The following is a 55,918-nucleotide window of genomic DNA, read 5'->3' as shown; positions in this document are numbered from 1 at the left end:
GTCCGAGCCGCCGACCGCCGCCGACGCCACCTGCCACTGAGGTGGACGAAGCCCTGCTGCGGGCCCTGACTCCTCAGGTCATCGCGATCCTCGTCCGCCGCGGAGCCGATTTCGCGGCGGCCGAGGACGCGGTCCAGGAGGCGCTGATCCAGGCCGTCGGCTCGTGGCTTTCGGATCCCCCGCGCGATCCGAAGGCCTGGCTGGTGACCGTCGCCTGGCGGAAGTTCCTCGACCTCACCCGATCGGAGGGCTCCCGTCGCGGCCGTGAGGAACGGGTCGCCGAAGAACCGGTCCCGGAGGCGGCATCCGGTCTCGACGACACGCTGCAGCTCTACTTCCTCTGCGCCCACCCCTCGCTGACGCCGTCCTCTGCGGTGGCTCTCACGCTGCGCGCAGTGGGCGGACTGACCACCCGTCAGATCGCCGAGGCCTACCTGGTTCCCGAGGCGACGATGGGCCAGCGGATCTCGCGGGCCAAGAAGACGGTCTCGGAGGTCCGTCTCGACTCCCCTGGCGATGTCGCCACTGTGGTGCGCGTGCTCTACCTGGTCTTCAACGAGGGCTACTCCGGCGACGTCGACCTGGCAGCCGAAGCGATCCGCCTGGCCCGCCAGCTGGCGGCACAGATCGATCACCCCGAGGTTTCGGGGCTGCTCGCGCTGATGCTGCTGCACCATGCCCGTCGACCGGCGCGGACCGGGAGCGACGGGTCACTCGTTCCTCTCGCCGATCAGGACCGCAGGCTCTGGGACACCGTGCTGATCGCCGAAGGGGTGCAGATCCTCCAAACGGCTCTGGCGCAGGAACGGCTCGGCGAGTTCCAGGCACAGGCCGCGATCGCCGCCCTGCACGCTGACGCCCAGAGCGCCGAGGAGACCGACTGGGTGCAGATCGTCGAGTGGTACGACGAGCTGGTCCGGCTGACCGACTCCCCGATCGCGCGGCTCAATCGAGCGGTCGCGGTCGGCGAGGCCGACGGTGCCCGCTCGGGTTTGGCCGCCCTGTCCGGGCTCGACCCCGCACTTCCCCGCTACACCGCGGTGTCGGCGCACCTGCACGAGCGTGACGGCGACGTACGGACGGCAGCCCGCCTGTACGCCGAAGCGGCTCGCCAGGCGCCGAACACGGCCGAGCGCGACCACCTGGTCAGACAGGCAGCCCGGTTGAACGCGGCGCAGGGCCAGGAGTCGGGACCGGCGTCGGGCTCGCAGGGCCGTTGAGCCAGCTGATCCCCCAGCCGACGACCGCGAAGATCAGCACCCCGATGATCGCGCCGAATCCGTTGTGCTCGACGTCGGCGATGCTCGGCACCCGCATCGGGAACCAGGTCCGCTGGGCCAGCTCGATCCCGGTCGAGGCCAGGACGCACAGGGCGATCGTGAGCAACGGGCGGCCCAGCACGATCGCCAGCAGCAGACCGGCCGGCACGAAGAGCAGCACGTTGGCGATCACCTCGAGCTGGGAGCCGTCCAGGCGCCCCCCGGCGAAGAGCTCGGACCAGTAGTTGAAGGCGGAGAAGACCGGGCGGCCGGCGGACGGGTCGGCCAGCGTCAGGCGGGCGACGAAGACGGCGTACAGGGCGAGGAGGAAGGCGGAGAACCAGCGCATGCCTCGACGCTAGGCAGGATCGCCGCCCCTCCCCTCCGCCGCAGGTACCGATCTGCTGGCCGCGAGGACAACTCTTCAGTTCCAGCTGCTGATCTTCACGTCCCGCGGGTCCGGCGCTCCGGTACCGGTCTCCACCAGCGACTTCAGGCTGAGCAGGAAGACGGCCCACTTGGTGCTGCAGTGGTGCATGAAGGGCACCTGCTCGCGCCAGCCGCGGTGGGCGAAGACGAGCATGGTCCACTCGCCGTCCTGGTGGATGTCGAAGGTCACGGTGCTGCCGATCCACTCCTCCGGTCCCCCGACGACCTCCCAGGCGACGCGCTCGGCCGGAACCAGCTCGACGACCTTCATGTTGATGTCGCCAGGACCGAAGTGGAAGTCGATGACGCCGCCCAGCTCCGGGGACCCGTCGGTGGTGCTGGCCCACCAGCCCGCGAGGCCGTCCAGCGTGGTCAGCACGTCGTAGACCTTGTCCGGCGAGGCGTCGCGGACGCCGACCTCGTGCACGATGTCGAAGCTCGTCGCGTTCATCGGGCCATCTCCCACGGTGCGGTCGAGAGCACGTTGCCGGTCTCGAGCAGCGACTTGAGGTTCGCCAGGACCGCCGGCCACCCGGACGAGATTCCGTTGAGCATCTCCACGTTCGGTAGGTTCTCGTGGGTGACGGTGAGCCGGACGATGTCCTGGTCCGCGGCGATCTCGAAAACCACGCGCGACGGGCCGTTCTCCCGCTCCTCGTCCGGTGAGTCCTCGAAGGTGACCACGAGCCGGCTCGGCGGCTCGGCCTCGACCACGGTGCCGACGACGTCGTTGCCCGAACCGTCCAGGCGCTGGTGCTCCCAGCCGGACCCGACCTGCCAGTCCGAGACGTTGCGGTGGCCCCAGTACCGGGCCGTCAGGTCGGCGTCCGTGAGTGCTTCCCAGACCTGCTCGGCGCTGGCCTGGATGTAGGTCACGTACACGTACGACGGGATCTGCGTAGCTGTTGCTTCCATGAGTGCTCTCTCTTCCAGGGCGTGCGTTTCCAGTGCTTGCGCTTCTGCCCGCTGCCGGATGGCACGGAGTGCCTCCAGCCGCGGACGGTCGAACCCGGAGATCCAGCGCTCCTCGATCTCGTGGATCGGGGCCGGGTTCAGGTAGTGCAACCGCTCCCTCCCCCGTCGTACGACGGTGACGAGGTTCGCGGCGACGAGCTGGTCCAGGTGCTGGGTCGCCGACTGTCGGGTCATGTCGACCCGCGCGCACAGCTCCCCCAGCGTCTGACCGTTCTGCTCGCGCAGCAGGTCCAGGAGCGTCCGGCGGGTGGGGTCCGCCAGCGCCTTGAAGACCGGATCCATGTCTGCGCTGCTCACGAGACTTAATATGCAGGTATTTGCCTGCATAAGTCAATCCCCTGGCCCAGCTGGCCGGCAGATCGGGGCTCGCAGCGCCCAGATGTGCCCCGCGGTGCCCGAAGAATTGTCTAGATAGTCTGATATTTCCTTATCGGAAGAGCGTGCCAGCGCCGCGAGGACTCGCTAGGGTTTGATCGAACCCGGTCACCGGGGAGAAGTAGCGAGGTGGCCGAGCGAGTCCTGAAGGCCTGCGACCAGAAACGTGAGAGTTCGATGGATATCCCGATTTATGACCTCAATGACGGCACCGAGCTTCCCGCCGTCGGCTTCGGAACGACCGGCCTCCAGGGAGCGGACGGCCTCGAGGCGATCCTCACCGCTGCTGAGAACGGCTACCGGCTCCTCGACACCGCCGTGAACTACGGCAACGAGATGACCGTGGGCGAGGCCATCCGCCGCTCCGGCGTCCCGCGCCAGGAGTTCCGCGTCACCAGCAAGCTGCCGGGTCGTCACCACGCGTACGACGACGCGATCGTCTCCACGCACGAGTCCTTGGGCCGTCTCGGTCTCGAGCACATCGACCTGCACCTGATCCACTGGCCGAACCCGAAGCGGGACGAGTACAGCGAGGCCTGGCGCGCGCTGGTCGACCTGCAGCGCGACGGCCTGGTCACCACCATCGGCGTCTCGAACTTCAGCGCCGAGCACCTCGACCGGATCATGGACACCAGCGGCGTGGTGCCCGCTGTCAACCAGATCGAGATGCACCCGTACTTCCCGCAGGACGAGCTGCGCGCGGTTCACGACTCGCTGGGCATCCGCACCGTGGCCTGGAGCCCGCTGGCCAAGGCCAAGGCGCTCTTCGAGGAGGACGTCGTCCGTGCGGCCGCCGAGGCGCACGGGGTCTCCCCCGCCCAGGTCGTGCTGCGCTGGCACTTCCAGCTCGGCTCGGTCCCGATCCCGAAGTCGACCGTGCCCGAGCACCAGCTCGCGAACGGTGACATCTTCGAGTTCGAGCTGAGCGACGACGAGGTCGACGCCATCAGCGGCCTGGGTCGTGAGGACGGCCGGCTGTTCGGCGGGGACCCGGACGAGCACTACGAGATGTGATTTCTCAGCGTTTTCTCCAGAAGGCCGCGGGCAGGTGCCCGCGGCCTTCTGCGTACCATCGCACCGTGATCCGACGTCTCACTGCCGCCGTGGTGCTCCTGCTCGTCTCGCTGCTGCTCGTGGCCGGGTGCGGGAGCGGCTCCAAGAAGCCGGCGGCCGACAAGACCGCCGACTCCGGCCCGTGCTCGTACACCAAGGACGGTTCCAAGGCGGCCAAGCCCGTGAACCTGCCGCCCAGCACGCCAGACCCGGCGAACCCGGCGTCGATGGTGATCACCACCAACCGCGGCACCATCCCGATCACCTTCGAGCCCGACCAGGCTCCGTGCGCGGTGAACTCGTTCGTCGCGCTGGCCACCCAGGGCTACTTCGACAACACCTCCTGCCACCGGTTGACGACCGAGGGCTACTACGTGCTCCAGTGCGGCGACCCGCTGGGCACCGGTCAGGGTGGGCCCGGGTACTCCTTCAAGGACGAGCTGCTCGACAACGACCCGCGCCTGCAGCCCTGCGGCAACGCCGGCGGCCAGGCGTACTGCACCTACGGGACCGGCACCGTCGCGATGGCCAACCGCGGCCCGAACACCAACGGGTCGCAGTTCTTCCTCGTCTACGGCAGCTCGCGGTTCCCGCCGGACTTCACCGTGTTCGGGCACCTGGACGCCTCGGGCCTGAAGGTCATCAAGGCGATCGCCGCCAAGGGCATCGGTACGCCGAGCGGGATGGGCCCCGGTGACGGCGCGCCCAAGGAGCCGGTGACGATCACCAGCGTGAAGTGAGGCTCACTCCACCTCGCTGGACTGCACCATCTCGACGGGGCTGCCGAGCGCGACGGTGCGGCTGACCGTGCAGATCCGGTCCCGCGACTTCGCGATCGCGTCCGGCAGGTTCTCCCGGGCCGCGTCGCCGGCCTCGCCGTCGGGGAACGTGACGTCGAAGATCAGACGCAGGTTGGTCATGTGGTTGCCGTTCTCGTCGCGCACCTTGTCGCCCTCGGCCCGCACCGAGAACGACTCGGCCACCGCGCGCTTGCGGGTGATGTACTCGACGTCGATCGCGGTGCAGCCCGCGATCGCGGCCAGCAGCAGCTCGACCGGGGTGAAGTCGGGGTCGTCGCCCTCCCCGATCGGCAGCACCCCGCCGCGACGGTTGGTGGCCTTGTAGCGCGCGTCGCCGATCTTGGTGAGGTCGACGTAGCGGTAGGTGGGACGGTCCGGCAACGTGGCGTCGGTCATGGCGACAGACTGCCACGCCCCCTCACGTCTTCGGGCAGCCGAGCCTAGGGTGGGGAGATGCGCAGCCTGCAACGCGATGAAGCGGTGGCCCGGTTCGAGCTCATCACGCTCACGTCGTACGACGTGTCCCTGGACCTGCGCGGTGAGGACACGTTCTCCAGCCGCACGGTCATCGAGCTGACCTCGCGCGGCGGCGACACGTTCCTGGACCTCAAGGCGAAGTCGTTGGAGTCGATCACCCTGGACGGCGTGCCGCTGCCAGCGGCGCTGTGGTCCGAGGGCAGGTTTCCCCTGTCCCTCCCCGCCGGCGAGCACCGGCTCGAGGTGGCGGCGACGATGGCGTTCCGCAACGACGGCGAGGGCCTGCACCGCGCCGTGGACCCGAGCGACGGCCGCGCGTACGTCTACCAGATGAGCTTCATGAGTGCGGCTCCCTCGGTCTTCGCCTGCTTCGACCAGCCCGACCTCAAGGCGCCGTACACCCTGCACGTGCTGGCGCCGCAGGACTGGGTCGTGGTCGCGAACGCGCGCGGCGAGCAGGTCGAGCCGGGGCGGTGGGAGTTCGGGCAGAGCCAGCCGCTGTCGACGTACTTCGTCACCCTGGTCGGTGGGCCGTACCACCGCGTCACCGGCCAGCACGACGGCATCGACCTCGGCTTCCTGTGCCGCTCCTCGATGGCCGCCGCCCTGGACGTCGACGCCGAGGAGCTGTTCACGATCACCCGGCAGTGCTTCGACGAGTTCCACCGGGTCTTCGGCATCCGCTACGCGTTCGACAAGTACGACCAGGCGTTCGTGCCCGACTTCAACGCCGGCGCGATGGAGAACCCCGGCTGCGTCACCTTCCGCGAAGGTCTGCTCTTCACGACGAAGGCTCCGCGCAGTGTGCGGGTGCAGCGAGCGACCACGGTCGCGCACGAGATGGCGCACCAGTGGTTCGGCAACCTGGTGACCCCGCGCTGGTGGGACGACCTCTGGCTCAACGAGGCCTTCGCCGAGTACATGGGCAACCGGGTCACCGCCGAGGTCACCGAGTTCACCGACGCCCTGGTCTGGGCCTCCCTGGTGCGCAAGAACTGGGGCCTCACCGCGGACTCACGGCCCTCGACCCACCCGGTCGCGGGCACGGGCGCGGTCGACGCCGATGCGGCGCTCCAGGACTTCGACGGCATCTCCTACTCCAAGGGTCAGGCGGTGCTCACCCAGCTGGCCCGCCGGGTGGGCGACGAGGTCTTCTTCGGCGGCGTCCGCGACCACTTCGAGAAGCACGCCTTCGGCAACGCCACGATGAAGGACCTGTTCACCTCGTGGGAGCGCGCCGGGGCCGGCGACCTCACTCCGTGGACCGACGCCTGGCTGCGGACCGCGGGACTGGACCGCATCGAGCTGGACCGTTCGGCCGGGGCCCTGGTCCGGACCGCCCAGGCCGCCGACCCGGCGGACCGCGGGCACGACCTGGGACTGGCGGTCTGGGACGGCAGCGCCTGGCTGCGCTCGTCGGTCCTGGTGGAGTCTCCCCGGACGCCGGTGGAGATCCCGCAGGACGCACCGGTCGTGCTCGATCCGGCGGACGAGGCCTGGGCCGACCTGACGTTCGACGACGTGACCGCGGCTGCTCTTCCGACGTTGCTCCCGGGCGTCGGCGAACAGCTCCGCGCGACGCTCTGGATCACCGCGCGCAACGCCGTCTACCAGGGCACCCTGGACCCTGCGGTCGCCGTCGAGCTGCTCGTCGCCGGCATCCCGGGCGAGGAGCAGGACACCGCGCTGAACACCCTCGCGATCTGGGCGGCCGACGACGGCTACGGCGCGCGTGGCGTGGTCCACGAGAAGCTGCTGCCGGTGGTGCGGGACGCCGGCGCCGCTCGGGAGCGGATCCACCGGGCCTTCCGGGAGCGTGCCGACAGTGCACCCGCAGGATCGGAGATCCAGTTCGCGGCCGCCGACGGAGCGATCGGCACCGGCGAGGACGTCGACTGGTTGCGCGGGCTCCTCGAGGGCGGGCTCTGGCCCGGCATGGAGCTCGATGCCGGCGTGCGCTGGAAGGTGCTCCAGCGGCTGACCTCCCTGGGCGGGACCGACCTCGACGAGCTGGACCGGGCGCTGGCGCTGGCCAACGACGCCAAGTCCCAGGTCGCGCACGCCTGGTGCCACGCACGGATCCCGGATCCGGAGGCGAAGGCCTGGGCCTGGCAGCGCTTCACCGGTGAGGTCGCGGCCTCCAACTACGAGGTCGAGGCGATCGGTACCGGGTTCTGGCAGGCCGGACACGAGGCCTTGGTCGGGCCGTACGTCGACCGGTACTTCGCCGAGCTGCCCGGCACCACGGCGGTTCGCGCCGGCTGGGGGCTGGCCGACGGGGCGCGGTTCTTCTACCCCATCACCGAGCTCGACCAGGACGTCGTCGACCGCACCGACGCCCTCATCGCGGACCAGCAGCTCAACGCCAGCATCCGCCGCGTCCTCGTCGACGCCGGGGACGAGCTGCGCTCCCGGCTGCGCGCCGTGGAGCGCTACCACCGATGAGCGACACCCGGGCTCGTCGTCCCGGTCCGACGGTGCGCACCCGCGTCGTCGAGGTCAACGGGGACACGGTCACCGAGCACGAGGACCGGTTGGCCACCGAGGAGCCGCTGGAGATCAGGCTGGCCTGGCCCGGAGCCGTCGCCGAGCGGCTCGCGGTCACGATGCGGACCCCGGGCCACGACTTCGAGCTCGCAGCCGGGTGGCTCGTGCACGAGCAGATCGTGCCGGCGTCTGCGATCGAGTCCGTCCGGTACTGCACCGACGCCGACCTGGCCGAGGAGGAGGAGTTCAACGTCGTGACCGTGCACAGCTCAGTCGCTCCGGCCTACCTGCCGGCGGCACGGACGGTGAGCTCGGCGTGCGGGGTGTGCGGGACCGGGTCGATCGACGACGCACTGCGCGCGGCTGCACCGGTCGCGAGCACCGTGGTGGTCCCCTTCGACGTGGTGCGCGCCCTGCCGGAGGCGCTGCGGGCGGCCCAGCCCGGTTTCGACCGGACCGGTGGACTGCACGCCGCCGGCCTGTTCGAGACGGATGGAACCGCGGTCGTCGTCCGCGAGGACGTCGGGCGCCACAACGCCGTGGACAAGGCGGTCGGCTCCCGCCTGCTCGGGGGCCAGGACGTGCCCCCCGTCCTGGTGCTGAGCGGTCGGGTCGGTTTCGAGCTCGTCCAGAAGGCCGTGGTGAGCGGGATCTCCGCCGTCGTCGCCGTCGGTGCGCCGTCCTCGCTCGCGGTGTCGCTGGCCGAGCGCGCCGGGGTCGGCCTGGCCGGGTTCACCCGCTCGGACCGCTGCGTCGCGTACGCCGGGGCGGCTCGCTTCGGCGTGTGACCCGCGGTTTGTCGGCCCGTGCTCCTAGCGTGGAGCCGTGCGTATCCTCCACACCTCCGACTGGCACCTCGGGCGCCAGTTCCACGGGCAGGGGATGCTGGGCCACCAGGCCGCGTTCGTCGATCACCTGATCACGACGGTGACCGAGCGCGCCGTCGACCTGGTGGTGATCGCCGGGGACATCTACGACCGCGCGCTGCCCCCGGTGGACGCCGTCGCCCTGGCCGACGACGCCTTCGCGCGCCTGGCCGCCACCGGGGCACGGGTGGTGCTGACCAGCGGCAACCACGACTCCGCGCGCCGGCTCGGGTTCAACGCCCGCCTCGCCGACGCGGCCGGGTTCCACCTGCGCACCGACGTCGACCGCGTCGACGTGCCCGTCCTGCTCGAGGACGCGCACGGGCCCGTCGCCGTCTACGGGATCCCCTACCTGGAGCCGGACCAGGTCAAGCGCGCCTGGGACCTGGGCACCCGCTCCCACCAGGCCGCGCTCACCGAGGCGATGACCCGGATCCGCGCGGACCTGGCCACCCGCGAGCCGGGGACCCGCTCGGTGGTGCTGGCGCACGCCTTCGTGGTCGGCGGAACTGCACGCACCGAGGCCAGCGACAGTGAGCGCGACATCGCCGTCGGCGGGGTCTCGGCCGTCCCGACCTCGGTGTTCGAGGGGATCGACTACGTCGCGCTCGGTCACCTGCACGGGCGGCACACGCTGACCGACTCGATCCGCTACTCGGGCTCCCCGCTCGCCTACTCCTTCTCCGAGGCAGCCCACCGCAAGGGCTGCTGGCTGATCGACCTGGAGGCCGCCGGCCTGAGTGCCGAGTTCGTCGACGCCCCGGTCCCCCGGCGGCTGGTCCGGCTCTCCGGCGCCATCGACGACCTCCTCAGCCACCCCCGGTACGCCGAGGCCGAGGACGCCTGGCTCCAGGTCACCCTGACCGACCCGGTCCGACCGGCGCGCGCGATGGCCCGGCTCCAGGCCCGGTTCCCCCACCTGGTGGCCCTCGGCTTCGCCCTGCAAGCGACCGACGGCCTCTCGACCGCGCGCCCGGTCGAAGGACGCTCCGACCACGACATCGCCCTCGCGTTCGTGGCCGACGTGCGCGGGGAGCCCGCGTCCGCCGTCGAGAGCGACCTGCTGCGGGACGCCTGCGAGGCGTGCGCAGCCGATCCGGACGCCGACACCCAGGTAGGTGCCTGATGCGGCTGCACCACCTGTCCGTCACCGCGTTCGGGCCGTTCGCCGACACCGTCGAGGTCGACTTCGACGAGCTGTCCGCCGCGGGCCTGTTTCTCCTGACCGGGGCGACCGGAGCCGGCAAGACCAGCGTGCTCGACGCGGTGTGCTTCGCGTTGTACGGCGCCGTCCCCGGTGACCGCGCCGGCGCCAAGCACCTGCGCAGCGACCACGCCGGGCCGCAGGTCGCGCCCAGCGTCAGCCTGCGGTTGAGCATCGGCGACCGCCAATTCCTGTTCACCCGCTCCCCTGCCTGGGACCGCCCCAAGCTGCGCGGCAGCGGCGAGACCCGTGAGCAGGCCCGCGTCCTGGTCGAGGAGCTGCGGGAGGGCACCTGGACGACGCTGACCAACCGGCTCGACGACGCCGGGCTGCTGGTCACCGACCTGCTCGGCATGACCGCGACGCAGTTCACCCAGGTCGCGATGCTCCCCCAGGGCCGGTTCCAGGCCTTCTTGCGGGCGACGTCGGCCGAGCGGCACAGCGTGCTCCAGCAGCTCTTCCGCACCGACCGGTTCGAACGGGTCGAGCGCTGGCTCGTGGAGCGTCGTACGGCGGCCCGCCGGACCAGCGAGGCCGGTGCCGACGCGGTCCTGGAGACCCTGAACCGGGTGCGGGAGGCCGCCGGCGAGACGAACGAGCCCGGCTGGACCGGTGATCTGGTCGGTGCCGCCGAGTCCGGCGCGGTGACGGAGTGGACGCGCGCGCTGCAGGAGCGCAGCACCGCTGCCGCGGCTTCCGCAGTGGTCCGGTCCACCGCCGCGGACGAGGCGCTGGCCGCTGCTGAGGCAGCTCTCACCCTGGCGACGGCGCAGCACGACCACCGCAGGCGTGCCCTGGCAGCGCAGGCGGACCTGGCGCTGCTCGCGTCCGAGGCCGATGCTCTGACCGCACTCGCGAACCGCCTCGAGGAGCACCGGCGGGCTGCGCCGCTCGCCGCCCTGAGCAGCAGCTCGACGAACGCCGGACGGGCCCTCGAGCGCGCCCGCCAGCGGTGGGCCGAACGGGTCGGGTTCCTGGCAGCACTCGGCCTGGCGGACGACGTCGACCGCGACGACCTGCTCGCCGCCCAGCGGCGCGCCCACGCCGCCCACACCCGGGCGTCGGCGCATGCTGCCCGGGCCGAGGCGGGCCGTGAGGCCGAGGCACGGAGCGCTGCTGTGCGTGCCGAGCTCCAGTCCCTCGAGGCGAGCGTCGCCGAGCTGGAGGTGGTCATCGCCGAGCTCCCGGCGGTGATCACCGAGGCCGTCGCGGCCGTCCACGAGGCCCGCGCCGCCGCCGCACGGCACCCGGTCGTCGCCGGCAAGATCGTCCGGTTGGACGAGCTCAACCACGCCGCCCGCCGGGCCGAGCTCGTCGAGCTGGAGCTCAGCGCTGCTCGTACCGACGTCATCGAGGCGACCGAGCAGGCCCAGCTCACCCGCGAGATCTACCTCGACGTCCGCGAGGCGCGGATCAACGGCATGGCCGGCGAGCTGGCCGGACAGCTCGCGGTCGGCTGCTCGTGCCCGGTCTGCGGCAGCGCCGAGCACCCGTCCCCGGCCACCCTCTCCGCGGGGAGCGTCAACCGCAGCGACGAGGACCAGGCTCGCAAGGTCCACGAGGACGCGGCGTTCGTCCTGCAGAGCCGCGAGGTGGTGCTCTCCGGTCTCGAGTCCGAGCTGGCCGTTCTCGACGAGCGCCTCGACGGTGTCGACCGGGCCGGCCTGCCGAGTGCCCTGGACGCCGCCCGCGCCGAGTCCGAGCGCCTCGAGCCGCTGGTCGCCGCCCTCGACGTGCTCACCGATCGCGAGCTGACCTGCCGCGCCCGTCTGCGGGAGGCCGAGCAGAAGCGTGCCGAGGCGCTGCTCGAGCGGGCCGCCCTGGCTGCCGAGAAGGACCAGCTCGGCGCTCTGCTGGAGGGCATCGCTGACGAGTGGGAGGCCGTGCTCGCCGACCCGGGCGCCGCTCCGGAGGAGGACCCCGAGGCGGGTCTGGCCCTCATCGTGGCCGGGCGCGCCCGCCTGGCGGCCGGCTACGACGACACCGTCGCCGACCTGGACGCCCTGGCCGAGGCCGATCGCCGGGCCCGCGAGGCCGAGGCCGAGCTGAGCTGCGCGGCGCTGGACGCCGGGTTCGAGGATCTCGCCGCCGCCCTGTCCGCCCTGCTGCCCGAGGAGGACGCCGACCGCGCCCAGGACCGGCTGACCCGCGCCGAGGTCCGTACCCGGACCGCCGAGCAGGTGCTCGCCGACCCGGCGGTGGCCGAGGCGCTGTCCGCGGCACCGGTCGAGCTCGAGAGCACGGCCGCCACCCGCGCCCAGCTCGCCGAAGCCGCCCGTCTCGCCGCCTCCGCCCGGCACGCCGCCGAGCTGCGCCGGGACCGCGTCGGGGTGCTCTCCCGTGACGCCGCGGACCGGCTGCGCGCGTGGGCACCCCTGCGCGAGCGGCACCGCACGGTGGCGGAGCTCGCCGCGCTGGTCGAGGGCAAGAGCGTCGACAACCCGCTCCGGATGCGCCTCGCCGCCTACGTCCTCGCCGAACGCCTGCGCCAGGTCGTGGCCGCTGCCAACGAGCGGCTCGCAGGGATGACCGACCAGCGCTACGCGCTCGAGCACTCCGACGACCGTGGCGTCGGCGAGCAGCGCGGCGGGCTGAGCCTGCGCGTCCGCGACGACTGGAACGGGGAGACCCGCGACCCGGCGACCTTGTCGGGCGGCGAGACGTTCGTGGTCTCGCTGGCCCTCGCGCTCGGTCTGGCCGACACGGTGGCCCACGAGGCCGGCGGCACCGACATCGACACCCTGTTCATCGACGAGGGCTTCGGCTCGCTGGACGCCGACACCCTCGAGGACGTGATGGACACCCTCGACAGCCTGCGTGACGGAGGCCGGGTGGTGGGACTGGTCAGCCACGTGCCCGAGCTGCGCAGCCGGATCAGCACCCAGCTCGAGGTCAGCAAGGGCCGCACCGGGTCGAGCGTGCGCGCGGCGCTGGGTGACCATTAACCGGGCGACCACCAGCCGCCGGCTGGGTAGGGTCGCGGCATGGCTACGGCGGACAACGACCTGATCGATCCGACCTTCACCGCGCTGCCGTACCGCAAGCTCGCGGACGCCGCCCTCTCCCGCGCCCGTGACCTCGGCGTCACGCACGCCGACTTCCGGTTCGAGCGGGTGCGTTACGAGCACTTCTCCGTCCGGGACGGCCGGCTCCAGGGAGCGGAGAACGTCGAGGACCTCGGGTTCGCCGTCCGGGTGGTGCACCAGGGGGCGTGGGGCTTCGCGGCCGGCGTACGGGTGAGCACCGAAGAGGCCGTCCGGCTGGCCGAGGAGGCCGTCGCGGTGGCGATGGTCGCTGCCGGCATGTCGCGCTCCCCCATCGAGCTCGCCGCCGAACCGGTGCACGCCGACGCTGTCTGGCGCTCGGCGTACGAGATCAATCCGTTCGCGGTGCCGCTCTCCGAGAAGACCGGCCTCTTCTGCGACTGGACCGCAGAGCTGCTGCGCGGCGAGTCCGTCGAGCACGCCAGCGGCGGCCTCCAGCAGGTCCAGGAGAACAAGTACTACGCCGACCTCGCCGGGACCTCGACGACCCAGCAGCGAGTCCGGCTGCAACCCCACCTCGAGGTGCACGGTTCCCGCGGCGACGTGTTCGACTCGATGGCCTCGATCGCCCCGCCGGTCGGTCGCGGGTGGGAGTACCTGACCGACGGGGGCTACGACTTCGCCGGGGAGCGCGCCCAGCTGCCGAGCCTGCTGGCCGAGAAGCTCGCGGCCCCGAGCGTCGCGAGCGGGAGGTACGACCTGGTCATCGACCCGACGAACCTCTGGCTGACCATCCACGAGTCGATCGGTCACGCGACCGAGCTCGACCGAGCGCTCGGGTACGAGGCGAACTACGCCGGCACCTCGTTCGCCACCCCCGACAAGCTCGGCACGCTCCAGTACGGGGCCCCGTTCATGCACGTCACCGGCGACCGCACCGCCCCGCACGCCCTGGCGAGCATCGGGTACGACGACGAGGGCGTCGAGACGCAGGGCTGGGACATCGTCAAGGACGGCGTCCTGGTCGGCTACCAGCTCGACCGCCCGATGGCCGCTGCGTTCGGCGAGGCGCTCAACGGTGGCCGCTCCAACGGCTGCGCCTACGCCGACTCTCCTGGCCACATCCCGATCCAGCGGATGGCCAACGTCTCCCTGCAACCGGATCCGGACGGACCCGACACCGCCGGCCTGATCAGCCGGGTCGAGAACGGTCTGTACATCGTCGGCGACCGCTCCTGGTCGATCGACATGCAGCGCTTCAACTTCCAGTTCACGGGGCAGCGTGCCTACGCGATCAAGGACGGCGAGCTCGCCGGGCAGGTGCGCGACTTCGCCTACCAGGGCACGACGACCGAGTTCTGGGGCTCGATGGAGGCCGTCGGCGGCCCGCAGACCTTCGTCCTCGCCGGGGCGTTCAACTGCGGCAAGGCGCAACCCGGGCAGGTGGCTGCGGTGAGTCACGGGTGCCCGAGCGCCCTGTTCCGCGACGTACGGGTGCTGAACGTCAACGACGAAGGTGAGGACAGCTGATGGTCGCGGCACTCCCCCAGGACCTGGTCGAGCGCGGTCTGGCCGCCTCCACGTCGGACGCGTGCATCGTGATCGCCCAGGACTCGACCGGGGTGAACCTGCGCTGGGCCAACAACACCCTGACCACGAACGGGGTGATGCACAGCGTCTCGGTCACCGTGATCGCGTTCCAGGGTGACGGCAACGCCTCGCTGAGCGCCGCGGTGTCCACACCGGAGCAGGTCGAGCGGTTGGTCGGGCTGACCGATGCAGCAGCCCGGGACGCGGATCCGGCGTCCGACCGGGCCGAGCTGCTCGCAGATGTCACCTCCGCCGACTGGGACCAGGCGCCGGGGAGCACGTCGATCGAGGTGTTCCGCGCGTTCAGCACGGCGCTCGGTGAGGAGTTCGGCGCCGCCGAGAGCGCCGGCCGGATCCTCTACGGGTTCGTGAGTCACGACGTCACCACCACCTACCTCGGATCGAGCACCGGGCTCCGGCTGCGGCACGAGCAGCCGACCGGCCACTACGGCTGCACCGGCAAGAACGCCGCGCTGACCAACAGCGCCTGGGTCGGTGGCGCCACCCGTGACTTCAGCGACGTCGCCGCGGACCGGATGGCCAGCGAGCTCGCCACCCGTCTCTCCTGGGGTGAACGGCGGATCGACCTGCCGGCGGGGCGCTACGACACGGTGCTGCCGCCGACGGCCGTGGCCGACCTCATGATCGACGCCTACTGGAGCGCCGGCGCCCGCCTGGCGCACGAGGGCGAGACCGTCTACGCGAAGCCCGGCGGCGGCACCCGGATCGGCGAGACGCTCACCAACCCGGCGGTTCGGCTCTTCTCGGACCCCGCGTACCCCGCGCTCCAGTGCGCCCCGTTCGTCGTCGCCAGCGGGTCCTCCAACGAGAGCAGCGTCTACGACAACGGCGTGCCGCTGGAGCCGACCTCGTGGATCGAGAACGGGGTGCTGACCTCGTTGATCCAGACCCGTGAGACAGCGGCGTTGACCGGGCTCCCGACGACTCCGGGGATCGACAACCTGGTGCTCGACGTGGGTGGGACCGGCACCATCGGCGACCTGGTCGGCGACCTGGAGGACGGGCTGCTGCTGACCTGCCTCTGGTACATCCGCGAGGTCGACCCCCAGACGCTCCTGCTCACCGGGCTGACCCGCGACGGGGTCTACCGGGTCGAGGGCGGCGAGATCACCGGCGCGGTCAACAACTTCCGGTTCAACGAGAGCCCCATCGACCTCCTGCGCCGCTACACGGCCGCCTCGGCGACCGTCCCGAGCTTCTCGCGCGAGTGGGGCGACGACTACTTCAGCCGGACCGCAACACCGGCGCTGCGGATCCCCGACTTCAACATGAGCTCGGTCTCGCAAGCCCTCTGAGAACACCTGTGCACTCGGTTACTTAGCAGTAACTAACCACAAGAACAAGGCTCCCTTTCGTGTGACCCAGGCCACTAACGTGCGCGTGGGCCTCGACCGAGGCTCGAGCTCTCACCTCCCAGGAGTCTCTTGTGCTGTCCTCCCGCGGCGTACGCAGGCGCTCACTGACGCGCCTGACGTTCCTCACCCTCGTCACCCTCCCCCTCGCGTTCTTCTCGTTCACCGGCACGGCCGCCCACGCGGACGGTCCCGGGTCCGGGACCCCGTGGGTCATCTCGGTCGGTGACTCCTACATCTCGGGTGAGGCGGGCCGCTGGGCCGGCAACACCAACAACGGCGAGTCGTACCACGACGCCCTCGGCAACACGGCGTACTACGACAACGCCTCCAACACCGCCGAGCAGATCACCCGCTGCCACCGCAGCAAGGCGGCCGAGATCCACATCGGCGGCGGCGTGAACAGCCTCAACCTGGCCTGCTCCGGTGCCACCACGTCGACCGACGCCAGCGGCAGCTACTTCAAGCCCGGTATCGACTTCTACAACTCCGGCGGGAACCAGGGCCAGGCCCTGATGCTGCAGAGCTTCGCGGCGACCCACAACGTGAAGATGGTCGAGGTCAGCATCGGCGGCAACAACTTCCACTTCGCCGACATCGTGACCCAGTGCGTGGCTGACTGGGCCGGGTCGCCGTCGTGGTGGCCGGACTACTGCAAGGACGACAGCGTCGTCACCAACAACATGTCGACCTCCGCGGTGAACTCCCGCCGTGCCGAGATCGCCGGCGCCTTCCAGAACATTCGCACCGCGATGCGCAACGCCGGGTACGCCGACAACGCCTGGACCCTGCTGGTCAGCAACTACATGTCGCCGATCCCGAACGGCTCCGGCTTCCGCTACTCCGAGTCCGGCTACACCCGGCAGAGCACCGGCGGTTGCGGCTTCTGGAACGCCGACGCCGACTACGCCAACGGCACCCTGCTCCCGAAGATCAACCAGACGATCAGCGAGGCGATCACGAACTCGGGGCTGACCAACGTGAAGAGCCTGAACCTGTCGACCGCGTTCAACGGGCGCCGGCTCTGCGAGAACACCGTCGGCCTGATCGAGGAGAAGGGCCTGGCCAACTGGACCAGCGCCGGCGCGGTCGACAAGACCGAGTGGATCAACACGATCCGCACCGTCAGCGCGACCGGCAACTACTACATCCAGGAGTCGCTGCACCCGAACTACTGGGGCGAGAAGGCGCTGCGCAACTGTGTGCGCCAGGCCTGGAACGGCGGTACGCCGAAGAGCGGGACCTGCGTCCGGGGAGCCAACGGCCTCAACGCCAACGGCGAACCGAACATGGTCCTGCAGTAGCAGCCAGGAACGCCTACGGGGCGTCGGGGTACGGCGTCCGGGTGAAACGGAAGGTCGCGCACTCGAGCTCGACCGCCTGCCCGGAGCCGTCCCGGCGGACCTGCAAGGTCTCCCCGAGGAGGTAGCCCTCGGTGCCGCGCCAACTGCCGGCGCGCCCGTGGACTCCTGCCCCATCGGTGAAGACGCCGAGGTCCTCGGGATCGTTGAGGTCGCGGAGCTCCAGCCGGCCGTTGTGCCAGCGCACCGCGTGCGCGCTGTTGCCCCAGAACCAGATCCCGAGGACCTCGGCCACCTCCGGCGGCACCGACACGCTCGGTTCCCAGAGCGGGGTGTCGTTGCGGTCGACACCGTCGCGCAGGTCGCAGGCGAACTGGTCGGTGACCAGACCGGTGGTCGCGTTCGCGAATCCCACGACTCCCCTGCGGGTGGCGCGGTCGACGAACGCGGTGGCCAGGAAGCCCGGCATCGAGCCGGTGTGCCCGACCAGACCGTCCAGCAGGCGCAGGCCGAGCCCGTAGTCGATTCCCGGGGCCCCGGGAATGCACATCCCGGCCAGCGCGTCGGCACCGAGCACCTCGGGGTGCCCGGTGGCCAGGAAGTCGAGCCAGCGAGCGAGGTCGTCCACCGTGCTCCACAGCTGGCCGGCCGGTGCCATCGCACCGGTGTCCGCATGCGGCTCCTCGGTGAGGGTTCCGGTGAAGTGACCGACGCTGTAGCCCTGGGCGTTCGGGACCTGCGGGTGGTAGCTGGTCCTCGTCATCCCCAGCGGCTCCAGCAGGCGCTCCTGGACCAGCTCCCACCAGGTGCGCCCGCGCAGCCGCGCCGCGACCTCGCCGAGCAGGGCGAAGCCGAGGTTGCTGTAGTGGAAGGCCTCGCCGGCGGCGAACACCCGGCCCGACCCGTCGTTGCGCTCCAGCAGTGTAGGGACGTCCACTCCCGGCGAGCGCTCCCACCAGTCCCCGACGGGCTCGGCCTGAAGGCCGGCGGTGTGCGCGAGCAGGTCCCGCAGGCGCGCGTCGCCGTACCCGGCTTCCGGAAGGTGATCACGGACCCGGTCCTCCAGTGCCAACAGCCCGTCCTGCTGGCACTGCAGCACCAGCACCGCGGTCAGGGTCTTGGTGATCGACCCGATCCGGTACTGGGCGTCGAGGTCACCGTGCGCACCCGCCCCGGCTCGCAGCACGACCCGGCCTTCCTCGACCCGGGCGCCCACCACCGACGGCAGCCGACCGAGCCCCTGGGCCCGGTCCACGACCGCCTGCAGGCGTCCCTGCTCGTCCCGTCGGTCCTCGCGGCTCAGGCGAAGGCCTCCGGCGGCGGGCAGGAGCAGACCAGGTTCCGGTCCCCGTACGCCTGGTCGATCCGGTTCACCGGCGGCCAGTACTTATCGGGGTCGAAGCCGTTCGGGAAGACCGCGGTCGCCAGGTCGTAGGGCAGGTCCTGGTTGATCGCGTCCGCGGTGTGCGGGGCTCCGGTGAGCGGGTTCGCCTCGGCGTTCCACTCCCCCGTGGCGACCTTGGTGATCTCGGCGCGGATGGCGATCATCGCCTCGCAGAAGCGGTCGAGCTCGGCGAGGTCCTCGCTCTCGGTCGGCTCCACCATCAGCGTCCCGGCCACCGGGAAGCTCATCGTCGGGGCGTGGAAGCCGTAGTCGATGAGCCGCTTGGCGATGTCGTCGACGCTGACGCCGGTCTCCTTGGAGATCCCGCGGACGTCGAGGATGCACTCGTGCGCGACCAGCCCGTTGTGACCGCGGTAGAGCACCGGGAAGTGCTCGTCGAGACGCGCCGCGACGTAGTTGGCCGCGAGGACCGCGACCGCAGTGGCCCGGGTCAGGCCCTCCGCGCCCATCATCCGCACGTAGGCCCAGGAAATCGGCAGGATGCCGGCCGAACCGTACGGCGCCGCCGAGATCGGACCGATGCCCGCGCGCCTGTCGGCCTCGGGGTGCATCGGGTGCGTCGGCAGGTACGGAGCCAGGTGCTCGCGGACCGCGACCGGGCCGACGCCCGGGCCACCGCCGCCGTGCGGGATGCAGAAGGTCTTGTGCAGGTTCAGGTGGCTGACGTCGCCGCCGAACTTGCCGGGCCGCGCGTGCCCGAGCAGCGCGTTGAAGTTCGCGCCGTCGACGTAGACCTGGCCGCCGTGGCTGTGCACCAGCTCGCAGAGCTCGGTGATGGTGTCCTCGTAGGCCCCGTGGGTCGAGGGGTAGGTCACCATGATCGCGGCGAGGTCGCTCGCGTGCGCCTCCACCTGGGCCCGCAGATCGTCGAGGTCGACCGAACCGTCCTCGGCGGACTTCACGACCACGACCTTCATGCCGGCCATCACGGCCGAGGCCGCGTTGGTGCCGTGCGCGGAGGACGGGATCAGGCAGACGTCGCGGTGGGTGTCCCCGTTGGCCAGGTGGTAGCCGCGGATCGCCAGCAGACCGGCCAGCTCACCCTGGGAGCCCGCGTTCGGCTGGATCGAGACCCGGTCGTACCCGGTGACCTCGGCCAGCCAGCCCTCCAGGTCGGCGACCAAGCGCGCGTAGCCTCCGGCGTCGGCGGCCGGGGCGAACGGGTGCAGGTCAGCGAACCCGGGCAGGCTGATCGGCTCCATCTCGGAGGTCGCGTTGAGCTTCATGGTGCAGGAGCCGAGCGGGATCATGCCCCGGTCCAGCGCGTAGTCGCGGGCCGAGAGCCGACGCAGGTAGCGCAGCATCGAGGTCTCGGACCGGTGGGTGTTGAACACCTCGTGGGTCAGGTACTCCGTGGTGCGCACCAGGCCCTCGGGCAGCACCCGGGCCGGCTCGACGGCCTGCGGGGTCACCCCGAACGCGGTGTGGATCGCGCGCAGCGTGGCCGCGTCCGCGGTCTCGCCGAACGACAGGGCCACCGTGTCGGCGTCGACCCGGCGCAGGTGCACCTCCTCGGCGCGCGCGGCCGCGACGATCTCGTCGGCCCGACCCGGGACCGCGACCTCGAAGGTGTCGAAGAAGGTGTCGGTCCGGACCGTGAAGCCGGCGTTCTGCAGCGAGGCGGCGGTGCGGGCCGCGAGCTCGTGCACCCCGCGCGCGATGGCGCGCAGGCCGTCCGGGCCGTGGTAGACGGCGTACATGGCCGCGGTGACCGCCAGCAGCACCTGCGCGGTGCAGATGTTGGAGGTGGCCCGGTCGCGCCGGATGTGCTGCTCACGGGTCTGCAGCGAGAGCCGGTACGCCGGACGGCCGGACGCGTCGACCGAGACACCGACCAGACGACCCGGCAGGTGGCGTTCCAGGCCGGCGCGGACGCTCATGAAACCGGCGTGCGGGCCGCCGTAGAACAGCGGGACACCGAAGCGCTGCGAGGAACCGACGACCACGTCGGCCCCCAGCGTGCCCGGAGCCTCGATCAGGGTCAGGGCGAGCAGGTCGGAGGCGACCACGGCCAGCGCGCCGCGCTCGTGCGTCGCCTCGATCACCGCGCGCGGGTCGACGATGCGGCCCGAGGTCCCCGGGTACTGGACGAGGACGCCGCAGACGTCGCCGTCCGGCAGGCCGTCGGACAGGTCCGCCACCACGACCTCGATGCTCATCGCCTCCGCGCGGGTGCGGACCACCTCGATGGTCTGCGGCAGCGCGTCGGCGTCGACGACGAACGGGCCGTTCGCCTTCGGCGCAGCGCGGCGCGCGAGGGTCATCGCCTCGGCCGCCGCGGTGCCCTCGTCGAGCAGCGAGGCGTTCGCGGTCGGCAGGCCGGTGAGGTCGGCCACCATCGTCTGGAAGTTGAGCAGTGCCTCGAGACGGCCCTGGCTGATCTCGGGCTGGTACGGCGTGTAGGCCGTGTACCAGCTGGGGTCCTCGAGCACGTTGCGGCGGATCACCGGCGGCGTGATCGTGCCGTGGTAGCCCAGCCCGATCAGGGAGGTCCCGGGGACGTTCGCACCGGCCAGGGCACGCAGCTCGGCCGCGGCCTCGGCCTCCGAGGCGGCCTCCGGCAGCGAGAGCACCTCGCTGGAGCGGATCCGACCGGGGACGGCGGCGTCCATGAGCGCCTCGAGGGAGTCGAAACCGACCACCTTGAGCATCTCCGCGATCGCGGTCTCGTCGGGACCGATGTGGCGGTCGACGAACGCACGTGCGCCGAGGGTCGGGATCGAGGGCTGGTCCGGCATGAGGCTCCCAAAAAGAGTCGCGTGGGTCGCCTCCCCCTCTGTCGGACGGGATGCCCTTCAGAGTTGCCTCGTCCGCACGGTCCTGGCGCCTGAGAGGTTCCGGGGAGGAATTGCCCCTTCGGCGCTCCGGTTCGGTGCCCCCGTGGTGCTGGGGTACCGCCGGAGACTCTCCCGTGCGGGATTGTCAGCAGGTCCAAAAATACCAGCCCCGTCCTGGTCGAGGACCAAGACGGGGCCGGATGAGACTGGAGGAAGCGGAACTAGCCGGAGAGTCGCGCCTGGCGGCGCGCGGCCAGCTCGTCGGAGCTGTCGTGCGAGGGCTGCTCGGCGGTGCGCTCGGACGGGAGCTCGGCCAGCGAGCCCTCGATCTCGCGCCAGACCCCGCCGACGGCGATGCCGAAGACACCCTGACCGCCCTGGAGCAGGTCGATGATCTCGTCGTTGCTGGTGCACTCGTAGACCGAGGCGCCGTCGCTCATGAGGGTGACGCGGGTCAGGTCGTCGGTGCCGCGCTCGCGCAGGTGGTTGACCGCGGTGCGGATCTGCTGCAGCGAGACGCCGGCGTCGAGCAGGCGCTTGATGATCTTGAGCAGCAGGATGTCGCGGAAGCCGTACAGGCGCTGGGTGCCCGAACCGGTCGCGCTGCGCACGGTCGGCTCCACCAGGCCGGTGCGGGCCCAGTAGTCCAGCTGGCGGTAGGTGATGCCGGCGGCGTTGCACGCGGTCGGTCCCCGGTAGCCCAGGTCGTCCGGCAGCGGCGAAACGTCATCGCTGAAGAGCAGACCCTGCTCGTCCGCGGCCTCCGCTGCCTTCTCGGCGGCAAGCACTGCCTGCGCGTCGATCTCGGCAGCGGACTTGCCGTCTCCGTTGTTCGTGCCCACTACGACCTCCAAGTCTCGCTCCGCTGAGCGTAACCCCTGGGGAAGGGTTGGAGGCACGTCTGCGGGGCAGAAGTTGCATCCATGGAGTTACAGCGAAGACACCTGAAAGGTAAACCTCAGGTTGAGGGTTGGTCAAAGACACTCATCGGCGTGTCGCCAACCTTAAATCGCGGGTTGAGAGTTCCCGCTCAGCTCTCGAAGTCCTCGGGCGAGACGTGGTCGAGGAACTCCCGGAACTTCTCGACCTCCTCCTCGCGCTCGTCGGGCACCGCGATGCCCACCTCGTCGAGCAGCCCTTCGGAGCACACGATCCGCGCGCCGGTACGCATCGCGAGCGCGATCGAGTCCGACGGACGGGCGTCGATCTCGGCGCCGGAGTCCAGGACGAGGCTGGCGTAGAACACCCCGTCGGTCATCTCGGTGATCCGGACCTCGGTGAGGGTGTTGCCGGTCGACTCCAGGACGTTCTTGAGCAGGTCGTGGGTCAACGGCCGCGGCGGGATCACGCCCTGCTGGGCGAACGCGATCGCGGTGGCCTCGACGGCACCGATCCAGATGGGCAGGTAGCGCTCGCCCTCCGCCTCGCGCAGCAGCACGATGGGCTGGTTGGACGGCATCTCCACCCGGACTCCGACGACCTCTACCTCGCGCACGGTGCCAGCCTAGACGGTCGTGCCTGGCTCAGCGCATGGACCGCAGGCCCGTGCGGACCAGCGTCGCGTGCAGCTTGAGCGACAGTGCGGCGATGTCCTCGACCGCCTGCGCGGCCCGGCCCTCGGCCCCGTCCTCGCGGCTGCGCCTGATCGGCGAGACGATCTGCTCGACCAGCCCGACCTCCCGGTCCGCCGCGGTCTTGAACGCCCGCAGGTGGCGCGGCTCGATCCCGAACGCGGCCAGCTCGCCGGCCGCCCGGGCGATCACCACGGCGTCGGCGTCGTAGTGCTTGGAACCCGGACGGGTCCGGACCAGGCCGAATCCCTCGAGCTGGACGAGCAGCTCCTCGGTGATCTCCGCCGTTTTCACCAGCTCGCGCCGGGAGATCCGCACGTCGCTGCGGTCACCGCGGAGCAGGTCGGTCGCGGTGGTCGGGTCGCCGAGGACTCCGGCGGGAACCCGGGGTGAGCCGTTCAGCGCCGGCGGCTCGAGGCCGCGGTCGATCGCGTCGAGGTGCTCCTTGATGACCTTCAGCGGCAGGTAGTGGTCCCGCTGCATCCGGATGATGAACCGGAGCCGCTCCATGTCGTCCACCGAGTACTTCCGGTAGCCGGACGGGGTGCGCTCGGGCTCGACGAGTCCCTCGGACTCGAGGAACCGGAGCTTCGACTCCTTGATGTCCTCCTCGGGGAACTCCGCCGAGAGGTCCGCGAGCGCCTGGCCGATGCTCTTGCGGGCGGTCTGCCGCACCTGACTACTCGCCCGTCGCTGCGCTGGCGAAGAAGACCAGGCGGAACTTGCCGATGCGAACCTCGTCGCCGTTCTGCAGCAGCGCGTCGTCGATCCGGTCGCGGTTCACGTAGGTGCCGTTCAGGCTGCCCACGTCGTGGACCCGGAACGAGCCACCCTCGCGGTGGAGCTCCACGTGGCGTCGCGAGACCGTGATGTCGTCGAGGAAGATGTCGCTCTCCGGGTGCCGCCCGGCGCTGACGGTGTCGGTGTCGAGCAGGTACCGGCTCCCGGCGCCCGGGCCGCGCTGCACGATCAGCAGTGCACTCCCCGCCGGCAGTGCGTCCGCAGCTGCCGCGTCGGCCTCGTTCAGGGCGGAGCGGTCCTCCTCGGACTTGCCGGCCACGGCGCCGAAGGTGATCGTCGCGGTGGTCTCCCCCGCGCCAGCGGCAGGTACCTCGCTCTGCTGCGGGAGCGCGCTACCGCACTGCGAGCAGAACCGGGCCTCGTCGCTGTTCTCGCTCCCGCACTGCGAGCAGGTCTGCATGTCCCGCGCCTCCCCTGTCCGTTCCCGAGGTGCCCTCAAGATGTGCTCCGTCAAACCTTCACCTGTCAGTGGAGGTTCATGGTTTCTGCGGCCAACCTATCAGTGCCGCTCAACCGAGGAGGAGCAGAAACTCGGAAGTCCTCCGGGCTTCAGGACCCGACGGTCCCGGCGTACGCAGCGGCGTCCATCAGCTCGGAGGTCGCGCCTCCGTCGGCCACCGCGACCTCGAACAACCAGCCCTCGCCGTACGGGTCGTTGTTGACCAGCTCGGGGGTCGCGTCGAGGGCGTCGTTGCGCGCCACGACCTCACCGGAGACCGGCGAGTAGACGTCCGAGACCGACTTGGTGGACTCGAGCTCGCCGACCGCGTCACCGGCGTTCACCGCGGTGCCGACCTCGGGCAGCTGCACGTAGACGATGTCGCCGAGGGCGTCCTGGGCGTAGTCGGTGATGCCGATCCGGACCGAGCCGGCGGTCTCACCGGGGGTGCGGACCCACTCGTGCTCGGCGGTGTACTTCAGGTCGTCGGGAAACACGCTGCTCCTCAGGAGTTCGGCGGGACTCGGGTCTGGTGGAGGTAAACCTACCGCTGGCCGACGCGACCGGTCAGGGCGACTCGGCGTACCGCGGCTCGACGGCCCGCCGCAGCACGGTGACCTCGATCTTCTGCCGCTTCTTGATCCCGACGTGGGCGTGGTCGGGCCGCAGGTCGTCGACGAACCCGCCCGGGAAGTTCAGAGCGGTGGCCAGGCTGTCCGGATCGCCGATCGCGTCGATCACGAACGGCGCGGTCAGCACCCTGCCGTCGACGTTGATGCCGTTGTCGGCGGTCTCGAACGAGGTCTGCGCCACCACCCGGACGGCGTCGTTGATCTCCATCGCCTCGGCACCGGCGTCGCGCAGCTCCTCGATGCCGTCCAGCAGGTTGTTGAGCGTGAGCTGGCCGTCCTCCGCCACGGTGACGGTGATCCGTACTCCCGGTCCCGTCGCCGTGGACGTACCGGCCAGGATCCCGAGGGTGACGAGCTCGTCGCGGGCCTGCTTGAGGGCCGCCGCGGTCTTGTCGTTGTTGTCCTTGAGCGAGTCCCGGGTGTTCTGCAGGTCGCGGATGTCCTGCTCGTTGCGCCGCGAGGCCGCCTGGAGGCCGTTGAGCGCCTGGACGAGGTCGGCCTGGCGCATGCCGGCGTACTCGTCGTCGCTGCCGGCCAGCCGTACCTGGGTGACGCCGGCGATGCCGAGGATGACCAGGAGCACCGCCGCCGAGACCTGGCCGCGGCCGGGGTGCAGCAGCGCGCGACGGATCAGCTGGTACGCGCTCGGGGCTGGTGCGGTGGGTTCGGCCGTCGGTTCGGTGGCCGCTGCGTCAGGCTCGCTCATGCGTGGAACACATGTCGTCTGATGGCGGCGACGTTCGCGAAGATGCGGATCCCGAGGACGACGATGACGCCGGTGGAGAGCTGCGCGCCGACGCCGAGCTTGTCGCCGAGGAACACGATCAGTGCCGCGATGAAGACGTTGCTGACGAACGAGACCACGAAGACCTTGTCGTCGAACAACCCGTCGAGGAACGCCCGCAGCGCGCCGAAGACAGCGTCCAGCGCGGCCACGACGGCGATCGGCAGGTAGGGCTCCATCCCGATCGGGACGTCCGGCTTGAGGAACAGTCCGAGCGCGACGCCCACGAGCAACCCGATGATCGCGATCACGATGTTCCCTTTCCGCCGGACCCGACGCGGTCCGGTTCGTCCTCGTCGACGTAGCGGAGGTCGGGCACCTCGGCGCCCGGCAGCCGAAGCGACTTCTTGGTGGTCATCGAGTAGTCGAGACCGACCTCGCTGACCAGATCCAACCACGCCTGCCCGGTCGTCGTGTTGCCGAACCGCGTGGGCAACGTCTTCGGGTCACCGATGGCCAGGATCTTGTACGGCCGGCTCAGCGAGGTGTAGTTCACGGTGATCGCGCTGCCGGCGTGCCGAATCGCGGAGAGCGTGGTGAGCCGCTCGCCGTTGATCGAGATCGCCTCGGCCCCGGCATGCCAGAGCCCGTTGACCAGCTTCTGCAGGTCGCTGTCGAGCACCCGGTTGCGGTCGCTCTCCGCGTCGGGGGCGTCGTCCGCGATCACCTGCACCCCGGGACCGGTCGCCGGGCCGATGCCGCTGCGCAGGCTGAGTCGGGTCACGTCGGCGAGCAGACCCCCGGCGTCCTGGTTGCCGCGCAGCAGCGCGGACTCCAGCTGCTGGGTCTGCTTGGTCAGCGCCGCGATGCTGGTGCGCTGGGAGTCCAGCAGCGCACGCCGGTCCTTCACCTGCTCGATGAGCGCCCGGCGCTCCTTCTCCTCCGAGACGCTGTCCTGGGACGTCTGCACGGCAGCGGTCACCGCGAGGATCGCGAAGACCGCGAGCACGACGCCGGCAGACCTGCCGACCTTGCGCGGCCGTGTGGCCGGGTCGGTGCCGCGTCGCTCCGCGGCAAGGGCGTAGTCCTCGTCGATCGCGTGCGCGTTGATGTACGGCAGCAGGCCCATCGTGACCCGCTCGGGCAGCACCCGGGTCTGCTCCTCCTCGGCCACGACCCGTCAGTCCGTTCCGCTTCCGGCGATCGGCAGCTCGGGCGCCCGCCGGTCGCGGTCGGCGAGCAGCTTGCGCACCTGCCAGGCGTAGAGCAGCCCGGCCCACCAGTACAGGCCCATCCCCCAGATCGCCAGCGCCCAGCCGAAGACCTGGCCGAGCGTCTGCACGTGCTCGTTGATGTGGTGGTCGTTCGGGTCACCGATGAACAGCAGCGGGAACGCGTAGAGCAGGTTGAACGTCGCGGCCTTGCCGAGGAAGTGCACGGGCAGGGCGCTGTAACCGCGGGTGCGCAGGAACGGCACCAGGCACCAGAGGAAGGCGTCGCGCGCGGGCAGGATGATCACCACCCACCACGGGATGATGTCGCGGTACCCGAGCCCGATCACCACGGCCAGGATGTAGAGCCGGTCGGCCACGGGATCGAGGATCTCGCCGAGCTTCGAGGTCTGGTTCAACCGACGGGCTAGGTAGCCGTCGAGCCAGTCGGTGAACCCGGACAGCATCAGCACCAGCAGCGCCAGCACGTCGGCCTCGGGGCCGAGCACCAGCCACAGGAACAGCGGTACGCCGAGGAGCCGGAGCATGCTGACGGCGTTCGGCAGCGTCCATACGACCGATGCGTACGGTTCCCTGCCGGCCGTGCGGGTGCCCCTGGTGCTGCTCATGTCGGGGCCACACTATCCGTGCCCCGCCCGTTGAGACTGCGCGCACCGGGTCCGCGTCGCGCGGTAACTTTCGACGGTGAGTCCAGCCCTCGACCCCTTCGGCCTGGTGAGCGCGTCGGTGAACGCGGCCCGGGAGATCGCGGGCGCCTTCGTGGAGGGCTGGACGGGCGGCGCGGCGGCCGAACCGAAGCCGGTCGCAGCGCGTCCCGAGGCCAAGCCTGCGAAGGTCAAGCCCGCGTCAGCGCCGCCGGCCCCGGTGGCCCCGGACACCGACGCCGCGCTCGAGGCGAAGATGACCGGCCTGCTGTCCCGGGCGCTGGAGCAGAGCACCGCTGCCGGGAAGGACGAGCTCTTCCACCGGATCCTCGACCAGATCGTCCCCGACGAGGCCCGGATCATCAGCGCACTCTCGGACGGCTCGGTCTCCCCACTGGTCAGCGTGCACGCGCTGAGCCGTGCCGGCCTGCTCGGCGAGGCGCTGATCGAGAACGCCTCGCTGGTGGGTCGCACCGCCAACGTCGCACTCCCCGCCCTCACCCCGACCTACGTCGGCCACCTGCTGGCGCTGGGCCTGCTCGAGACCGGGCCCGAGGACTCCGACCTCAAGGACGAGTACCAGATCCTGAGCGCCGACACCGCGGTCCTCAAGGCCATCAAGGCCGGCTCCCGCGGGCCGTTGCCGGCCCGGGTGGAGAAGCGCACCGTCCGGCTCTCGGCCCTCGGGCAGTCGCTGTGGGCGGCCTCGATGGGCCCGGCGCAGTGAGCGCTGAGGTGACGGCGGCCGTCGTCCCGCTGCTGCAGACCTGGGGCGAGCTCAAGCACGACTTCTCGCTGAACTGGGCGATCTACCTCTCGATGCCGTTCGTCGCGGCCTTCGTCGGCTACACCACCAAGCTGCTGTTCCTGCAGATGATGTACCGGCCGCTGGAGTTCCGCGGCATCGGCTGGTTCGGCTGGCAGGGCATCGTGCCGCGGCGTGCCGGCAAGGTGGCCGCGACCACGATCGACATCCTCACCGCCAAGCTGCTGCGACCCGAGGAGCTGCTCGACAAGTTCGACGCCCAGCAGGCGCTCGAGGAGCTGCGCGGACCGCTCGAGGGCACCGTCGACGAGATCGCCCGCGAGGTGGCCGAGCAGATCCGTCCCGGGCTGTGGGACTCGCTTCCCGAGGCGGGCCGGCGCGCCCTGCTGAACCGGATCCACGGCCAGGCTCCGGTGATCGTCGACCGGTTGCTCGCCGAGATGCGCTCCGACCTGTCGCGCTACATCGACCTCCAGTTCCTCACCGTGACGACACTGGTGAAGAACAAGGAGCAGCTCAACGAGCTGATGAAGACGATCGGCGGACGGGCGATGGGCTTCGTCCGTCGCAGCGGCATCTACTTCGGCTTCGCCATCGGTCTGGTGCAGATGGCCGCCTGGGGCTTCATCCACAATCCCTGGATCATGCCGGCGTTCGGGTTCGGTGTCGGCTTCGCCTCGGACTGGCTGGCGCTGACGATGCTCTTCAGACCGCACGAGACCAAGAAGTACCTCGGCTTCATCCCGTTCAAGGGGATCCTGCACCAGCAGCGCCAGCAGATCACCGAGGACTACGCGAAGATCCTCGCCAAGGACCTGTTCGCGCCCGACGTCCTGTTCGAGGGGATCCTGAACGGGCCGACCGCTGACAAGCTGTTCGACACCCTCCAGCGCGAGGTCTCCCGCGCGATCGACGAGCAGACCGGGATCGCCCGGCCGCTGGTGGTGCTCGCGGTCGGGACCCAGCGCTACCGCGAGATGAAGCAGTCGGTCATCTCGGTGATGCTCGCCAAGCTCCCCGAGACGATGGCCGTCGCCGGCGAGTACGCGACCCGGACGCTGGACATCGAGAACACCATCATCGAGAAGATGAACGCCCTGGACACGGTTCAGTACGAGGCGATCCTGCGCCCGGTGTTCAAGGACGACGAGGTCATGATGATCGCCGTCGGTGGTCTGCTCGGCGGGCTCGTCGGCGAGCTGCAGGTGCAGGTCATCGAGCACTTCTCCCGCTGACCGGGAGTCTCGTACGGCGTCAGCAGACGCGGGCCAGCTCGCAACCGCACCGCGGGCAGAAGTCCCGGTCCGTGTCCTCGATGTCCTGCCCGCAGACACAGAGCTCGTGCCTGGTCGCTGTGCTCCCCATCTGACTCCCCTGTCGTCCCGGCCCGTCCCTGGCCCGTTCTTCTGAACGGCAGCCGTGCGCCGGATCTGAGGGGTTTACGGCTACTCGGCCGGTTCCGGTTCCGTCTCGGGCGCTTCCGTCTCGGCCGGCTCGGGGTCGGCGTCGAGGCCGGCCTCCTCGCGCGCCTCGGCCTCCGGCTTCCCGGAGATCAGCGGCAGCAGCCAGCGCGCCTCCGGGTCCGCCTCGATCAGCAGCGACTTGAGCAGCAGGCTGAGCGGGACCGCGAGCAGGGCTCCCAGCGGGCCGATCGCCCAGCTCCAGAAGACCAGGGACAGAAAGGTGAGCGTCGCCGAGAGGCCGACAGCGTCGCCGACGATCCGCGGCTGGATCACCGTCTGGATCAGGAAGTTGACCACGACGTACATGACGACGACCGCGATCATCAGACCCGGACCGCCGTCGAGGAGCGCGATCAGGGCCGGCGGGATGACGCCGATGACGAACCCGATGTTGGGGATGAAGTTCGTGACGAAGGACAGCACACCCCAGATGAAGGCCCCGGGGACGCCCATGATGACCAGGGCCGCCGAATCGATGACCGCCACGACGAAACCGAACCCGGCCGAGACGGCCATGTAGCTGCGCGTCCCCCGGGCGAAGTTCGCGAGCGCGTCGACCATGTCGGGCTTGCGGTCGCCGAGGGCACCGAGCGCGTGCATCGCCGGCGCGGAGTCGAAGGCCAGGAAGAGCAGCAGGGTGGCGATGAAGAACAGGTCCGAGAGCACCCCGAGCGCACCGGACAGGATGCTGGTGGCCACGCCGACCAGGCTGCCGACGTTGAACTGCGAGGTGATCGCGTTGACCTGCTTGTCGCCGACCCCGCGGGCCTGGAGCCAGTCGGCGACGTCGTGGATGTACCCGTTGATCTGCGGCGTGTAGTCCGGGATCAGGACCGCGAGGCGGCCGACCGAGACCACCAGCGCGAGGGTGATCAGCACCATCAGCAGGTAGACCGAGAGCAGCAGCACCGTCGAGGCGAGGATGCCGGGAACACCCCGGCGCACCAGCCACACGCGCACCGGGTAGACGGTGATGATCAGCACCAGTGCCAGGAAGGTCGGCCCGAGGATCCCGGAGATGCCCTTCACGCCGGCCATCGCGACCGTGAACGCCGCCAGTCCCAGGAGCACGCTCAACGCGCGCGGGTGCAGCCGCTCCGTCGTCATGGCCGCGAACCTACTGCATCGCCGTGACGTTCCAGCAGCACGAGCAGCTCGCTGTGCGCGGTCTGCGGGAACATGTCGAAGAGCCGGGCCCGCACCACGCGCAGGCCCGGCATCGCCTCGAGGTCCGAGGCGAGGGAGGCCGGGTTGCAGCTGGAGTACAGGACGTGCCTGATCCCGGACTCCTGGAGCCACCGCGCGAGCTCGGTGCCGATCCCCCGGCGCGGCGGGTTCACCACCACCAGGTCCGGCAGCTCCTGCGCGGAGGTGGCGAACGCGGTGGCGTCGCCGACGACGAACTCCGCCGCCGCTCCGGACCGGCGCGCCGTCTCCCGGGCACTGGCGATCGCCTCCACGCTGGTCTCGACCCCGATCGCGGTGCGGTGCGGTGCCGCGAGGTGCAGCGCGAAGCCGCCGACCCCGCAGTAGAGGTCCCACAGCGAGGCAGGTCCCAACGCGTCGACCCAGGCAGCAGCCTCGCGGTAGAGGCCGGCGGCAACGGCGGTGTTGGTCTGGAAGAAGCTCTGGGGCCGCAGCAGCAGGGTGTGGCCGTTGACCTCCAGGGCGAGTGCGGCGTGCTCGGTGAGGACGATCTCGAGCTCGCCCTCCAGGACCGCCTTGTGCTCGGGCTGCACGTTCACGGTGACCACGCGCAGACCGGGCAGCGCGTCGAGCAACCAGGGCAGGTGCTTGCGGATCCGGGTGACCGGCTCCTGGGACCTGCTGACGAACCGCACCATCAGGTCGCCGCTCGGTGCGGCGGTGACGAGCACGAACTTCAGCTCACCGCGGCGCTGCGCCACGTCGTACGGCGCCAACGCGGCGCGGGTGACGAACCCGGCCAGGACCGGCAGCGCTGCCTGGATCGCGGGCTCGTGCAGTCCGCAGTCGCGCAGGTCCACGCCGGTGGCGCCCTCGCCGAGGATGCCCAGCCGGGGTTCCTCGATCGAACCGGTGACGACCATCTTGGCCTTGTTCCGGAAGCCCTCCTCGACACTGGCGAAGGGCGCGCGCCAGTCCAGGTCCTCCCCGAGGAGCTCCCGGCAGTCCCGCTCGGCGGCGGCCAGCTGGTCGGCGTACGGGATCGGCAGCCAGGTGCACGAGCGGCACCGGCCGGCGTCGTAGTGGCGGCAGTCCATCGGGCGTCAGCCTAGGAGACGCCCGCGATCGTTCAGCGCTTGCTGGCGCGGACGAGCGCGGTCAGCAGCACCCGGGCGACCGCGGCAGCCGCACCCTTCTCGACGACCGGCACCCGGGGATCGATGGTGATCGAGTAGTCGACCCGCGTGCCGCTCCCGGCCGGGGTGAGCTTGACCAGGCCGCTGTAATTCTTGAACGGGACGCCTGCCTTCGCGCGGTAGCCCAGGGCGCTGTTCTCGTCGAAGACGACGACTTCCTCGACTATCGCCGGAGCCGGACCCGGCGCGTCGATGCGGCGTACGGCGCCAAGACCGTTGCGGTTGCCGGTGCCCTCCTCCACGAGGGTGACCTTCAGCCCGGGGCCCCAGCTCGACATGCCCTCGTGGTCGCTGAGGACCGCCCAGACGTGCTCGACGGGCTTCGGGACGGTGGCAGTGGCGGTCACGGTGGTGGACATCGGACTCCTCGTTCGGGTTCGGGTGGCTGCAACCTACTCCTCACCGGAGAGCAGCCGCGCCGCCTGTTCCGCGGTCCAGGCAGGACGTACGTCACCCGGGTCGGTGCTGGACACCCAGCCCTTCGCGGGATCCAGGCGCCGGACGACCTTGGCCGGCACGCCGACCGCCACCGAGTGGTCCGGGATATCGCCGCCGACGACCGATCCGCCGCCGATCACGACGTTGCGGCCGATCCGGGAGCCCGGCAGCACGATCACGCCGTGCCCGATCCAGGTTCCGGCGCCGATCTCGACCGGGTGCGCCCAGCCGAGCTGGAGCCCGATCGGGGTCTCCACGTCCTGGTACCCGTGGCTGGCGTCGGAGACGAAGACGTTCTGACCGAACCAGACGTCGTCGCCGATGACGATCGACTCGTGGGCGGTGAGGATCGCCCGCGCGCCGATGACGCAGCGGTCGCCGATCACCAGGCCGCGCTCGGGCGCGTGCACGTCGTCCGGCGTGTGGCCGACCGACAATGTCGAGTACGGCCCGATCAGGGTCTCGGACCCGATGTGGATGCCGCGCTCGCCGAAGAGGGTGGCGACCGGGAAGTTGAGCAGGCTGCGCGCGCCGAAGGTGCCGAAGCGGTCGGCGAGGTAGGTACCGGGAACGACCGCGCCGGTGCGACGGATCCACCGGTGGACGGCGTGGATCGCGCGGTTCGCCGGGCGACGGATCAAGGACACGCGCGGAGGCTATCGCGCCGGAACTGTGCCCCGGAACGCCATGGGCGGCTCCCGCGGACACGGGAGCCGCCTCGGGCTCATCGGGTCGATCGGGCAGACGCAACCAGTCCCGAGCCCAGCGATCCCGACCCTAGGTCGGCCCCGGACTCCCGTCAGCCGAATCCGGACAAACGGACCGTTCGGCTGATCAGCCGCGGTCGACGCGGGTCCGGACCAGGCGCCTGCTGGCGATCAGCCAGTGCCCGTCGTGCTTCTCGTAGGTCTCCTCGTAGTGCCCGAACCCGTGCAGCCAGCGCTCCTGGCCGTCCGCGGTCCACCACAGCCGGTCCTCCATCGCCCAGGTGCCCCTCGCAGTGGCGTCGGTGGTCAGCGAGATCTCGGGTGAGTGCACGTGGTGCACCGTGGTCGCCCCGGCGAGCTGCTCGCGCAGGAAGGCGACCACCGCCTCGATCCCCCGGGTCGGCTCCTCGACGCCCTGTTCGCTCCCGATCGCCCAGGAGACGACGTCGGAGGTGTGGCAGGCGGCGTACCCGTCCCAGTCCTGGGCGTCCAGGCTCCGGCACCGGCGTGCCACGAGGTTGGCGATGTCGGCGAGCGCGGTCAGCCGCGCGAGCGGATCCATGCACCCATCTTGTCGGGTGTCACCGGGAACCGGTTGCACGTCTAGTCCGGGGCGGCGCACCCCGTACGCGAGGCGCTACTTTCCCGAGATGAACCCCTCCGGACGTCGACTCTCCCTGGTGGCCGCAGGATTCCTCGCGGCCGCGACCGCCCTCATCGGCCCGGCCTCGCCCGCCGGCGCCGCGCCGAACGCCAGCGCGACCATCGGCGACGTGAGCTGCGTGGACACCGACGGCACCGTCACCGTGGACCTGCAGGCCGGCGACTCCGACGCCGCCACCTTCACCGTCCTCGTCGACGGATCGTCGTACGGCGACGACACCGAGGTGGATGCGGCCGGCACCGGGCAGGTGGTGGTCACCGGGCTCGAGGACGGCGACCACACCGTCGAGGTCCTCGCGTTCGTCGGCGACTCCGACGGCGACACCGTCGCCAGCTCCGACATCAGCGTCGCCTGCGACGTGGCCCCGGAGGGTCCGTACACGAACATCAAGGGCGACGTGTACGACGGCTGCGAGTACACCGGGGTGGTCAGCGCCTCCAACAAGGCCATCGCCGGCGACACCGACGACCTGCAGCCGGTGGAGTTCCAGGTCGTGTTCACCCCGACCGACGACCCGGTCGACGACCCCGGCGACAGCACGGACGACGGGACGGGCGACGGCACCGACCCCGCCCCGGACCCGGCGCCCCGGGTGAGCACCGTCGGGGTCGAGGAAGTCCTCGCCACCTTCACGCTGGACGCCGAGAACCAGACCTACGACAGCACCTTCGAGCTCGGCACGACCGGGGACCTGGTCCTCCGCGCCGGCGAGACGACGGTCGCCTCGACCCACATCGGTCGCTGCGAGGTCGTCGCGGTCGAGAACACCGCGGGCGGCGGGCACTCGTTGCCGGACACCGGCTTCTAGGCCGCGCCTACTGGTAGCGGAAGCCGTCGATGAAGCGGCGGAAGACGCCGCCCTTGCGCGGCAGCGGCGCCTCCGGCGGTGGGGCGGTCTTGCGCTCGGTCGCGATCGGGGTGTCGTAGTCGGCCCGCACGATCGCGTCGACGATCTGCTCCTCGGTGTAGTCCTCGGAGCCCTCGATCTCGGGGACGAACCCGACCAGGACGCCGTTGCGCATCACCTGCGCCTCGAGCGAGGCGGTGTTGTCGGAGTCCCAGGTGACCTCGCGCCCGTCGGGCAGCTTGATGGTGATCCCGAACTGGTAGACCCCGACCCGGGCGAGGTCGGCGTTCGTGCCGCGGTCGCGCAGGGCGTCGACCACGCGGCGGGCCTTGAACTCCTCCATGGCGCGAGATTACAGAAGGGCCCCCAGCGCAGCGTTTCCGCTGGCCAGAGGCCCTTCGGCTCCGGTCGGGCTGGCAGGATTTGAACCTGTGACCCCTTAACCCCCAGTCAAGTGCTCTACCAAGCTGAGCTACAGCCCGTTGTTCTCCGCGGAGCGGAAGGAACTGTACAGGGGACACGCCCTGGGTGTGACATCGGGCGGGTGTCGGTGGGTGTACATAACGTCGTTTCATGCGCAGTTACAACGACGAACAGCTCGCAGGAGCGATCCGGGATTCGCGGTCGTGGCGCGGAGTTCTCCGCGCCTTGGGCCTCAAAGGAGATTCGGCGGGGTCGATGCGCGCCGCTCGGAGAAGGGCCGATCAGCTCGCGATCTCCTACTCGCACTTCACCGGCCAGCGACGGTGGTCCGACGGCGACCTCAGCGCCGCAGTCCGTGCAGGTTCCAGCTGGTCCCAGGTGGCGCTCGCCCTGGGTCTGGCCAGCACATCGGGCGCAACGTTGGCGAACGTGCGGAGCCATGCGTTCCGACTGGGCCTCGCGACCGGGCATCTCGAACCCCGCCGGGTTCCACCGCGCGACGACGCTGATGTTGCCCCCAGTACCCGCCACCTTTCGCGTGCGGGTTCACTCCTGGCCGCGGCCTGGTTCGAGCTCTGCGGACACGCCGTCTCCTGGCCGCTCGAGCCTTGTCGGTACGACCTCATCGTGTGGCGCAACGGGCGTGCTGACCGCATTCAGGTCAAGACGACCACCCGCCGCTCAGGCGCGACCTGGACGGTCCAGCTCCGAACGAATCGGAAGGAGTCGCACGTCTACACCTCGGACGAGATCGATCAGTTCTTCATCGTGGCTGGTGACTACGCCTGCTACCTGATCCCGTTGAAGGTCGTCGCCGGCTTCGGCACCATCAACCTGTCCGCTTACGGCGACTACCAGGTGCCGGGCTTCACGGCACCAGCGAGCTCGTGTCCACCGCCACGAACGCACTTGCCGGGATCTTCTTCAGGTCGCTGATCAGCTGGTCACCCCAGCGCGCGTCCTGCTCCCCCTGGAAGTACCAGGGCGACCCGTTGTCCGCGAGCACCAGCCCGTAGCGCTTCATCGCCGCGACGACGACCCGCGCCTGCCAGCTCAGCTTCGAGGAGTCGTAGCTCGACTTCAACCGGAACCGGGTCCCCATCGGCGGGTAGACCCAGCTGCTGGTGGAGCCGGCGTCGTGACGTGCGGGCCAGTAGTGGTGGCTGCTCGTCAGGTTCGTGGTGAACCGGATCGCGTGGTCGACGTACCCGCCGGCGACCTCGTTGTAGCGCAGCAGCCCCGGCAGGATCGGCAGACCTGCTGCGTCCGCCGAGGTCCAGCCGTTCGGGCGCAGCGCGTTGCTGGTCAGCGACCAGGTGGCGCCTGAACCTGCGCGCCACGAACCGCTGACGACCCGGGTGTTCCAGGTCTCGTAGAGGCGGCAGGTGCTGGAGTCGACCACGATCGCGTGCTTGTCCCCCGACGAGTTGCGGCCGCCCTCGATCTTGGTGTCGTTCCCCAGCGGGTAGCCGACGTGGTCGCTCTCGTCGGAGTAGTCGAACGTCACGCTCGCCTTCGGGTGGGAGCCGTCGACGACGGTGATCGGGATGCCGTAGTTCGGCCCGTCCCCGTACGACGGCCCGAAGTCCGGGTGCAACCGCACGCTCGTCGACATGTGCGAGAGCCAGGTCCGGCTCGAGCGGTGCACCGGCAGCGACCGGATGTCGGCGTGCCACCAGTTGCTCGCCGGGAACGGATGACAGCTGGTCCCCGCGATCGGCTTGCCCACGGGGGTGCTCGCTCCGACGGCTCCGGTGCCCGGGATCGCGACGGCAGCGGCCAGTGCGACGACCAGGACCGAGCTCCGCGTGCGGTTCACCTGACCATGGTCACAGCAGATGCCCGGTTTGTCACGGTTCCGCTAGGTACGCTTGCGCTTCTCCCGTGGCCGGACCTGCAGCGCGATCGGCGTCCCGACGAAGCCGAACTCCTCGCGCAGACGGCGCTCGATGAACCGCTCGTAGCCGGCGTCGAGCTTGGCCGAGGTGAACAGGGCGAAGGTGGGAGGCGAGGTCTGCGCCTGGGTCCCGAACAGGATCCGCGGCTGACGGCCGCCCCGGACCGGGTGCGGGTGCTCGGCGACCAGACGTCCGAGGAACGAGTTCAGCTGGCCGGTGCTGATCCGGGTCTCCCAGCCCTCCAGTGCCTTGTCGATCGCCGGAACCAAGCGGTCGATGTGCCACCCGGTGCGCGCGGTCACGTTGATCCGCGGCGCCCACTGAACCTGCACGAGCTCGCGCTCGTACTCGCGCTCGAGGTAGTACCGGCGCTCGTCGTCGACCAGGTCCCACTTGTTGAAGCAGATGACCAGGGCACGCCCGGAGTCGCGGACCACCTGGATGATGCGCATGTCCTGCTCGGAGATCGACTGGCTGCCGTCGATCACCAGCACCGTGACCTCGGCCCGCTCGATCGCGGTCGTGGTGCGCAGCGAGGCGTAGTACTCGTGCCCCGAAGCGGTCTTGACGCGCTTGCGGATGCCCGCGGTGTCAATGAACTTCCAGGTCTTGCCGCCGAGCTCGACCAGCTCGTCGACCGGGTCGACGGTGGTTCCGGAGGCGTCGTCGACGACCACGCGCTCCTCCCCCGCCAGCTTGTTGAGCAGCGAGGACTTGCCGACGTTGGGGCGGCCGATGATCGCGATCCGGCGCGGCCCGCCGACCGGTTGGAACGACTCGGGCGGCGTGTCCGGCAGCGCGGCCAGGACGGCGTCGAGCAGGTCGCCCGAGCCGCGGCCGTGCAGGGCCGAGACCGGGAACGGCTCACCCAGCCCGAGGTTCCACAGCCCGTAGGCCTCGGCCTCGGTGCGCTGGTCGTCGACCTTGTTCGCGGCCAGGACGACCGGCCGGCCGCTCTTGCGCAGGACCTTCACGACGGCCTCGTCCGTATCGGTGATGCCGACCGTGGCGTCGACGACGAACAGGACCGCATCTGCCAGCGTGACCGCGACCTCGGCCTGGGCGGAGATCCGCTCGGCCAGACCCTCGGCCTCCGGGTCCCAGCCGCCGGTGTCGACCACGGTGAACGCGCGGCCGTTCCAGTTGGCGTCGTAGGAGACCCGGTCCCGGGTCACGCCCGGTCGGTCCTCGACGACGGCCTCACGGCGGCCGATGATGCGGTTGACGAGGGTCGACTTGCCGACGTTCGGCCGTCCCACCACCGCCAGGATCGGGGTCCGTACGTCCTGCTGCGAGTCCGCCTCGAACTCATCCTGCTCAGTCACTGCTCTTCCTTGCTGCGCTCGGACGCCGGCCCCACACCGGGGCTAGTTCCGTCCGTTTCCGGGAGGTCTCCCGGGAGTTCCACACCGCTGGCCCGCACGGCTTCTTGCACCGTCGCGATGATGGCCAGCCTGATCCGCTCGGTGAGAGCGGCTACCTCGTGCGAACGCCGCGGCCAGTCCTGCTGTTCCACGGTGAGCGGTGATCCGTGACTCACCACGATCCGCACTCCCGCAGGCGGGAACGTCGCCGCAGACCCGGGCAGTCGGGTCCCGAGGAACGCCATCGGGACCACCGGGGCGCCGGTGACCAGCGCCAGGTACGCCGCGCCGCCGGCCGCTTCGGCCAGGGTGCCGGCCCCGCGGGTGCGTTCGGGGAACACGCCGGCGACACCACCCTCGCGCAGCACCCGCAGGGCGCTCTTGATCGCCGCCGGGTCGACCTCGTCACGACTGGTCGGGATCTGACCGGAGCCGGTCAGGAACGCCCCGAGCGGACCCGAGAACAGCTCGCTCTTGGTGAGGGCGTGGACCGGACGCGGCCCGACGATGGCCATCAGCGGGCCGTCCAGGAAGCCGATGTGGTTCCCGACGGTCACGACCGGTCCACGGGCCGGCACGTTCTCGGCCCCGAGCACCTCGAGGTCCCAGCGCCGGTGCGCGACGGCGGCGAACGCCGGGCGCAGCCCGTGCAGCATCAGCCGGGCGGGGTGGCGCACGTCGAGTGTGCTCGGCAGCTGGTGGTGCACGCTCTGCTGAGCGGTGGTCATGTCGAGGCCTCGGCGGTCCCGCGCACCTGCTCCACGATCGCGACGACCCGGCTGATCACCTCGGCCAGGTCGTACGGCGTGGTGTCCAGGTGGACGGCGCCTTCGGGGACGCTCAGCGGAGCCGTCGCCCGGGAGGAGTCGATCTGGTCGCGGCGGAGCAGCTCGGCCTCGGTGGCCTCGACCGACCCGGACCCGTTCTCCGCCGTACGACGGGCGGCGCGGGCCGCCGCGTCGGCGGTGAGGTACAGCTTCACCTCGGCCTCGGGCCAGACGACCGAGCCGATGTCGCGACCCTCGACGACGATGCCGCCGTCGTCGAGCGCGTCCGAGATGATCCGGCGCTGGAGGTCCAGCAGGCGCGCGCGGACCGCCGGCACGGTGGCGACCGGGCTGACGGCGGCGGTGACGGCCTCGGACCGGATCGCCTCAGCGACGTCCTGGCCGTCCAGCGTGATCGTCGGGTCCAACGGGTCGGTCCCGGACTCGAGCACCGGGTCGCCGGCGCGTGCGGCGACGGCTGCCGGGTCGTGCACGTCGACCTCGTGGCGCAGCATCCACAGCGTCATCGCGCGGAACTGGGCGCCGGTGTCGAGGTAGCGCAGCCCGAGCCGGTCGGCGACGCCGCGCGAGGTGCTCGACTTGCCGGACCCCGAAGGTCCGTCCATCGCCACGACGACGGTGTCACCCACTGCTCTGCTCCTGCCGGACGTGCGAACCTCGAAAGGTGCAGCCTACCGGTGAGCGGTCCAGTTCCTCGCCTCGAGAGCACTGCGCAGGCGTTCGGCGGCGCTCGCCTCGACCTGGAGCTCGACCAGTCCCACCAGGCGGCCGGGGTCGTGGTCGATCCGCAGGTCCTCGACGTTGACGCCGATCTCGCCGATGTCGCCGAAGAGACGGGCGAGCTCGCCGGGGTGGTCGGGAACCAGCACGTAGACCGGACCGGTCTCGATCGGGGCGCCACCGTGCTTGCCGGGGATGATCCGGGTACCCGAGACGCCCCGGTTGAGGATCTCGACCAGGTCGTCGGACGAGCCGGCGCCGACCGCGTCGATCAGCTCGTCGAGCTGGCCCCGCAGCGAGCGGAGTAGCTCGCCGACCACGCCGGCGTTCGCCCGGATGATCTGCCCGTAGAGGTCCGGGTCACCGGCGGCCACGCGGGTCACGTCGCGCACCCCCTGACCGGAGAGCGAGAGGTGCTCGGGAACCGCGTCGGTCAGCTGTCCGGCCGCGAGCACGGCCAGCAGGTGCGGGAGGTGCGAGGTCCGCGCCACCGCGAGGTCGTGCTCGACCGGCGAGAGCCGGACCGCGCTGGCCCCGCTCAGCGCCACCAGCTCCTCCACGAGGGTCACGGCGTCCGGATCGGCGTGCACGTGCGGAGTGACGGCCCACGGCCGTCCGTCGAAGAGCGAGGCGCTCGCCGCGAGCGGACCGGACCTCTCGCTGCCGGCCATCGGGTGGCTGCCGACGTAGCGGGCCAGGTCGGCCTCGTCCACGTGGTCGGAGATCTGCTCCAGCGGCTGCGCCTTGACGCTGCCGATGTCGGTCACCACCGCCCCGGTGGCCAGCGCGGCCACCGCGACCTCCGCGATGTGCACCGGCGGAACGGCGACGACGACGAGCTGGGCGACGCCGTCCGTGGGAGCGGGCTCCCCGGCACCCAGGCTGACCGCCGTCCGTACGTGCTCCGGGTTGACGTCGCTGAGCCAGACCTCGAGGCCCTGCCGGCGAGCGGCGAGCCCGAGGGACGTACCGAGAAGGCCGGCGCCGATGACGTGCAACGGTCCGGTCAGCCGCCCGGTCGGTGAGCCGTCAGCCATCGGACTCGTCCGGCAGCGAGCGCACCCGGGTGAGGTCGGAGCGCAGCGCGGCGGCGCCGTGCAGGTAGACGTGGGTGATCTCGCTGCGGGCGCGTCGCGTCTCCACGTGCGCCATCATCCGCACGACCCGCGGCATCGAGCCGTCGATCTCGAGCTCGCGGGCGCACAGCAGCGGGATCTCGCCGAACCCCAGCCTGCGGGCGGCGTACGCCGGGAACTCGGCGACCAGGTCGGAGGTGGCGGTGAAGATGACCGAGATGAAGTCGTCGACGTCCAGGCCGTTGGCGGACATGACCTCGGTGACCATCTCGGTCACCCGTTCGAGCATCTGCTCCCGGGTGTCCTCGACCAGCTGGGTCGCTCCACGAATCGCGCGTACGGACACGTCCACGACCCTATAGGTCGGCGGAGTCCAGGAGCGATCCGACCTCGTCGGCGCTGAGCTCGCGCAGGGTGCCCTCGCGCAGGTTGCCGATCCGGACCGGTCCGATCGCGGTCCGGGTCAGCCGCTGCACCGGGTGGCCGATCTCGGCCAGCAGGCGGCGCACGATCCGGTTCCGGCCCTCGTGGATGACCAGCTCGACGATCCCCCGGCTGGTGGTGCTCGAGATGACCCGGGCTCGACGGACCTCGACCGGGCCGTCCTCCAGCGTGACGCCGGCCAGCAGCGTCCGCACGGTGGCCTTGTCGACGGCGCCCTTCACCTCGGCGACGTAGGTCTTCTCCACCTCGTACGACGGGTGCGCGAGCCGCTGGGCGAAGTCGCCGTCGTTGGTGAGCAGGATCAGGCCGTCGGTGTCGGTGTCGAGCCGGCCCACGTGGAACAGCCGCTCCGGACGGTCGGCGACGTAGTCGGTCAGCGTCGGCCGCCCCTCCGGGTCCGACATCGTGGAGACGACGCCGCGGGGCTTGTTGAGCACCAGGTAGACGTTCGGCGAGATCGGTGGCAGCCGCTTGCCGGAGACCCGGATCACCGCGGTGCGCGGGTCGACCTTGGTGCCGAGCCGGGTCACGATCTCCCCGTCGACCTCGACCTCTCCGGCGAGCATGAGCTCCTCGCACTTGCGCCGGCTGGCCACCCCGGAGGTCGCCAGCAACTTCTGGAGACGGATCAGGCCGTCCCCGTCGAGCTCGACCTGATCACTCACCGGCGTCCGGCTCGGGTGCTTCGTCGTGGTCGTCGGCCGCAGGTGCGTCCCCGGCGAGCGCGGACGGAACCGCAGCCGCGAACTCCTCGTCGTCGAACTCGTCCATGTCGGGCACGAACGGGGCCAGCTCGGGAAGCTCGTCGAGCGAGGTGATGCCGATCCGCTCGAGGAAGTAGGTCGAGGTCCGGTACAGGTGCGCCCCGGTCTCCGCGTCGGTGCCGGCCTCCTCGACCAGCCCGCGGGTGAGCAGCGTGCGCATCACGCCGTCGACGTTGACGCCACGGATGGCCGAGACCCTGCTCCGGCTGACCGGCTGCTTGTAGGCGACCACCGCGAGCGTCTCCAGGGCCGCCTGGGTCAGCCGGGCCTGCTGCCCCTCGAGGACGAAGCGCTCCACGACGGGCGCGAACTCCTCACGGGTGTAGTACCGCCACCCACCGGCGACGTTGCGCAGCTCGAAGCCGCGGACCTGCTCGTCGTACTCGGCGGCCAGCTCGGCCAGGGCCGTGGTGACCTCGCCGACCGGGTAGCCGACCGCGGTGGCCAGGCTGACCTCGTCCATCGGCTGGTCGGCGACCATCAGGACCGCCTCCAGCGCCGGACGCAGGTCGGCCAGCGGGATCGACAGCGCCTCGCCCTCGGACTCCCGGGTCGGGTCCCCGGTCTCCTCGACGGCCTCGTCGACGGCCTCGTCGACGGCCTCAGCGACCTCCGCCTGCTCGCGGTCCTGGGCGGCCAGGTCTTCAGCGGTCTGGGTCTCGCTCATGACTGGTCGGTCTCCGCTTCGTTCTCGTCGTCGTTCAGGGCAGCTGCCGGGTCCGGTGACAGCGGGGTCCCGTCGAACTCGTCGTTGATCTCGATCTCCTCGTCCTCGCTGCCGGTCCACCGGACGGTGAGCTCCCCGAGCGGGGTGACCTGGTCGAAGGCCAGCACACCCTCCCGGAACAGCTCGAGCAGCGCCAGGAAGCGCGCCACCTTGGTCATCGTGTCCGGGGCGTCCGCGGCGAGCTTGCGGAAGGTCAGCGTGCCGTGCACCCGCAACCGCTCCACGACGACGTGAGCCTGCTCGCGCACGCTCACCGCCGGGGCGTGGATGTGCGCCAGCGACAGCTCCGGCTCCGGCTTGGGCTCCAGCGCCCTGAAGGCCAGGGCGGCGAACTCCTCCAGCCCGAGCCCGATCAGCACGTCGGGCAGCAGGGTGGCGAACCGCTCGTCCAGGCCGACCGCGCGCGGGTGGCGCAGCGCCTCGGCCTCCATCCGGGTCTCCAGCACCGTGGCGACCTGCTTGAAGGCCCGGTACTGCAGCAGCCGGGCGAAGAGAAGGTCGCGGGCCTCGAGCAGCGCCAGGTCGTCCTCGTCCTCGACGTCGCCCGAGGGCAGCAGCCGGGCCGCCTTCAGGTCCAGCAGCGTGGAGGCCACCAGCAGGAACGACGTCGTCTGCTCCAGGTCCCAGACGTCGCCGGCCGCCTTGATGTGGGCGATGAACTCGTCGGTGACCTTGGACAGCGCCACCTCGGTGACGTCGAGCTTGTGCTTGCCGATCAGGTTCAGCAGCAGGTCGAAGGGGCCCTCGAAGTTGTCCAGCCGGACGGCGAAGCCGGTACCGAGGGTCTCCCCCAGCCCGTCACCCTCCAGGCCGCCGGGCTCGGTGAGCTCGGAGGTCGCAGTGCTCACCTGGCTCACCCGATCAGCCGGCGTACGAGCTCGCTGTCGTCCCCGTGGTGCTCGAGGTCGGCCAGCACGATCGCCAGCGCCTCGCGGACCAGGCGACCGCGGTCCACCGCGAGGCCGTGGTCACGACGGAGCGCCAACCGGGCGTGCTCGATGTCGACCAGCTCGTCCGCGGTCACGTAGACGGTCATCTTCTCGTCGTGACGGACCCGGCCGCTGGACGTCCGGGGCGCCTTCGCCGCCTTGGCCGCCGTGGAGGCAGCCTGCTTCGGCAACGCCTTGACGGGCCGGGGCGCTTTCGCCGCCTCGGCCGTCTCGATGCTCTCCTCGTTCTCCTCGCCGGTCGGCCGGAACAGGTCGTCGGCCGTCGGCAGGCTCACACGTCGCGCTGCCAACGAGCGAGCACCTCCCGGGCCAGCTGGCGGTAGGAGTCCGCACCGGTGGAGTCTGAGGCGTAGCTGGTGATCGGCTCACCGGCGACGGTGGAGTCGGAGAACTTCACGGTGCGCCGGATCACGGTGTGGAAGACGGTGTCACCCCAGGCCTCCACCAGGCGCTCCATCACCTCGCGGCCGTGCAGGGTGCGCCCGTCGAACATGGTGCCGAGCACGCCGTCGATCTCGAGCTTCGGGTTCAGCCGCTCGCGGACCTTGTCGATGGTGGTCTTGAGCAGGGCCACGCCACGGAGCGCGAAGTACTCGCACTCCAGGGGCACGATCACGCTGTCGCTCGCGGTCAGGGCGTTCACGGTGAGCAGGCCGAGCGAGGGTTGGCAGTCGACCAGGATGACGTCGTACTTCTCCAGCGCCGGCGCGAGCACCCGCTGGAGCGTCTGCTCCCGGGCGACCTCGTGGACCAGCTGCACCTCGGCGGCCGAGAGGTCGATGTTCGAGGGCAGCAGGTCCATCCCGTCCACGCCGGAGGGAACGACGACCTCGTCGACCGCCACGTCCCGCTGCATCAGCAGGTTGTAGACGGTCTTCTCCATCTGGTGCGGGTTCAGGCCAAGCCCCACCGAGAGCGAGCCCTGCGGGTCGAAGTCGACGAGGAGCACCTTGTAGCCGTACTCGGCCAGCGAGGCACCCAGGTTGATGGTGGTGGTCGTCTTGCCGACCCCACCCTTCTGGTTGACCATCGAGATGACCCGGGCGTTGCCGTGGACGGCCGGGCGGACCGGCTCGGGGAAGACGGGCAGCGGGCGTCCGGTCGGGCCGATGACGGCCTCGGACTCCTCGACGGTGGTCACGGTGTTCTCCTGCAATTGTCGACTTTCGGATCCGTCCAGTGTGGACCCGGGGACCGACGAATCCCGGTAAGGCAGCACCGTGGCGTCGCGCTGCTCGCTCTGGCCCTGCTCGGCGACCGGATTGTGGATCAGGGGTGGTACCTCGGAAGCACTGGTGGACTGTCCGCCGAATCCGTCGGCACCGCTCATGGTCCGATTCCCCTTTGTCTACGGTGGTTCTGCGACTTGTCGACATACCGCCATGTCGTGCAGTGGCGCGACTCTAGGCCCGTCGGTCCGGCGCTCACAAGGCGAGTGGGAAGACTCGCAACCCTCGCGCCAAATCTGGGGAAACCGTGTGCACAGAGCCACGCTTGGATGCACAGAAGGCGACCGGACTGTGCATAAGTCTGTGGGTTCGGAAACCTCAGGAAAGGGCGCGCGGGTGGGCCGCGGCGTAGACCTCGCGCAGGCTGTCGACCGTGACCAGGGTGTAGACCTGGGTGGTCGTCACGGAGGCGTGCCCGAGCAGCTCCTGGACCACCCGGACGTCCGCACCGCCTTCGAGCAGGTGGGTCGCGTACGAGTGCCGCATCGTGTGCGGCGAGACCTCGGCGGTGACACCGGCGCGTTCGGCCGACTTCACGATCACCGTCCAGGCGCTCTGGCGCGAGAGCCGTCCGCCCCGGGCGTTGAGGAACAGACCTGGCGTCCCGGTTCCGGCCGCGACCAGCTCGGGTCGCGCCCGGGTGAGGTAGGCCGCGATCGCCTCCCGGGCGTACCGGCCCACCGGCACGATCCGCTCCTTGCCGCCCTTGCCGCGCAGCAGGACGGTTCCGGCCACCGAGCCGTCGGTCTCGTTCAGGTCGAGGTCGTCCACGTCCAGGCCGACCGCCTCGGAGATCCGCGCCCCGGTCCCGTAGAGCAGCTCGAGCAGGGCCCGGTCGCGCAGCGCGAGCACGGTACCCGGAGCGCCGGCGGCATCCAGGATCGACTCGACGTCGGCGAGCGGGAGCGCCTTCGGCAGCCGCTTGGCGGGGCTGGGCGGCCTGACCCCGGCGGACGGGTCCAGGCGCGCCAGACCGTCCTTGACCGCGAACTTGTGGAAGCCGCGCACGGCCACGACGGTCCGGCCGGCCGAGGTGGCGCTCAGCGGCGGGTGCTCGGCGTCACCCTCGCGCAGCGCCATCAGGAAGCCGAGCACGGTCTGCTCGGTCACCGCGTCCAAGTCCCCGACCCCGACGGAGTCCAGGTAGCCCAGGTAGCGGCGCAGGTCGCGCTTGTAGGAGGTCAGCGTGTTCGCCGCCAGGCCGCGCTCGACCCCGAGGTGGTCGAGGTAGGTCCGCACGGCCCGGACGAGCGGGCTGGAGCCCTCAGCCGCCAAGCGCTGCCTCCAGGGAGACCGACGACATCCCGTGCGCCTCCGCCACCGGCCCGTTGGTGACCGAGCCGGCGTGGGTGTTCAGGCCCAGCGCCAGCGCGTCGTCGTCGCGGCAGGCCTTCTCCCAGCCCTTGTCGGCCAGCGCGACCGCGAACGGCAGAGTGGCGTTGGTCAGCGCGTAGGTCGAGGTGTTCGGCACCGCACCGGGCATGTTCGCCACGCAGTAGAACGTCGAGTTGTGCACCTGGTACGTCGGGTCCGCGTGCGTGGTCGCGTGGGTGTCCTCGAAGCAGCCGCCCTGGTCCACGGCGATGTCGACCAGGACGGAGCCCGGCTTCATCGCGGCGACCAGATCGTTGGTGACCAGCTTGGGGGCCTTGGCGCCCGGGATGAGCACGGCGCCGATGACCATGTCCGCCTCCAGGACCTGCTGCTGGATCGCCAGCTTGGAGGAGGCCAGGCCGTGCACCCGGTTGTTGTAGCGCCAGAACGACATCCGGAGCTTGTCCAGGTCGGTGTCGAGCAGGGTCACGTCGGCGCCCATCCCGAGGGCGATGTTCGCCGCGTTCTGGCCCGAGACTCCCGCCCCGAGGATGACGACCTTGGCGTTCGCGACCCCGCCGACGCCGCCCATCAGCACGCCGCGGCCGCCCTGGGCCTTCAGCAGCGAGTAGGCGCCGACCTGGGGCGCCAGGCAGCCGGCGACCTCGGACATCGGGTAGAGCAGTGGCAGCCCGCCCGAGGGCAGCTGCACGGTCTCGTAGGCGATCCCGGTGACCTCCCGGGCGACGAGCTCACGGGTGAGCGGCTCGTCCGCGGCCAGGTGGAGGTAGGTGAAGAGCAGCAGACCCGGACGCATCCGGTGGTACTCCTCGGCGACCGGCTCCTTGACCTTGAGCACCATCTCGGCGTTGCCCCAGACCTCGTCGGCCGACTCGAGGAGCTTCGCGCCGGCGGCGGCGTACTCCGAGTCCTCGATCGAGGAACCGATGCCCGCGCCGACCTGCACGAACACCTCGTGCCCGTGCGCGACCAGCTCGTGGACGCCGACCGGGGTGATCGCCACCCGGTACTCGTGGTTCTTGACTTCCTTCGGTACGCCGACCCTCACGACGGTCCTCCCAGCTCGACGACGGCACCACGTTGTGCCGGTATTCGGAGTCTAGGGGTGAGGGTGGACTCAGAGTCGACCGCGGGCCAGGAGTGTCTCGTGGGCGAGAATCGCGGTGATCAGCGGGGCGTCGGCGACCCGGCCGTCCAGAACGGCCTCGATCAGCTCGGCACGCGGCACCCGCTCGAGGATCATCTCCGCCTCCTCGTGGTGCGGCTCGTAGCCGGAGTCGACCTCCTGGAGACCGGTCGCCAGGTACATCGCGTGGGTCTCCGAGGTGATCCCCGGGGAGGCCCAGGTGGTCATCAGGTGCGTCCAGACCGCGGCTTCAAGCCCGGCCTCCTCGAGCAGCTCGCGCCGGGCGGCGACCAGCGGGTCCTCCCCCGGCTGGTCCAGCTTCCCCGCGGGCAGCTCGACGAGACGCATCTGCGCGGGATGGCGGTACTGGCGGACCACGACGACGCGGTCCTGGTCGTCGATCGCCAGGATGACCACGGCACCGGGATCCTCGACCACGATCCGGCCGAACTCCTCCTCGGGGTGCCCGGGCCTGCTGATCGTGTCCTTGCGCACCGCCACGACCCAGTCGTCGCGGTGGATGTCGCGGGTCGAGGCGACCGGCCAGCTCAGGGGCTCGTCGCGCAGCTCGGCGCCGGCCTCACTCATCGTCGGCGCGACGGCGCAGCCCGGACTCGTCGATCGGGATCCGCAGCTCGCGCTGACGGGTGATCGCGGCACCGACCAGGCCGGCGAACAGCGGGTGCGGCTTGGTCGGACGGGACTTCAGCTCCGGGTGCGCCTGCGTCGAGACGTAGTACGGGTGCACCTCCGCGGGCAGCTCGACGTACTCGACCAGGTTGTGGTCCGGGGACAGCCCGGAGAAGACCAGGCCGGCGGCCTCGAGCTTGTCGCGGTAGGCGTTGTTGACCTCGTAGCGGTGACGGTGCCGCTCCTCGACCATCGGAGCGCCGTACGCCGCCCGCACGACCGAACCCTCGGCCAGGTTCGCCGGGTACAAGCCCAGGCGCATGGTGCCGCCCAGGTCGCCCGCGCCCTCGACGAACGCGTGCTGCTCGGCCATGGTCGCGATCACCGGCTCGGCGCACTCGGGGTCGAACTCGGTCGAGGCGGCGTCGAGCAGACCGGCCTCGTTGCGGGCGTACTCGATGACCATGCACTGCAGGCCCAGGCAGATGCCCAGCGTCGGGATCTTGTTCGTCCGGGCGTAGGTGAGGGCGCCGAGCTTGCCCTCCAGGCCCCGGATGCCGAAGCCGCCGGGGACGAGCACCGCGTCCACCTCGGACAGGTGCTTGGCTGCACCCTCGGGCGTGGCGCACTCGTCGGAGGCGATCCAGCTGATGTTGACCTTGGCGCGGTGCGCGAAGCCGCCGGCGCGCAGCGCCTCGGCGACCGACAGGTAGGCGTCGGGCAGGTCGATGTACTTGCCGACCAGCGCGACGGTGACCTCCTCGTCGGGGTGGTGCACCCGCTGGAGCAGGTCGTCCCACAGCGTCCAGTCGACGTCACGGAAGGGCAGGTCCAGGCGCCGGACCACGTAGGCGTCGAGGCCCTCGCGGTGCAGGACCTTCGGGATGTCGTAGATCGACGGCGCGTCGGCGGCGGTGACCACGGCGTCCTGGTCGACGTCGCACATCAGGGAGATCTTCTTCTTGATGCTGTCCGGGATCTGCCGGTCGGCGCGGCAGACGATCGCGTCCGGCTGGATACCGATCGAGCGCAGCGCGGCGACCGAGTGCTGGGTCGGCTTGGTCTTGAGCTCCTGCGACGGGCCGATCCACGGGACCAGGGAGACGTGCAGGAAGAAGCAGTTGTCGCGACCGATGTCGTGGCGGACCTGGCGGGCGGCCTCGAGGAACGGCAGGGACTCGATGTCGCCGACGGTGCCGCCGATCTCGGTGATCACGACGTCGACGCCCTCACCGCCCATCGCGCGGATCCGGTCCTTGATCTCGTTGGTGATGTGCGGGATCACCTGGACGGTGTCGCCGAGGTAGTCGCCACGGCGCTCCTTGGCGATCACCGTGGAGTAGACCTGCCCGGTGGTGACGTTGGCGATCTGGTTGAGGTCGGTGTCCAGGAACCGCTCGTAGTGGCCGACGTCGAGGTCGGTCTCGGCGCCGTCGTTGGTCACGAAGACCTCACCGTGCTGGAACGGGTTCATCGTCCCGGGGTCGACGTTCAGGTACGGGTCCAGCTTCTGCATCGTGACCCGCAGTCCGCGCGACTTGAGCAGGTTGCCGAGACTCGAGGCGGTCAGTCCCTTGCCGAGCGAGGAGGCGACCCCGCCGGTGACGAATACGTGCTTGGTCGGCTGGCTCGGTGCCAAGGTGACTCCCGTGGTGTTGTCGCATCAAGGTGCGGGACCTGGAGCCTCACGACTCCGTCATCTCCACGGGGTTCAACCCTATCAAGAATTCCGGAGTTCGTTCCCACGACGCTCCGGAGATGGTCACGACAGCGGCGGGACCGGCCCGTCCTTGGCGTCCACGCCACCCCAGGACCCGGTGTTCCCCCGGCCCAGGGCGGCCAGCGCGAGGATCGTGGTCACCTGGCCCGAGACGGACTCGGCGGTGTCGACCGTGCTCAGACCGGCGACGGCGCCCCCGGACCGGAGCGACCCGAGCACGCCCAGCGGCCCGGCCGCACTGGCCGGTCCGGCCACGACGACGGGCGCCTGACCGGCGTAGGACTGCAGGATCGTCGCGGGAACGGCGTTCGCGCCGGCGGCATCTGCGTTCTCGGCCGCGGGCCCGGTGACCGCGACGGTGAGGTCGGCCCGCGCGGTCGGGTCGGTGGCGGTGACCAGGCCGGCGGTCTGCAGCCCGGAGACGATCCCGACCGCCGTCTCGTCGTACGGCGCGGTGTCCTGAGCCGAGTCCGCCGGGAGCCCGACGGCCCGGGCCAGCAGCAGCCCGAAGCGCTGGAACCCGCTCGCGGTCGCCGGGATCTGCAGGTCGGGGTTCTGGGTGGCCATCTGGCTGGTCAGGGCCTCGACGAGCTGACGGCTCGAGGCCCGCCCCATCACCGGTTTGAAGGTGACCTGCGCGGTCACCTTCCCCCCGGCCGCCGCGATCAGGTTCCGCACCCCACCGACGGTGTTCGGATCGGCTCCGGGAAGGGCCAGCACGGTCACCGAACGGCCCTTGAGCACGTTGCGGACCAGATCCGGTGCAGTGGCCGCGGCGTAGGCCGAGCTGTACTTCTCCCCGGCCCGGAGCGAGGCGATCTGGTGCTCCTTCTCGACGACCTTGCGCTTCTGGGCGGTGAGCTCGTCGTCGCGGGTCTGGTTGCTCTTCTGCAGCGGCCCAGCGCCGATCGCGATGCCGAGGGCGAGCACCAGCGCCACGCCGACCAGGCGCATGACCCAGGACCTCATCCGCCCAGCACCCCCGGGAGGTGCTGGTGCAGGTCGTGCCACCAGTCGTTGCCGATCGGGGTGACGGCCGTGGCGTAGGCCACGACGGCGGCAGCGGCGAGGAGGACGAGGGCGAGGTGCCAGCGGCGGACCTTGCCCGTGTACAACAGCGGTACGGCGCCGGCCTCGACCAGCCGCGAGCCGACCCGCAGCCGCGCCATCACGGCGCTGGCCTGGTCGCTGCGGCTGCGGTCGATGAAGTCCTCGAGCGTGGCGGGCGTGCCCACGGGCACGACCAGCCGTGCGCCCCCGAGCTCGGCGAGCAGCAGCCCGACGTCGGCGCCGGCGGCACTGGTCTGCATCGTGTGGGTCGGCAGGTTCAGCTTCTCCAGGCGGCGCCGCACGGCGTCGCCGCTGCCGTTGAGGACGACCTCCCGGCAGCGCGCGAGGGCCTTGTCCTCGATGGCGCCGTCGCCGGTGAGCACCAGCACGTCCGGGCGCAGCCGTCGCGCCCGCGCCACCTCGGCGCCGCGGTCGACGGCGATGATGACGGGCTTCTGCTCGCGGACGAAGGTGCCGAGACTCTTCAGCTCGCCGACCGTGGCCGCGGGCCCGACCACGAGCACGAGCCGTCCGTCCAGGTCGGTCCGGAGCTCCGGAGCGCCGGTGCCGTGCAGCAGCAGCCCCTCCTCGCGGCGCAGGAACTCGCTCGCCGTGTGCGCGAAGGTGTCCAGCTGACTGGCCAGGCCGACGCGGGCGGCGTCCATCCGCTGCTCGATCTCGTCGGACCCGACCTCACGCACGTCCGCAGCGAGCACCGCGCCGTCGAACAGGCTCGTGCCCTGACGGCGGACCCGCTGCCCGTCCCGCAGACCGAGGACCTGGTCGCGATTGCCCTCGAGGAGCGTGACGCCGCCGGCCGCGAGCATCCGCGGTCCTTGGTTGGCGAACCGGCCGGAGATGAACTCCGAGGCGTTGAGCACCGCGGCCGGTCGGCGCGCGAGCAGCGCCTGCGCGAGCGAGGCATCCAGGTCACGGCGGTCGATCACCGCCAGGTCGCCCTCCTCGAGGCGGGCGAGCAGCGTGCCGAGATTGCGGTGCGCACGCACGACGAGGTCGCGCTCGGGGTTGTTCGGATCGAGGGCAGGACGGCGTTTGGGGAAGGACATGACCCCTGCATGGTCGCACGCGGATCGCCCGATTTGTCGGACGCTCCCGTGGTGCGTCGCTCCCGGTCAGCGACGGGGGCGAGCCTGGCGGGCCTGCTGGGCGACGTCGAGGAGCTCCTGGGCGTGCGCCATCGCGGTCTCGGACTCCTCCAGGCCGGCGAGCATCCGGGAGAGCTCGCGCACCCGCCCCTCGTCGTCGAGCACCTCGAGGCCGGAGGTGGTGACGCGGCCGTCGCTGGACTTCTGCACCACCACGTGACGATCAGCGAAGGCGGCGACCTGCGGCAGGTGGGTGACCACGAGTACTTGGGCCGAGGCGGCGAGGGCGGCCAGCCGGCGCCCGATCTCGACCGCGGCCTTGCCACCGACGCCGGCATCGACCTCGTCGAAGACGAACGTCGGCACCGGGCTGGTCCCGGCGAGCACGACCTCGATCGCGAGCATCACCCGGGACAGCTCACCTCCCGAGGCGCCCTTGTTCAGCGGTCGCGGCTCGGCGCCGGTGTTGGCCGCGAGCAGGATCTCGATCTGGTCCAGGCCGTGGGCGGTGAACCGCCACGTCTCCCCGTCGACCTCGAGGCCGTCGGGGTCCGGCGTCCGGGTCAGGGCGATTCGGACCTCGGCGTGCGGCATCGCCAGCGCGGTGAGCTCCTCGCTGACCGCGGCGGCGAGCCGGTCGCCGGCCTCCGCGCGCGCCCGACTCAGGTCGCTACCCGTCGCCGCCAGCGCGCTCCGGAGCTCGGCACGCTCGGACCGCAGCTCCTCGGCGCGGGTCTCGGAGTTGTCGAGCGACAGCAGCCGCTGCGCCGAGGACGCCGACCACGCCAGCACCTCGTCGATGGTCTCGCCGTACTTCCGGGTCAGGGCCGTCAACGCTGCGCGACGGTCGGAGACCACCGCGAGCCGCGCCGGATCGGTGTCGACGGCGGTCGCGTAGGCCGCGACGTCGGCGGCAACGTCGGAGAGCAGGTAGCTGAGCTCGGCGACCCGGTCCGCGAGCCGACCGGCTTCCTCGTCGTGCTCGCGCACCGACTCGAGCGCACGGCGCGCTGCGGCCACCGCGCCGAGGGCGTCGGGTTGGTCCTGCTCGGCCGACAACGCCTCGCGAGCCAGCTCGGCGGCGGTGCGCAACGTGTCGGCGAAACCGAGGCGTGACTCCTCGGTGGCCAGGCGCTGGTCCTCACCCGGCTGCGGCTCGACGGCCTCGATCTCTGCCAGGCCCAGGCGCAGCACGTCCGCCTCCCGAGCCCGCTCGCGCGCGGCCCCGACGACCTCGGCGAGCTCGCTCTCGACCTCCTTGAGCCGTCGGTAGAGCTCGGCGTACCGGGTTCGTAGTTCCGCCACAGCGGCGCCGGCGAAACCGTCGACCGCCGCGCGCTGGGCCTCGGCCTGCAGCAGCCGGTGCTGGTCGGACTGGCCGTGCACGGCGACCAGGTGGTCGGCCACGCCCTGGAGCGCCGAGATCGGCACCGAGGCCCCGCCCAGGAAGGCGCGCGAACGGCCCTCAGCGGAGAGCTGACGGGCGAGGACCAGAGAACCGTCCTCGACCACGCCGCCCAGCTCGTCGGTCTGCAGCGCCACGGCACTGGTGGGGTCAGCGACCGTCACGATGCCCTCGACACGGGCAGCCTTCGCCCCGCTGCGGACCGCGCCGGCATCGGCGCGTGCACCGAGCAGCAGGCCGAGCGCGGTGACCAGCATGGTCTTGCCGGCCCCGGTCTCACCCGTTACGACGTTGAGCCCGGGACCGAGCTCGAGGACCGACTCGTCGATCACACCGAGCGAGGCGATCCGGATCTCCTCGATCATGCCGTCTCGCCGTCGGAGCTCTTGCGCCGACGACCCGCCGCACCGCGCCAACCCTCGACGGGCAGGTCGAACTTGGCGACCAGCCGGTCGGTGAAGGGGGCCTGGTGCAGGCGGGCGAGGCGCACCGGTCGACTCCCCCGGCGGACCTCGATCCGGGCACCCGGCGGCAGCTCGACGGTGCGTCGACCGTCGCACCACAGCACGCCGGCGCCCTGGGTCTGGGCGAGCACCTCGACGGCGAGGACCGAGTCCGGCGCGACCACCATCGGTCGTGCGAACAGTGCGTGCGCGCTGATCGGCACGATCAGCAGCGCCTCGACGCCGGGCCACACGATCGGGCCCCCGGCGGAGAAGTTGTACGCCGTCGAGCCGGTCGGGGTCGCGCAGACCACACCGTCGCAGCCCCACCGGCTGAGCGGGCGGCCGTCGACCTCGAAGACCACCTCGAGCATGCGCTGGCGGGCGGCCTTCTCCACGCTGGCCTCGTTCAACGCCCACGTCGAGGAGACCAGCTCCTTGCCCTGGTAGACGGCGACATCGATGGTGAGCCGGTCCTCGACGGTGTACCGACGTTCGACGATGGCCTCGATGGTGGCCTCGACGTCCTCGCTCTCGGCTTCAGCCAGGAATCCGACGTGCCCGAGGTTGACCCCGAGCAGCGGCGTCCCGGTGGAGTGGGTCAGCTCGGCAGCCCGCAGGATGGTGCCGTCGCCGCCGATGACCACGGCCAGCTCGACGCCGTCGGCCGCGCCGTTCTCGTCGACGAGCTCGACCCCGTCAGAAGCACTCAGGCCCAGCTCTGCGGCCTCGTCGGCCAGCACCCGGACCACCAGCGCCTGGTCACCCAGCGCCGAGATGACCTTGCGGGCGACGACCACCGCCTCGTCGCGCCCGGTGTGCGCGAGCAGCAGGATCCGGCGGACCGCTGACCCGTGATCGCCCGTGCTCATGGTCAAAGCCTCTCACCAGGCTCCCCCAGGACCGTGGAGCGGCTCACCTCGGCGGCGATGTCCGCCGCGTCCACGGTTGCTGCGCCGGCCCGGAGCCAGAGGAAGAACTCGACGTTGCCGGACGGACCGGGCAGCGGGCTCACCGCGACCCCGACCGCGCCCCAGCCGCGCTCCGCCGCAGCGTCGGCGATCCCCTGGACCGCCTCGGCCCGGTGCGCCGGGTCGCGCACGACCCCACCCTTGCCCAGCCGTTCCTTGCCGACCTCGAACTGCGGCTTGACCATCAGGGCGAGGTCGCCGTCGGGAGCCGTGACCCCGATCAGGGCGTCGAGCACCAGGCGCAGGGAGATGAAGGACAGGTCACCCACGACCAGGTCGACGGGTCCGCCGATCAGCTCGGTGCTGAGCTCACGGATGTTGGTGCGGTCGTGCACGACGACCCGCTCGTCGGACTGAAGGGACCAGGCGAGCTGGCCGTAGCCGACGTCGACGGCGACCACCTCGGCGGCTCCGGCGCGCAGCAGCACGTCGGTGAACCCGCCGGTCGAGGCCCCGGCGTCCAGGCAGCGTCGTCCGGACACGGTGAGGCCGCCCGGTGCGAACGCCGCGAGCGCGCCGGCGAGCTTGTGCCCGCCGCGGCTCACGTAGTCGGGCTTCTCCGGATCAGCGCGGACCACCAGGTCCGCGTCGACGGTCACCGCTGTCGCGGGCTTCGTCGCACGCTGGCCCTGCACGCTCACCCGGCCCTCGGCGATCAGCTCCGCCGCGTGGTCGCGGGAACGCGCCATGCCGCGTCGGACCAGCTCGGCGTCGAGCCGCAGACGCCGGACGCCCATCAGCGCCTCCGGTCAGGCCTGGTCGTCGCCGGCGCCGGACAGCGTGCGCCGCAGCTGCTCGTGAGCCTGCTCGAAGACGGCCACGTGCTCGTCGACCGGCGTGCCGTCGAGTGCCCCGAGTGAGCGCAGCACTTCGTCGACCGCTGGGTGACCGGTCTGGATGTCGCCGTCCTCGTCGCGCGGCAGGCCGACTCCCGGGTCGGGTTCCTCGGCGAGCAGCTCGTCCTCGCGAGCAGTGCGCTCCTCGGCGGTCTCCTCGACCTCACCGGGGGCGTCCTCGAGCACGTTCTCCGGGTCCTCTTCCGGGGCCTCCTCGAGGTCGGCGACGGGCTCCTCCGGCTGGTACTCGGTCATGGGGTCACGCTACCCGGCTGGACTCCCGTGGTC

At 70.9% G+C, this 55,918-nt stretch carries 58 protein-coding genes, 1 tRNA gene and 1 riboswitch (2 of these 60 cut by a window edge); of the genes, 15 read left to right on the top strand and 44 right to left on the bottom strand.

Going from position 1 to position 55,918, the window contains the following annotated elements; all coding sequences use genetic code 11:
• Nucleotides 1–40, top strand: partial view of a YciI family protein gene (locus tag EFL95_RS09995; protein WP_123233822.1) — the final stretch only. Its footprint begins 380 nt before the window's first position; the window shows 40 of its 420 coding nt (coding positions 381–420); its start codon lies beyond the left edge, outside the window; its stop codon occupies nucleotides 38–40.
• Between the two features lies 1 nt (nucleotide 41).
• Nucleotides 42–1,220, top strand: a complete 1,179-nt coding sequence (locus tag EFL95_RS09990; protein WP_123233821.1) for an RNA polymerase sigma factor — start codon at nucleotides 42–44, stop codon at nucleotides 1,218–1,220.
• Here the strand turns inward: EFL95_RS09990 and EFL95_RS09985 are convergent.
• The 3 genes from EFL95_RS09985 to EFL95_RS09975 all read right to left on the bottom strand — a co-directional run bounded on the left by EFL95_RS09985 (nucleotide 1,147) and on the right by EFL95_RS09975 (nucleotide 2,960).
• A complete protein-coding gene (locus EFL95_RS09985) occupies nucleotides 1,147–1,608 on the bottom strand; it encodes a VanZ family protein (RefSeq protein WP_123233820.1) in 462 nt (153 codons plus the stop codon). The two genes, EFL95_RS09990 and EFL95_RS09985, sit on opposite strands and share 74 nt — an antisense overlap.
• Before the next feature lie 75 nt (nucleotides 1,609–1,683).
• The gene (locus EFL95_RS09980) at nucleotides 1,684–2,139 is read right to left on the bottom strand and encodes an SRPBCC family protein (RefSeq protein ID WP_123233819.1); all 456 of its coding nucleotides are present in this window, start codon (nucleotides 2,137–2,139) and stop codon (nucleotides 1,684–1,686) included.
• Nucleotides 2,136–2,960 (bottom strand): ArsR/SmtB family transcription factor, encoded by an 825-nt coding sequence (locus tag EFL95_RS09975; RefSeq protein WP_221176362.1) that lies wholly within the window; start codon nucleotides 2,958–2,960, stop codon nucleotides 2,136–2,138. The genes EFL95_RS09980 and EFL95_RS09975 overlap by 4 nt, the downstream gene beginning before the upstream one ends.
• A 255-nt stretch (nucleotides 2,961–3,215) precedes the next feature.
• Here EFL95_RS09975 and EFL95_RS09970 point away from each other — a divergent pair, with 255 nt between their 5' ends.
• Complete coding sequence (locus EFL95_RS09970) at nucleotides 3,216–4,052, top strand: aldo/keto reductase (RefSeq protein ID WP_123233817.1); 837 nt, start codon at nucleotides 3,216–3,218, stop codon at nucleotides 4,050–4,052.
• A 65-nt stretch (nucleotides 4,053–4,117) separates the two neighbouring features.
• Nucleotides 4,118–4,831, top strand: coding sequence for a peptidylprolyl isomerase (locus tag EFL95_RS09965; protein WP_246004887.1), 714 nt, complete (start codon nucleotides 4,118–4,120; stop codon nucleotides 4,829–4,831).
• A gap of 3 nt (nucleotides 4,832–4,834) precedes the next feature.
• Here EFL95_RS09965 and EFL95_RS09960 read toward each other — a convergent pair whose 3' ends face one another.
• A complete protein-coding gene (locus tag EFL95_RS09960) occupies nucleotides 4,835–5,287 on the bottom strand; it encodes an OsmC family protein (protein WP_123233816.1) in 453 nt (150 codons plus the stop codon).
• 57 nt (nucleotides 5,288–5,344) lie between these two features.
• On the opposite strand from EFL95_RS09960, the gene pepN reads away from it, so the two are divergent.
• From pepN to EFL95_RS09925, 7 genes are all read left to right on the top strand, one after another.
• Entirely contained in the window at nucleotides 5,345–7,813 is a 2,469-nt protein-coding gene (gene pepN, locus EFL95_RS09955; protein ID WP_123233815.1) for an aminopeptidase N, read from the top strand.
• Nucleotides 7,810–8,643, top strand: a complete 834-nt coding sequence (locus tag EFL95_RS09950) for a formate dehydrogenase accessory sulfurtransferase FdhD (protein ID WP_123233814.1) — start codon at nucleotides 7,810–7,812, stop codon at nucleotides 8,641–8,643. The genes pepN and EFL95_RS09950 overlap by 4 nt, the downstream gene beginning before the upstream one ends.
• Nucleotides 8,644–8,680: 37 nt before the next feature.
• Complete coding sequence (locus EFL95_RS09945) at nucleotides 8,681–9,847, top strand: exonuclease SbcCD subunit D (RefSeq protein ID WP_123233813.1); 1,167 nt, start codon at nucleotides 8,681–8,683, stop codon at nucleotides 9,845–9,847.
• Entirely contained in the window at nucleotides 9,847–12,870 is a 3,024-nt protein-coding gene (locus tag EFL95_RS09940; protein ID WP_123233812.1) for an AAA family ATPase, read from the top strand. The genes EFL95_RS09945 and EFL95_RS09940 overlap by 1 nt, the downstream gene beginning before the upstream one ends.
• Nucleotides 12,871–12,909: 39 nt before the next feature.
• Nucleotides 12,910–14,439 carry a TldD/PmbA family protein gene (locus tag EFL95_RS09935; protein ID WP_123233811.1) on the top strand — a complete coding sequence of 510 codons (1,530 nt, stop codon included), beginning with the start codon at nucleotides 12,910–12,912 and terminating at the stop codon, nucleotides 14,437–14,439.
• Nucleotides 14,439–15,815 (top strand): metallopeptidase TldD-related protein, encoded by a 1,377-nt coding sequence (locus EFL95_RS09930; protein ID WP_123233810.1) that lies wholly within the window; start codon nucleotides 14,439–14,441, stop codon nucleotides 15,813–15,815. Before EFL95_RS09935 ends, EFL95_RS09930 begins: the two co-directional genes overlap by 1 nt.
• Before the next feature lie 131 nt (nucleotides 15,816–15,946).
• Entirely contained in the window at nucleotides 15,947–17,176 is a 1,230-nt protein-coding gene (locus tag EFL95_RS09925) for an SGNH/GDSL hydrolase family protein (protein ID WP_221176361.1), read from the top strand.
• 13 nt (nucleotides 17,177–17,189) lie between these two features.
• On the opposite strand, the gene EFL95_RS09920 is transcribed toward EFL95_RS09925, so the two are convergent.
• The 11 genes from EFL95_RS09920 to clsA all read right to left on the bottom strand — a co-directional run bounded on the left by EFL95_RS09920 (nucleotide 17,190) and on the right by clsA (nucleotide 27,362).
• Nucleotides 17,190–18,428, bottom strand: a complete 1,239-nt coding sequence (locus EFL95_RS09920; protein ID WP_183407120.1) for a serine hydrolase domain-containing protein — start codon at nucleotides 18,426–18,428, stop codon at nucleotides 17,190–17,192.
• A 44-nt stretch (nucleotides 18,429–18,472) separates the two neighbouring features.
• Entirely contained in the window at nucleotides 18,473–21,316 is a 2,844-nt protein-coding gene (gcvP, locus tag EFL95_RS09915; RefSeq protein ID WP_123233808.1) for an aminomethyl-transferring glycine dehydrogenase, read from the bottom strand.
• A 67-nt stretch (nucleotides 21,317–21,383) separates the two neighbouring features.
• Nucleotides 21,384–21,500: riboswitch (glycine riboswitch) on the bottom strand.
• Nucleotides 21,501–21,576: 76 nt separating this feature from the next.
• On the bottom strand, nucleotides 21,577–22,158 hold the full coding sequence (locus tag EFL95_RS09910) for a MerR family transcriptional regulator (RefSeq protein WP_281272227.1): 582 nt from the start codon (nucleotides 22,156–22,158) through the stop codon (nucleotides 21,577–21,579).
• Between the two features lie 227 nt (nucleotides 22,159–22,385).
• A complete protein-coding gene (locus EFL95_RS09905) occupies nucleotides 22,386–22,850 on the bottom strand; it encodes a bifunctional nuclease family protein (RefSeq protein WP_123233806.1) in 465 nt (154 codons plus the stop codon).
• A 28-nt stretch (nucleotides 22,851–22,878) separates the two neighbouring features.
• Nucleotides 22,879–23,601 (bottom strand): transcriptional regulator FtsR, encoded by a 723-nt coding sequence (ftsR, locus tag EFL95_RS09900; RefSeq protein WP_123233805.1) that lies wholly within the window; start codon nucleotides 23,599–23,601, stop codon nucleotides 22,879–22,881.
• A 4-nt stretch (nucleotides 23,602–23,605) separates the two neighbouring features.
• On the bottom strand, nucleotides 23,606–24,127 hold the full coding sequence (locus EFL95_RS09895; RefSeq protein WP_123233804.1) for a double zinc ribbon and FHA domain-containing protein: 522 nt from the start codon (nucleotides 24,125–24,127) through the stop codon (nucleotides 23,606–23,608).
• Between the two features lie 149 nt (nucleotides 24,128–24,276).
• Nucleotides 24,277–24,663 carry a glycine cleavage system protein GcvH gene (gene gcvH / locus EFL95_RS09890; protein WP_123233803.1) on the bottom strand — a complete coding sequence of 129 codons (387 nt, stop codon included), beginning with the start codon at nucleotides 24,661–24,663 and terminating at the stop codon, nucleotides 24,277–24,279.
• Nucleotides 24,664–24,733: 70 nt separating this feature from the next.
• Nucleotides 24,734–25,504: a DUF881 domain-containing protein gene (locus tag EFL95_RS09885; RefSeq protein ID WP_123233802.1), complete on the bottom strand. Its 771-nt coding sequence runs from the start codon at nucleotides 25,502–25,504 to the stop codon at nucleotides 24,734–24,736.
• Nucleotides 25,501–25,833 (bottom strand): small basic family protein, encoded by a 333-nt coding sequence (locus tag EFL95_RS09880; protein WP_123233801.1) that lies wholly within the window; start codon nucleotides 25,831–25,833, stop codon nucleotides 25,501–25,503. Before EFL95_RS09880 ends, EFL95_RS09885 begins: the two co-directional genes overlap by 4 nt.
• Nucleotides 25,830–26,696, bottom strand: coding sequence for a DUF881 domain-containing protein (locus EFL95_RS09875; protein WP_123233800.1), 867 nt, complete (start codon nucleotides 26,694–26,696; stop codon nucleotides 25,830–25,832). Before EFL95_RS09875 ends, EFL95_RS09880 begins: the two co-directional genes overlap by 4 nt.
• Before the next feature lie 6 nt (nucleotides 26,697–26,702).
• Nucleotides 26,703–27,362 (bottom strand): cardiolipin synthase ClsA, encoded by a 660-nt coding sequence (clsA, locus tag EFL95_RS09870; RefSeq protein ID WP_123233799.1) that lies wholly within the window; start codon nucleotides 27,360–27,362, stop codon nucleotides 26,703–26,705.
• Nucleotides 27,363–27,438: 76 nt separating this feature from the next.
• Between clsA and EFL95_RS09865 the strand changes: the two genes are divergently transcribed.
• Together EFL95_RS09865 and EFL95_RS09860 are read left to right on the top strand one after the other, a co-directional pair.
• A complete protein-coding gene (locus EFL95_RS09865; RefSeq protein ID WP_221176360.1) occupies nucleotides 27,439–28,125 on the top strand; it encodes an Abi-alpha family protein in 687 nt (228 codons plus the stop codon).
• Complete coding sequence (locus EFL95_RS09860; RefSeq protein ID WP_221176359.1) at nucleotides 28,122–29,399, top strand: DUF445 family protein; 1,278 nt, start codon at nucleotides 28,122–28,124, stop codon at nucleotides 29,397–29,399. Before EFL95_RS09865 ends, EFL95_RS09860 begins: the two co-directional genes overlap by 4 nt.
• Before the next feature lie 210 nt (nucleotides 29,400–29,609).
• On the opposite strand, the gene EFL95_RS09855 is transcribed toward EFL95_RS09860, so the two are convergent.
• The 5 genes from EFL95_RS09855 to EFL95_RS09835 all read right to left on the bottom strand — a co-directional run bounded on the left by EFL95_RS09855 (nucleotide 29,610) and on the right by EFL95_RS09835 (nucleotide 33,676).
• A complete protein-coding gene (locus EFL95_RS09855; protein WP_123233798.1) occupies nucleotides 29,610–30,734 on the bottom strand; it encodes an AI-2E family transporter in 1,125 nt (374 codons plus the stop codon).
• Nucleotides 30,731–31,870 carry a 23S rRNA (uracil(747)-C(5))-methyltransferase RlmC gene (rlmC, locus tag EFL95_RS09850; RefSeq protein ID WP_123233797.1) on the bottom strand — a complete coding sequence of 380 codons (1,140 nt, stop codon included), beginning with the start codon at nucleotides 31,868–31,870 and terminating at the stop codon, nucleotides 30,731–30,733. Before rlmC ends, EFL95_RS09855 begins: the two co-directional genes overlap by 4 nt.
• 32 nt (nucleotides 31,871–31,902) lie before the next feature.
• On the bottom strand, nucleotides 31,903–32,328 hold the full coding sequence (locus tag EFL95_RS09845) for an SRPBCC family protein (RefSeq protein WP_123233796.1): 426 nt from the start codon (nucleotides 32,326–32,328) through the stop codon (nucleotides 31,903–31,905).
• Nucleotides 32,329–32,361: 33 nt separating this feature from the next.
• Nucleotides 32,362–33,054 (bottom strand): acyltransferase, encoded by a 693-nt coding sequence (locus EFL95_RS20040; RefSeq protein ID WP_281272202.1) that lies wholly within the window; start codon nucleotides 33,052–33,054, stop codon nucleotides 32,362–32,364.
• A 187-nt stretch (nucleotides 33,055–33,241) separates the two neighbouring features.
• Entirely contained in the window at nucleotides 33,242–33,676 is a 435-nt protein-coding gene (locus tag EFL95_RS09835; protein ID WP_123233795.1) for a nuclear transport factor 2 family protein, read from the bottom strand.
• 88 nt (nucleotides 33,677–33,764) lie between these two features.
• Between EFL95_RS09835 and EFL95_RS09830 the strand changes: the two genes are divergently transcribed.
• Nucleotides 33,765–34,586, top strand: a complete 822-nt coding sequence (locus tag EFL95_RS09830; RefSeq protein ID WP_148045026.1) for a hypothetical protein — start codon at nucleotides 33,765–33,767, stop codon at nucleotides 34,584–34,586.
• Nucleotides 34,587–34,593: 7 nt separating this feature from the next.
• Here the strand turns inward: EFL95_RS09830 and EFL95_RS09825 are convergent, their stop codons facing one another.
• Together EFL95_RS09825 and EFL95_RS09820 are read right to left on the bottom strand one after the other, a co-directional pair.
• On the bottom strand, nucleotides 34,594–34,968 hold the full coding sequence (locus EFL95_RS09825) for a hypothetical protein (protein ID WP_123233793.1): 375 nt from the start codon (nucleotides 34,966–34,968) through the stop codon (nucleotides 34,594–34,596).
• Nucleotides 34,969–35,033: 65 nt separating this feature from the next.
• A tRNA-Pro gene (locus EFL95_RS09820) sits at nucleotides 35,034–35,107 on the bottom strand.
• 91 nt (nucleotides 35,108–35,198) lie between these two features.
• On the opposite strand from EFL95_RS09820, the gene EFL95_RS19225 reads away from it, so the two are divergent.
• On the top strand, nucleotides 35,199–35,984 hold the full coding sequence (locus EFL95_RS19225; protein ID WP_148045025.1) for a group I intron-associated PD-(D/E)XK endonuclease: 786 nt from the start codon (nucleotides 35,199–35,201) through the stop codon (nucleotides 35,982–35,984).
• Here the strand turns inward: EFL95_RS19225 and EFL95_RS09815 are convergent.
• The 22 genes from EFL95_RS09815 to EFL95_RS09710 form a co-directional block, all read right to left on the bottom strand.
• Entirely contained in the window at nucleotides 35,917–36,867 is a 951-nt protein-coding gene (locus EFL95_RS09815) for a hypothetical protein (protein WP_123233792.1), read from the bottom strand. The two genes, EFL95_RS19225 and EFL95_RS09815, sit on opposite strands and share 68 nt — an antisense overlap.
• Before the next feature lie 42 nt (nucleotides 36,868–36,909).
• Nucleotides 36,910–38,271, bottom strand: a complete 1,362-nt coding sequence (gene der / locus EFL95_RS09810; protein ID WP_123233791.1) for a ribosome biogenesis GTPase Der — start codon at nucleotides 38,269–38,271, stop codon at nucleotides 36,910–36,912.
• Nucleotides 38,268–39,038, bottom strand: a complete 771-nt coding sequence (locus EFL95_RS09805; protein ID WP_123233790.1) for a lysophospholipid acyltransferase family protein — start codon at nucleotides 39,036–39,038, stop codon at nucleotides 38,268–38,270. The genes der and EFL95_RS09805 overlap by 4 nt, the downstream gene beginning before the upstream one ends.
• A complete protein-coding gene (cmk, locus tag EFL95_RS09800; protein WP_246004886.1) occupies nucleotides 39,035–39,727 on the bottom strand; it encodes a (d)CMP kinase in 693 nt (230 codons plus the stop codon). The genes EFL95_RS09805 and cmk overlap by 4 nt, the downstream gene beginning before the upstream one ends.
• A 42-nt stretch (nucleotides 39,728–39,769) precedes the next feature.
• Complete coding sequence (locus EFL95_RS09795) at nucleotides 39,770–40,855, bottom strand: prephenate dehydrogenase (RefSeq protein ID WP_123233789.1); 1,086 nt, start codon at nucleotides 40,853–40,855, stop codon at nucleotides 39,770–39,772.
• Nucleotides 40,848–41,240, bottom strand: coding sequence for a chorismate mutase (gene aroH, locus EFL95_RS09790; protein ID WP_123234904.1), 393 nt, complete (start codon nucleotides 41,238–41,240; stop codon nucleotides 40,848–40,850). The genes EFL95_RS09795 and aroH overlap by 8 nt, the downstream gene beginning before the upstream one ends.
• A gap of 10 nt (nucleotides 41,241–41,250) precedes the next feature.
• A complete protein-coding gene (locus EFL95_RS09785; RefSeq protein ID WP_123233788.1) occupies nucleotides 41,251–42,003 on the bottom strand; it encodes a pseudouridine synthase in 753 nt (250 codons plus the stop codon).
• Complete coding sequence (gene scpB / locus EFL95_RS09780) at nucleotides 41,996–42,769, bottom strand: SMC-Scp complex subunit ScpB (RefSeq protein ID WP_123233787.1); 774 nt, start codon at nucleotides 42,767–42,769, stop codon at nucleotides 41,996–41,998. Before scpB ends, EFL95_RS09785 begins: the two co-directional genes overlap by 8 nt.
• Nucleotides 42,766–43,638, bottom strand: coding sequence for a segregation and condensation protein A (locus tag EFL95_RS09775; protein WP_221176435.1), 873 nt, complete (start codon nucleotides 43,636–43,638; stop codon nucleotides 42,766–42,768). The genes scpB and EFL95_RS09775 overlap by 4 nt, the downstream gene beginning before the upstream one ends.
• A 44-nt stretch (nucleotides 43,639–43,682) precedes the next feature.
• Nucleotides 43,683–44,069, bottom strand: coding sequence for a hypothetical protein (locus EFL95_RS09770; RefSeq protein WP_123233785.1), 387 nt, complete (start codon nucleotides 44,067–44,069; stop codon nucleotides 43,683–43,685).
• Entirely contained in the window at nucleotides 44,051–44,920 is an 870-nt protein-coding gene (locus EFL95_RS09765; RefSeq protein WP_246004885.1) for a ParA family protein, read from the bottom strand. Before EFL95_RS09765 ends, EFL95_RS09770 begins: the two co-directional genes overlap by 19 nt.
• 406 nt (nucleotides 44,921–45,326) lie before the next feature.
• Nucleotides 45,327–46,247 (bottom strand): site-specific tyrosine recombinase XerD, encoded by a 921-nt coding sequence (locus EFL95_RS09760; RefSeq protein WP_123234902.1) that lies wholly within the window; start codon nucleotides 46,245–46,247, stop codon nucleotides 45,327–45,329.
• A gap of 25 nt (nucleotides 46,248–46,272) precedes the next feature.
• Nucleotides 46,273–47,391: an alanine dehydrogenase gene (ald, locus tag EFL95_RS09755; protein ID WP_123233784.1), complete on the bottom strand. Its 1,119-nt coding sequence runs from the start codon at nucleotides 47,389–47,391 to the stop codon at nucleotides 46,273–46,275.
• A gap of 69 nt (nucleotides 47,392–47,460) precedes the next feature.
• Nucleotides 47,461–48,057, bottom strand: a complete 597-nt coding sequence (locus EFL95_RS09750) for an NUDIX domain-containing protein (RefSeq protein ID WP_123233783.1) — start codon at nucleotides 48,055–48,057, stop codon at nucleotides 47,461–47,463.
• Entirely contained in the window at nucleotides 48,050–49,738 is a 1,689-nt protein-coding gene (locus EFL95_RS09745) for a CTP synthase (RefSeq protein WP_123233782.1), read from the bottom strand. The genes EFL95_RS09750 and EFL95_RS09745 overlap by 8 nt, the downstream gene beginning before the upstream one ends.
• A gap of 123 nt (nucleotides 49,739–49,861) precedes the next feature.
• A complete protein-coding gene (locus tag EFL95_RS09740; RefSeq protein WP_123233781.1) occupies nucleotides 49,862–50,788 on the bottom strand; it encodes a copper transporter in 927 nt (308 codons plus the stop codon).
• Nucleotides 50,785–51,936: a putative cytokinetic ring protein SteA gene (gene steA / locus EFL95_RS09735; RefSeq protein WP_123233780.1), complete on the bottom strand. Its 1,152-nt coding sequence runs from the start codon at nucleotides 51,934–51,936 to the stop codon at nucleotides 50,785–50,787. Before steA ends, EFL95_RS09740 begins: the two co-directional genes overlap by 4 nt.
• A 66-nt stretch (nucleotides 51,937–52,002) precedes the next feature.
• A complete protein-coding gene (gene recN / locus EFL95_RS09730; RefSeq protein ID WP_123233779.1) occupies nucleotides 52,003–53,745 on the bottom strand; it encodes a DNA repair protein RecN in 1,743 nt (580 codons plus the stop codon).
• Complete coding sequence (locus EFL95_RS09725) at nucleotides 53,742–54,695, bottom strand: NAD kinase (RefSeq protein ID WP_123233778.1); 954 nt, start codon at nucleotides 54,693–54,695, stop codon at nucleotides 53,742–53,744. Before EFL95_RS09725 ends, recN begins: the two co-directional genes overlap by 4 nt.
• A gap of 2 nt (nucleotides 54,696–54,697) precedes the next feature.
• Nucleotides 54,698–55,531 (bottom strand): TlyA family RNA methyltransferase, encoded by an 834-nt coding sequence (locus EFL95_RS09720; protein WP_281272201.1) that lies wholly within the window; start codon nucleotides 55,529–55,531, stop codon nucleotides 54,698–54,700.
• 12 nt (nucleotides 55,532–55,543) lie between these two features.
• Entirely contained in the window at nucleotides 55,544–55,885 is a 342-nt protein-coding gene (locus EFL95_RS09715; RefSeq protein WP_123233776.1) for a hypothetical protein, read from the bottom strand.
• Nucleotides 55,882–55,918, bottom strand: partial view of an HAD-IIA family hydrolase gene (locus tag EFL95_RS09710; protein ID WP_246004883.1) — the 3' portion only. Its footprint extends 947 nt past the window's final position; 37 of the gene's 984 nt are visible here — the last part of the coding sequence; the start codon falls outside the window, past its right edge — the gene reads right to left on this strand; it ends in the stop codon at nucleotides 55,882–55,884. Before EFL95_RS09710 ends, EFL95_RS09715 begins: the two co-directional genes overlap by 4 nt.

Origin of the sequence: Nocardioides marmorisolisilvae, assembly GCF_003725775.1 — a bacterium.
Taxonomy (GTDB): Bacteria; Actinomycetota; Actinomycetes; order Propionibacteriales; family Nocardioidaceae; genus Marmoricola; species Marmoricola marmorisolisilvae.
The sequence above is the reverse complement of the archived record's forward strand: the minus strand, read 5'-3'. Positions and strand labels throughout refer to the sequence as shown.

Coding starts and splice junctions, on each gene's coding strand:
- EFL95_RS09940 (WP_123233812.1), top strand. CDS start 9,847: ATGCGGCTGCACCACCTGTCCGTCACCGCGTTCGGGCCGTTCGCCGAC.
- recN (WP_123233779.1), bottom strand. CDS start 53,745: ATGATCGAGGAGATCCGGATCGCCTCGCTCGGTGTGATCGACGAGTCG.
- rlmC (WP_123233797.1), bottom strand. CDS start 31,870: ATGGACTGCCGCCACTACGACGCCGGCCGGTGCCGCTCGTGCACCTGG.
- EFL95_RS19225 (WP_148045025.1), top strand. CDS start 35,199: ATGCGCAGTTACAACGACGAACAGCTCGCAGGAGCGATCCGGGATTCG.
- EFL95_RS09720 (WP_281272201.1), bottom strand. CDS start 55,531: ATGGGCGTCCGGCGTCTGCGGCTCGACGCCGAGCTGGTCCGACGCGGC.
- EFL95_RS09805 (WP_123233790.1), bottom strand. CDS start 39,038: ATGACCACCGCTCAGCAGAGCGTGCACCACCAGCTGCCGAGCACACTC.
- EFL95_RS09750 (WP_123233783.1), bottom strand. CDS start 48,057: ATGAGTGAGGCCGGCGCCGAGCTGCGCGACGAGCCCCTGAGCTGGCCG.
- EFL95_RS09795 (WP_123233789.1), bottom strand. CDS start 40,855: ATGGCTGACGGCTCACCGACCGGGCGGCTGACCGGACCGTTGCACGTC.
- steA (WP_123233780.1), bottom strand. CDS start 51,936: ATGTCCTTCCCCAAACGCCGTCCTGCCCTCGATCCGAACAACCCCGAG.
- EFL95_RS09725 (WP_123233778.1), bottom strand. CDS start 54,695: ATGAGCACGGGCGATCACGGGTCAGCGGTCCGCCGGATCCTGCTGCTC.
- EFL95_RS09960 (WP_123233816.1), bottom strand. CDS start 5,287: ATGACCGACGCCACGTTGCCGGACCGTCCCACCTACCGCTACGTCGAC.
- EFL95_RS09930 (WP_123233810.1), top strand. CDS start 14,439: ATGGTCGCGGCACTCCCCCAGGACCTGGTCGAGCGCGGTCTGGCCGCC.
- EFL95_RS09740 (WP_123233781.1), bottom strand. CDS start 50,788: ATGAGGTCCTGGGTCATGCGCCTGGTCGGCGTGGCGCTGGTGCTCGCC.
- gcvP (WP_123233808.1), bottom strand. CDS start 21,316: ATGCCGGACCAGCCCTCGATCCCGACCCTCGGCGCACGTGCGTTCGTC.
- EFL95_RS09825 (WP_123233793.1), bottom strand. CDS start 34,968: ATGGAGGAGTTCAAGGCCCGCCGCGTGGTCGACGCCCTGCGCGACCGC.
- EFL95_RS09855 (WP_123233798.1), bottom strand. CDS start 30,734: ATGACGACGGAGCGGCTGCACCCGCGCGCGTTGAGCGTGCTCCTGGGA.
- EFL95_RS09885 (WP_123233802.1), bottom strand. CDS start 25,504: ATGAGCGAGCCTGACGCAGCGGCCACCGAACCGACGGCCGAACCCACC.
- EFL95_RS09985 (WP_123233820.1), bottom strand. CDS start 1,608: ATGCGCTGGTTCTCCGCCTTCCTCCTCGCCCTGTACGCCGTCTTCGTC.
- EFL95_RS09845 (WP_123233796.1), bottom strand. CDS start 32,328: ATGTCCACCACCGTGACCGCCACTGCCACCGTCCCGAAGCCCGTCGAG.
- EFL95_RS09830 (WP_148045026.1), top strand. CDS start 33,765: ATGAACCCCTCCGGACGTCGACTCTCCCTGGTGGCCGCAGGATTCCTC.
- pepN (WP_123233815.1), top strand. CDS start 5,345: ATGCGCAGCCTGCAACGCGATGAAGCGGTGGCCCGGTTCGAGCTCATC.
- EFL95_RS09980 (WP_123233819.1), bottom strand. CDS start 2,139: ATGAACGCGACGAGCTTCGACATCGTGCACGAGGTCGGCGTCCGCGAC.
- EFL95_RS09970 (WP_123233817.1), top strand. CDS start 3,216: ATGGATATCCCGATTTATGACCTCAATGACGGCACCGAGCTTCCCGCC.
- EFL95_RS09950 (WP_123233814.1), top strand. CDS start 7,810: ATGAGCGACACCCGGGCTCGTCGTCCCGGTCCGACGGTGCGCACCCGC.
- EFL95_RS09895 (WP_123233804.1), bottom strand. CDS start 24,127: ATGCAGACCTGCTCGCAGTGCGGGAGCGAGAACAGCGACGAGGCCCGG.
- scpB (WP_123233787.1), bottom strand. CDS start 42,769: ATGAGCGAGACCCAGACCGCTGAAGACCTGGCCGCCCAGGACCGCGAG.
- EFL95_RS09715 (WP_123233776.1), bottom strand. CDS start 55,885: ATGACCGAGTACCAGCCGGAGGAGCCCGTCGCCGACCTCGAGGAGGCC.
- clsA (WP_123233799.1), bottom strand. CDS start 27,362: ATGAGCAGCACCAGGGGCACCCGCACGGCCGGCAGGGAACCGTACGCA.
- EFL95_RS09835 (WP_123233795.1), bottom strand. CDS start 33,676: ATGGATCCGCTCGCGCGGCTGACCGCGCTCGCCGACATCGCCAACCTC.
- EFL95_RS09935 (WP_123233811.1), top strand. CDS start 12,910: ATGGCTACGGCGGACAACGACCTGATCGATCCGACCTTCACCGCGCTG.